The following is a 57,058-nucleotide window of genomic DNA, read 5'->3' on the forward strand; positions in this document are numbered from 1 at the left end:
TGTCTTAATCATATAAATTCTCGCTAAAACAAAATACAGCCTAAAATGATTTATGATATATTTGAGCTAAATTTTCTATGATTTCAGAATGTATTTAAATATTCGTTAATTGGGCTTGATCTCTTATAAAAGCGTTTAAAATTTCGCTTATTTTGGGATGAAATTGGCATTTTGGGATCGTTGGGATTTTTACCGCCGCAAAATTCTTGCATTACAACTGAGAGTGAAGCTTTTTAAATCGCCTATCTTAGGAACTTTCAAAAATAAGCGCAAAAATTTCCCACTCTCATTTTCTATACCCCCTCACACTTTTTGCCACCTCCTGCGGCAAAAATTCGGACTTTTTGTCGATGACGGACACTAGCGCGTAAACGTTATCGTAATCTTGCAACTCCAAGCCCGCGCGCACCAGCGTTTCATATAAAAACGGCTCGTCCTTTTCGATGCTCACCGCATCATCGTTTAAAAATTCATAGATGAATGCAAGCTGTTTTTTATCGCCGATTTTTAAAAAATAATCAGCCAAATTAGTCGCGCTCTTAATGATGATTTTGCGTAGGTCATCTATCTGCCGCGCAGAGTAACGCTGGGTAATCAGCCGCCAATTTTCTGCCATTCTCGCCGCGACGATAGACAGTTTGAAAGCTCTGCCGCCATAAGCATATTTTTCGCTTTCGTCGCCGATTTTTTCTATAGCCTCGAATTCGCTCACCATATACTCGTATAGCTCCTCATCGCTGCCGCTGAAATTTTCTAAATATATCGTCTCGGCAATGGTTTCGGAATTTTCGGGCAGATCGCTTGCATATCCAGGCTCCTACTCTTCATTCTCTTCATCCATGGCAGCTTTTCTAGCTTCAAAAGTTTTAAAATCCACCAGCGGATTAACGCCCTTTTTTACAAATTCAAAAAAGGCGGAAATATTGATCTGATGCTCATCTTCGCAAATTCCGTCCTTAAACATCAGCTCGCTATTTTCGAAAAATTCCCAACCCTCAAGCGCGCCCAGGTAGCTTCGACCGATTCGTCCGTCTAGGACATAGACGCACTCGCTAGCGCTATGATCAGGCATTGCGTGGTCATTTGAGACGATATACGGCGCTTGAGTTTTTCCAAAAACCTGCAACATTCCGTCGTTGTATTCGCCGCTTATGCCCCAAATCGCCGTTAGATTGCCGCCGATTGCTATAACGCCGTCCTGTGAATGCAGATAATTGCACGCCGTATTTTTGGCGACCTGTAAAAACAGATAATTATCATCGATGATATCGCCGCTGATAAATAAATTTCCGTTAACAAACATCGCTCGTGCGTTATTTTTGCCGCCCGCTTCGTTAAATTTATCCTTAAGCCAAGCGGAATTTATCGTGCCTCCCGACAGACTAAGATCGCCGTCAAACACTAGCACGTCAAAACTACTATCCAAATGTAAATTTGAGCCGAATTTTTGCTCAAATTCATCATAAGGCAGTATAAAAACGGGCGGAATTTTGGTTGCGAAAGGGCTGCGGTTTTCGTATCGCTTTACCTGTGATTTAATAATCTGCTCGCAATTTTGTAGAAAATTTTTGATCTGGTTTTCCATTTTTATATCCTTTTAAATTGCTATTTCGGCAAGCGGTTCCGTCATATAGCCTGCGGAGCGAAAATTTGCGTTCTGCTTGCAGTTGCGAGTGCAACAAAGCAAAAATCTCTTTCAAAACCAACGTAGCGACGCCGCAGGCGGAGTTTCTGTAAAGATGCTCAAAATATGAGTCGCCGCAAAAATTTAAAGGCGAAGTATTTTGAGATGATTTTTGGGGTTTTGAAGTTAAAATTTGACGAAGATAAGGCATATAGCCTATCGAGTCAAATTTTAACGAAATCCGCAAAAAGCGCTCAAAAGACAAGCCGCTAAATTTATTGCAATCTAGCGATTATATTTCTTACAACCTCCGCCATCATCTCCACCGACGCTATCTCACAGTGCTCGTTCACCGAGTGAGGCGAGTGGATATTTGGGCCTATGGAGCAGGCTTGCAGCTCGGGCTGTTTTGCGACCAGTACGCCGCACTCAAGGCCTGCGTGTACGGCGGCAAATTTGGCCTGAGGTTTTTGTTTTTGCAGTTCCTCAAGCACCAGATGCGCAAAGTCGCTGACGTGCGGTGCCCAGTTCGCCGAACGGTCGGCTACCTTGACCTCAAAGCCTAGCGCACTAGCCATGGTGCTAGTCTCAAAGCCCAGATTTTCGAGCCCTTCGCGCTTCATCGCGCGTCCGAAAAAGTCAAACTCGATCACTTCGCCCTTTTGCTTGACGGTCGAGAGGTTTATGCTTTCGTTTACCATGCCAAGCTGCGTGTCGTAGCTGCGCACGCCTTGGGCAAATGAGTTAATTAGCGCCAAAATTTTGCCGCTGTTTACCAGCACGTCCGCTTCGCCCTCGCCGAGGCTCTTTACCCACGCCAGACCGCGCTGCGCCGGCTCATGCGCACAGAGTGCCTTGCACACGGCATTTGCGGGGATCGAGTTGCTCCTCTCGCCAAAATCAAGGCTGATTAGCTCACAGCCCTCCTCGGCGAGAAATTTCGCTAGCAGCTTCGTCGCGTTTGGGATATTTTTGTGTATCTCGTTGCCCGAGTGCCCACCGCTAAGCCCGGTGACGCCGATCTCGTAAATTTTACCACTCTTTTTGACGCTCACGGCGCCGATTTTTGCGCTTACGTTTATGCCGCCCGCGCATCCTAGCGTCACGCGGTCGTCCTCTTCGCTGTCTAAATTTAGCAAATTTGGCGATAAAATTTTACCCTTAAAGGCGTTTGCGCCCACGAGTCCGACCTCTTCGTCGTTGGTAAATAGGCACTCTAAATTTGCAAACTCCCGCATCGCGCCCATCATCATCGCCACGCCGATGCCATCATCAGCGCCCAGAGTCGAGTTTTTCGCCCTTAGGATGCCGTTTTCTTCGATGAGCTGCAAATTCGGCGCCGCACCCACGCAGACCATGTCGTAGTGGCTTTGCAAGCAGATTTTAGGCTCGCCTTTTACGGCGTGGATATTGCCCGCCTGATCGACGTTCACGCTAAAGCCCTGGCAGCGCGCAAAATCCGCCAAAAACTCCCTCATCTGCTCCGTTTCGTAGCTACAGTGAGGTATCTCGCACAGCCTCTTAAAATCATTCATAACCTCGTTTTTTTGCATGTTTGCTCCTTTAGAATTTATTATATCCGGCGTTATTGCGACACGCCCGTTGAATTTAAAAGCAACCGCACTCGCTTAAGCGCTTGCGAAATTCTGCTAAATTTAAACGCGACCGCGCCGACATAGCGCTTCCGCAAAATACGCGCAGAATTTCAATCGTGCTAGCTTACGCTGCAGGCAAGCCGCGCAAAATGAAATTTTATGCAAAGTCGCATGAATTTTACCGAAATTTAGCAAGAATTTTATTTAAAATTTAGTCAGAATTTTGCCGGGGATTTTTATTTTACGATTACGCCTTCATAGCCCGTTTTAGCGATTGCCTCAAGCATCGCGGTCGCGTTTGTATCATCCTTTGCTACGACGGTCGCGGTTTTGCTCTGCTGCGAAACCTTTGCGCTTATCACTCCTGGCGTTTGCAAAAGCGCCTTTCGCACGATCGCGGTGCAGAGCGGACAGTGGATTTTTTCCACGTAAATTTTAACCTCTTTGTCGGCAAAAAGCGCCGTAAATCCAAGCATCAAAAACAAAATTTTACGCATAAAGCCCTCCTAAAATTTCAGGATATGTAAGCATAAAAGCAAGCAAGGCTCCTAAGAGCGCGTAGATCAGAATCCATTTTTTGCGCCTGCTTTGCAGCGAGCATGCGCGCGGCTTTTTGAAAAAGAAAAACGCCGAGAGCGCGAAGCAAAAAAGCGCTAGCACAGAGAGTGGCGCGCGGTAACCTTCCAGCGCCTCCGCGCCTGAAAAAATGGAAAAGCTCGCGCCGAAAATCAAAAACAAAAGCGCGGGCAGGCAACAAAACGTCGCGGCAATCGCGCTAAAAATCGCGGCAAATATCAGCCACAGACTGCGCGTGCTGAAGCGATTTTTGCCAGGATCTTCTCGCTTTTGAGCCAAAGTTTCTTGCGCGGGATTTTCTAGTTCGGTTTTCAAATTTTGCCTTTTAATTATAATCTTGCCATAATCTTGTCGCACCCTCGTCGGCCTTTTGACGCGGAATTTTATCTGCAAATTTTACCGCTACCAAATTTCGCACAGAGTGGCAAAGAGGCGAAATTTTAAATTCCACAAGTCGTAAATTTTAAAATTTCGCGCCGAAAAATTTCAAAATTTTGCTCGCTTTAAAATTTCAAAATTTCGCCGCCATGTCGCTCACGAAATTCTAAAAAATTTTAAAATATAGCGCTAAAACAAGGCGCGCTTTTACGCGCCCCAGCGCGCATAGTTAAATTAGGAACGGCAGCACGCAGATCAGGCGTGCCTTTATGTATCCGCTTCAAAATCGCCTAGCCGAAAGTCCCTCTACATGCCCACTCAAAAAGCCCAAGCTGACGTGCCGCATAGCAAAACGCGAACCGCTACAACTCTTTCGATCTGTAATCGTAGCTGAAATCTTTCGGCGAGTAGTAATTAAGAGTGTTGCCGTCCACTTCGCCGTAAGGATAGCCGAAATTATTGATCGGAAACTGCGCTGGGCGTGGGCTTAGCGTGAAGTCTCTGCCGTAGTTAAAGCCGATCCAGCACATCTCCCAGTTGCCGAAAAGATACTCGCGGATTTTAGTGAGCTTGCTGTCGTCATTGCTTAGCTTCTCGCCCAATCGCACCTTCGTGACATCCGCGGGATCGACTGGGATCCAGCCGTGGCCTTTTAGATAAAATTCCGCCCTGCAGTGCTGCGCGCCCGAGATATGGCTGACGCCGTCTTTTGGTGCGACGCCCATTTGAGCGCTAAATCTCGACGCGCCGACGCGGATGCCAAACATCTCTCTTGCGGCGATGCCCTGCGCGCGGCAAAGTGCAACGAAAACACTATTTATGTCGGTGCATTTGCCGCTTAGCTTGCCGCTGCTTAAAATTTGCTTCACGTCCCCTAGCCCGCAGCCTAGCACGCTGTTATCGCGCTGCATAGTGTTTGCCACCCACGTATAAATCGCGCGCGCCTTTTCCAGATCACCCTTGATGCCGCCTGCGATCTCGTCTGATTTTTGCTTGACGATGCCGTCGATTTGAATCTGCGCGCTAGGCTCTAAAAACTTCGCTACCTCGGGGTTAAGCTTTTCGTTCGGATTAAATTTTACCTTGCTAAAGTCGGTGTTACGCTCAAAGGTCTCGACGCTAAATTTAATGTTTAGCGTGGGCTTTGCCACACCGACGTAGCCGGCATAGAGCGTCGGAATTTCGCTATAGTCCACGGACGGATCGTTGAAATTGCCGTCAAATTTTATGTCGCTTACCTTTTGATACTCCGTGATGAGAGGAAGCGGTATCCAAAGCCGCGTCTGCTTACCCTTCTCCAAAATTTCGTGATTTAGCGATAGCCCAAAAGTTCTCTTTTTGCCAATGACTTCTTCCCCACCCAAAATGGTACTCGGAGTTGCCATAACGGCGCCTAAAATCGCAGTGTTTCTTAAAAAATCGCGTCTTTGCATGAAATGCCTTCAAAATAAAATGGCTAAGCCTTAGCCCTAATTACGCGTGGATTTTAGCCTTTTGTGGCTTTGAAATCGCTAAATTTAAAATTCCGCAAGCCGTAAATTTTAAAATTCTATCCATATTTAAAATTTCAAAATTTCGCTCACTTTAAAATTTTAGAATTTTGCTCGCCGCGGAATTTTAAAATTTCAAAATTTCGCCCAAAGACACGGCGCGAAATTTCGCCAAAGCGGGCATGATAGCCCGCAACCTAGGCGCGCAGGCAATATGTATCGGCGGCGTAGGCTAAACCACGCAAAAAGCGCCGCTGTCGCAAAAGCCAAACGTGCGCTTCGATGAAACGGTTGAGCCTCGACGAAGTGCGGCGGCTTAGCTTAAGCAAATCGCGGCGGTAAAATGCAAGCCGTCAGAGGATTAAATTTCTCGCGAAAAATACTCGTAGATAAAATTTTTAGGCGAGTACGGATCTTTCGGCGTGCCGCCCACTTCGCAATACGGATGCGAAAAAATTTCGATCGGAACATGCGCTGGGCGCGGATTTAGCACGATTTCGCGAGCGTAGTTAAAGCCCAGCCAGCACGGCTCCCAGTTGCCAAAAAGATACTCGCGCACCCGCGCCAGCTTAGAATCATCCTCGCTTAAGCCTTCGCCGAGTCGCACCTTCGTAACGTCCGCGGGATCGACGGGGATCCAGCCATAGCCTTTTAGATAAAATTCCGCTCTGCAGTGCTGCGCGCCCGAAATTTCAAGCGCACCGCCACTTAGGGCGCCCATGACGCCCATTTCGGGCGAAAATTTCTGCGCTGCGCCCGTGCGGATGCCGTAAATAGCGCGAGCAGGAATGCCAGCTGCCCTGCAGAGCGATACGAACACGCTATTAATATCGGCGCATTTGCCGCTTAGCTTGCCGCTGCTTAAAATCGTCGCTGCGTCGCCGCTGCCGCATGCGATCACGCTATTATCGCGGCTCATATTTTTTGCGACCCACTCATAAATCGCGCGTGCCTTTTCCAGATCGCCTTTAAGCGAGCCGGTGATCTCGTCTGATTTTTGTTTCGTAGCGCCGCTTGCCGGAATTAGCTTTGAAGGCTTTAAAAACTCCTCAATCCCTGGGCTCAAGCGCTCGTTTTCATTAAAGCTTACCTTGCTAAAATCAGTGTTTCGCTCCGAAATTTCAATATCGAAGCTAAGCTCAAAATAATCGTCATCTTCGCCTACGACACCTTGCTCGCCGTATTTGCCGACGCCTGCTTTTGCCTCTTTATCGGGTGCGAAGCGCGCGTAGTACGTGCTTATATGATCTCCGCAGATAGCCGACTCTTGCGCATTTGAGCGAGCATGATATTCGCCAAGCAACCTCTGATACGGCTCTTGTAGCACCAACGGCAGCCAAAGCCGCACCTCTGCACCACCACTTGAAATTTCGTGATTAAACCTGAGACTAAATTTTCTCGTTTTTGCTTCTTGCATTTTTTTGCTCCTTTTGCTTGAATTGCAAGTCGATTTTATCTCTTTGCGCCTTAAAATGGATAAAATTTTATGTTAAAATGGCGCTAAATTTGAAATTTTAGGATTAAAAATGGATCTGCAAAAAATCAGAGACGAGAACTTTAAAAAGCTGCAAAGCGGGCAAAACCGCGAAATTTTAAGCGCGATCGAGGCGCTGCAAATAGACAAGTGCGACTGCGACTGCGGCGACGTCGTGCGTGCAAGCTTTAGCGCTAGCGCGGAGCAGAGAGATGAAATTTTGCGTATCGCGCGAGCGCTAAAGCCGTGGCGCAAGGGGCCTTTTGCGCTGAATGATCTTTTTATCGATACCGAGTGGCGAAGCTTCATGAAATTTAACCTGCTGCGGCCGTTTTTAAATCTGAGCGACAAAACCGTCGCCGACGTGGGCTGTAACAACGGCTACTATATGTTTCGCGCAAGCGCTCTAGCGCCTGCGCGGCTAGTGGGGTTTGACCCGAGCGCGCTATTTTATCTGCAGTTTCGTTTCATCGAGAAATTCCTCCGCAGTGGCGCGAAATTCGAGCTTTTGGGCGTGGAGCATCTGCCCTTTTACGAGCACAGATTCGATACGATCTTCTGCCTCGGCGTCATCTACCACCGCAGCGACCCCGTAAAGATGCTAAAAGATCTGCGCACCTCGCTAAATGAGGGCGGCGAGGTATTTTTAGACACGATGTATATCGAAGGAGCGGGCGATTTCGCGCTGTGCCCGAAAAACAGCTACTCAAAAATTTCAAATATCTACTTCGTTCCGACCGTCGGCGCGCTACAGAATTGGTGCGAGCGGGCGAAATTTAGAGATTTTGAAATTTTGGCTCAAAAGTCCACGGATGCTAGCGAGCAGCGCAAAACGGAGTGGATCGACGGGCAGAGCTTGGAGAATTTCCTAGATCCGCTCGACGGCTCGCGCACGATCGAGGGCTACCCCGCCCCGAGGCGTATCTACGTGCGGCTTCGAGCGTGATCTGCGCCTTTAAAACATTTTTCGTGTACCCGTGCATCGATATGGAATGATATCTGTGCCTTTAAGAACGTGTAAATTTTACTGAATTTAATCAGTTCGCAGGGATGATTTTGCATTCGACAGAGCGCGGAATTTAGCTAAATTTAGCGAGCTCGAATTGGATTAGATCGCATTGTAGCGATCCAGATCGGTACGGCGACGCAAATTTTAAATTTTGCTTTTGCGCTACGCTTTGCGTCTTGCACGCGCGGCGCGAAATTTTACTAAATTTAATCAAGCGGCGATAGATTTTAAAATTTTATCTGCGCATCGCATGCCAATGAGCGCATGGTGCGAACAGGGCGCAGAAATTTTAACGCCCGCAGCCGCAAATAAAGCGGTAAATTTCGGCGCCTGCAATGTGAGCAAAACGGCATCAATTCCGGTGCCTGCAAGCAAAGCGGTATAAATCTCAAACGCCGACCAGCTTCACGCCACTTCACCACTCTTTGTGTGACTAAGCGCAATTAAATTTAAACCATCAACGCTCAAAAAGCTGCAGAAAATATTTTAAATTTTGCCTCTCGGCCGCTAGGCTAGTATTTGCTCCGTGCCCAGGATAGAGCGTAAAATCGCCCTTTATCTGCAAAATTTTATGCAAAGACTCTCTCATCTGCGCGCCGCTTGAAAAGGGAAAATCCCACCTGCCGATAGAGCCTTTGAATATTACGTCGCCGCTAAAAATCACGCCGCCTGCTTCGATCATACAGCTGCCCGGCGTATGTCCTGCAAAAAGGCTAAATTTAACGTTAAAGCCCGCTATTTCAAAGCTTTGCTCCTGCCCTTTTATGAGCACGTCCGCCTCTATGGATTCTGGCATCGTCTCAAAAGGATCCGCCCGTAGCATAAAGGCGTCATCCTCGTGGATATAAATTTTAGCGCCCGCCTTTTGCAGCTTCGCGTCGTCGTAAACATGATCGAAATGCCCGTGCGTATTCAAAACCGCCGCGATCTTTCCCGTATTTTGCATAACCCAATCAAAGCTGCCCTGCCCCGGATCGATCACGAGATCGCCCTGCTCGCCCTTTAGAATGTAGCAATTCGTCACGTATTCGCCGAAAGCTTTTTTTAAAATTTGCATTTAAATCCTCCTTTTAAGCTTAAATTAAAGCCGTAATTTAGCCAAAAATAGTTAAAATTCGCGCAATTTAACGTAAAATTTTAAGGCTAAATACTATGTTTTTGGACGATTTGCTGCCGCAACTGACCGATTTTTTATCGGAGAGACTCGATGAAACGGGTGCGGACGCCTTTGTAGTAGGCATCAGCGGTGGGCTTGACAGCGCCGTGGTTTCTGCGCTTTGTGCACTTACGGAGATCCCAACTTACGGTCTTATCCTACCTAGTGCGGGTTCAAATTTAGAAAATATGGCAGACGGCATCTTTCACTGCGAATCCTTTAATATCCCCTACGAAATCCAAGAGATCGCACCATTTGTAGAAAATTTTACGGCTTTAAATCCTGGCGCAAGCGCTCTTCGCATCGGAAATTTCGCCGCGCGCGTAAGAATGAGCTTGCTTTATGATTACAGCGCGGCTAAACGCGGAGTAGTTGTAGGCACGAGCAATCTTAGCGAGCGGATGCTCGGATACGGCACGATCTACGGCGATCTGGCCTGCGCGTTTAATCCGATCGGAGAAATTTTCAAAAGCGATCTGTTTAAATTCGCAAAAATTTTATGCATAGACGATGCGATCATCAAAAAAACCCCAAGCGCCGATCTATGGGAAAATCAAAGCGACGAACGTGAGCTTGGATACAGCTACGAGATCTTAGATAGTGTGCTAAGAGATATTTTTTCGCACGAAGCGCTGCGGACGAAATTTCGCTCAGGCGAGCGAATAAACGCAAATGATCTAAAATATCTGCAAAACTCGCACCACAATCAAGAGCTGGTAAAATTTATCGTCCGTAGAATTCTTAAAAATAATTTTAAGCTTCGCGCGCCCGCGGTCGCTCGCATAGAGCCCGCACACTAAGGAGAGATTTATGAAAGAGATACCGTTTTATAAGGCTCAAATCGATAAAAAAGAGGAAGACTTAATTAAAAGCGCCCTTTATAACAGCGATATAAGATATAGCGAAATTTTTGAAGAGGATATTTGTAAATATTTCGGCGTAAAGCATGCCGTATCGACTACGAGCGGCACGACGGCGCTACATCTGGCGCTTTGCGCGATGGATATTAAGCGCGGAGATAAAATTTTATGCTCCGTAAATTCCTTCCCCAATGTCGCCGAAGTGATCCGCCACTTCGACGCAGAGCCCGTTTTCGTAGATATCGATCCGATAAGCTTTAACATCACGAGCGAAAGCCTTGCTCGCACGATAGATCAGAACCGCCACAAGAAGCTAAAATGCGCTTTCATCTCGCACATCGCGGGGCTTGCTGCGGATATAGACGCCATCAGCGAGGTCGCCAAAAGCGAAAATATCATCCTCATCGACGATGCGTGCCGAGCTATGGGCGCTACCTATAAGGGCGCAAAAATCGGAGCGCTTAAAAGCTCGCTCATATCGTGCTTCCAGATCAATCCTCAAGCGCAAGACGCAATCTCTACGGCGGGCTTTTTCGTTACGAACGACGATGAGATAGCAAGCGCCGCGCAAATTTTAAGAAACGGCGGCATCGTGGGAGACGCCTTTTACAAAGACGGCAATATGTCCTTTACCTACGACGTCGATCGCATCGGTCAAAAATACGATCTTAACGCTATAAATTCCGCCTACGCCATCGCACAGTTTGAAAAAACCGACGCTTTTATAAAGCGCCGCAAGCAGATCGCCGCAGCCTACCGCGAACAGCTCGCAAACTGCCCGCACGTGACGCTTCCAAGCGACAGCGAGGAGCATATCTACACTCAATTCATCGTAAAGATCGACAAAAACCGCGACGATTTCGCCAAGGCGTTGATCTCGCGTGGAGTGAGCGTTTCACTGCACTATGTACCGGTGCATCTGCTAAGCTACTACAAAAGCAAATACAATTACAAGGTCAATGATTTCCCGAATGCGCTTAAAAACTATCAGCAAATTTTATCCTTGCCGATCTACACGGCGCTTAGCGACGACGATGTGAGCTACATCTGCGAGCAGATCAAAGAGATAGCGCAAAATCGTGTTTAAACTCCTAATCGAGCGAAACCTATACGACCCGAGCCCCGCGTGGTTTGCGCTAGGGGTGATTTTAGCACCGTTATCGCTACTTTATACGCTGATCGTCTGCCTAAAAAGGCTCTTTGCTAAGCCGCAAAAATTTAAAATTCCAATAATCAGCGTCGGAAATTTAACCCTCGGCGGAAGCGGCAAAACCCCGCTAGTACGGGCGCTTTTTAAAGAATTTAACGGGGAGTTTAAAACCTGCATCATCCTTCGCGGATACGGGCGCAAAAGCAGAGGCTTGCTCGAAGTAGCGCTCGGCGGACGGGTACTTTGCGACGTGCGGCAAAGCGGCGATGAGGCGATGGAATACGCGCTGTTTTTACGCGGCGCGAACGTGATCGTCAGCGAAGATCGCGCCGCAGGGATATTGCGCGCGCAAACTCTCGGCTTTGAGCTGGTGATCTTGGACGACGGATTTTCTAAATTTAATATCTCTAAATTTGATATCTTGCTGCGCCCACAAAGCGCGCCGAAGCTGCCCTTTTGCCTGCCCTTCGCCGCATATCGCTACCCGCCGTTTTTTTATAAATTTGCAGATTTCATACCCGCGCCGAGCGATATTTCGCAGGAGCTTAAAATCATTTCGGCGGCGGATCTGCAAAGTAAGCTAAACGGCACGGATGAAATTTTAAATCTTGCGGATGAAATTTCGGATTTAAATTTAAATCGCGCGGCAGATGAAATTTCAAATTTAAACCCTGCCGCCGCGGATAAAATTTTAAATTCCAAAGAGGCTGGTTTTGAGAGATCCCGCACGATCTTAATCAGCGCTATCGCCAAACCTTGGCGCTTGCAAGAGTTTTTACCGCTTGCAAAAGCTCACGCATTTTTCCCCGATCATTATGATTTCAAAAAAGAGCAGATTTTAGAGCTGCTAAGGCGCGAGGGCGCGGAGCATATCCTTTGCACGGCGAAAGATTACGTGAAATTAAGGGATTTGGGCGCGGAAATTTCGGTGATTTTGCTAAATTTAAAGCTAAGCGAAAACTTTATACGCGAAATTCAAAACTACATAAACCAAGCTATGATAAAATAAGGTTTTTAAAGGAATTTTATGATAAAAAAGAGCAAAACCGCCGAAGTCATCATCTCCGCGCTGCCCTATATCCGTAAATTTAGAGATAAAATTTTCGTCGTTAAATACGGCGGCGCGGCGCAAACCGACGATACGCTCAAGCTTGATTTTGCCCGCGACATCGTGCTTTTGCATATGGTCGGCATCAAAATTATCGTCGTGCACGGCGGCGGCAAAAAGATCAATCAGACCCTGGATAAGATCGGCGTGCGCAGCGAGTTTAAGGACGGTCTTCGCGTAACGAATAAAGACGCAATAGAAATTACCGAGATGGTGCTAAGCGGCGCGGTAAATAAAGAGATCACGGCGCTTTTGAACCAAAACGGCGCGCCAGCGATCGGCATCAGCGGCAAGGACGGCGGGCTTTTGAAGGCAAAATTCCTCGATGAGAAAAAATACGGATTCGTAGGCGAGATCACCGAGGTAAACACCAAGCTGATAAACGACCTGCTGCAAAAGGACTATCTGCCGGTAATCGCCCCGCTTGCGGGCGGCGAGACGGACGAAAACGTAAGCTTTAATATCAACGCCGATCTCTGCGCCAGCAGGATCGCAGCCGCGCTAAAAGCGAGCAAGGCGATATTTTTAAGCGACATTGACGGAGTGCTCGATAAAGAAGGAAATTTAATCAGCAAGCTTGATGCAGCGCTCATTTCGAAACTCAAAAGGGACGGCACGATTGTAGGCGGCATGATCCCCAAAGTCGATGCGTGCCTGCAATGCGTGCGAAACGGCGCAAATGCCGCGCATATCATCAACGGCAAAATTCCGCACTCGATCCTGCTTGAGCTTTTCACGGACGGCGGCATAGGAAGTTTGATAAAGGAAGAAATTTAGACGCGAGCGCGGAGACGGCAGGCTTAAAGCGGCAACGCCGCAAGTCCGCGCAAGAAGCGTAAGCGATCAAATTTAAAGCGCCTAGGCGGGCGTAAATTTTAAAATTTTAAAAAGGAAAAAGATGAAACTGGTTTCTACGAGAGATTTTTCGCAAAAAGCGGATCTTAGCTACGCGCTGCTAAATCCGAGCGCGAGCGGCGGCGGGCTTTTCAGCCCCGAGAGGCTGCCGCTTTTGAGCGAGGATTTTTTTAAACAGTGCGAGGATCTGAGCTACAAACAGATCGCGCTTAAAATCATCGAGAGTTTCGATTTTGACGTAAGCAGCGAGGTCTTTGAGAGTGCGCTAAAGCGCTACGATAAATTTGAAAACCCCGCTTGCCCCGTCCAGATCAAAAAACTAAGCGAAAACGCCTATATTTTGGAGCTTTACCACGGTCCGACGCTCGCGTTTAAGGATATGGCGCTGCAGCCCTTCGGCGCGCTTTTAAAAAACATCGCAAAATCCAGGAATGAAAAATTTTTAATAATGTGCGCCACGAGCGGCGACACGGGGCCTGCGACGCTGGAGGCATTTGCGGACGACGAAAACATCAAAGCGGTCTGCCTCTACCCACAGGGCGGCACGAGCGAGATACAGCGCCAGCAGATGGTAAAACAAAGCGCGGCAAATCTTAAAATTTTAGGCGTGCGCGGCAACTTCGACGATACGCAACGCGCGCTAAAATCGCTGCTAGCTGATGATGATTTCAAAAACGAACTCGCGCGGGCGAATTTAAATTTAAGCGCCGCAAACTCGGTAAATTTCGGCAGGATTTTATTTCAGATCATCTACTACCTCTATGCTAGCATCTATTTCTCAAAGCACGGCGTATTGGGCTATGAGCAAAATTTAAAGCAAAGCGATCAGTGCGCGACGTGCGGTAAAAATTTTGGCGCCGCAGCGGGCGCAAACAGCGCGCAGAACGTAAAACAGGGCTCTAAATTTAACACCTTCGACGTCATAGTGCCTAGCGGAAATTTCGGCAACGCGCTGGGAGCGTATTTCGCCAAAAAAATGGGCGCAAAGATCGGCAAAATCAAGATCGCTTCAAACGCGAACAATATCCTGACCGAGCTTTTTACGAGCGGGATCTATGATCTACGAAATCGTGAGCTCATCCGCACGATCAGCCCTGCAATGGATATTTTAGTTAGCTCCAATGTCGAGCGGCTGCTTAGCGATCAATTCGGCGATGCGCGCACGAGCGAGCTGATGCAAAGCCTGGCGCGAGATAAATTTTATCAGCTTAGCGCGAACGAGCTTGCGAAGCTGCGCGAGGTCTTCGAGGCGGATTTTTGCGACGATGCGCAGTGCGCTAAGTTTATCAAGCAAGAGAGCAGCCGCGGCGTGCTGATCGATCCGCACACGGCGACCTGCTTTAAGCTGCTTGACGAAAGCCGCCTAAATCTCGTCATCTCGACCGCTAAGTGGATTAAATTTACGCCGTCGATGATCGGCGCGATCAAAGGCAGGGCTTGCGAGGACGAAAGGGCCGATATGATCGCGCTTTCGAAGGAATTTCACAGCGACATTCCGCCGCAGATCTCGCGCCTTTTTAGCGCGCCGCAGGTTCACTCCAGCGTCGTGGAGCAAAGCGAGATCAAAAACGCCATAATGGAGTGGATCAAAAAATGATAGTAATCCCCGCGCGCCTTGCTTCGACGCGCTTTAAAAATAAAATTTTATGTGAGTTCGGCGGCGTGCCAATGTTTATCAAAACGGCTCAAAATGCCGCCAAGGCAGACCGCGTGCTAATCGCCGTAGATGAGCCGCAAATTTTAAAGATCGCGCAAGATTACGGCTTTGACGCCGTTCTCACCGCGCGCGAGCATCAAAGCGGCACCGATCGGATTAATGAAGCGGTCGCAAACGCAGCGCTTGCGGAGGATGAGATCGTCATCAATATCCAAGCCGACGAGCCCTTTTTCGAGAGTGAAAATTTGATTAAATTTAAAGATTTCGCCAACGCCATGATCGCGCAAAAGGGCGCATTTATGGCGAGCTGTTACAAATATATAAGCCCTCAGGCGGCGGAGGATCCGAATTTAGTCAAGCTAGTGCTTGATAATGCGGGCTTTGCGATCTATTTTTCGCGCTCGCTCATCCCCTATCCACGCGCGGCATGCGAGTGCTACCTCGGACACATCGGCATCTACGCATACAGCGTACGAAATTTAAAGCGGTTTTGCGCCCTGCCCGCCTCAGCGCTGGAAGATACCGAAAAACTCGAGCAGCTTCGCGCCATAAGCGCCGGCGAGAAGATCGCGATGCTAGGTATCGAGACTGCAAGCATCGGCATCGACACGCCGGCTGATTACGAGCGCGCGCTAAAGGAGTTCCGCAATGGAAATTGATCGCGCCTTTTTAAACACGAAATTTAAAGCGAGCGGACCCACAAAATTTAACGATAATGGGCTGTGCGGCACAGTATTTGGGGTGCACAGACCCGCCGCGGAATGTAAAATTCTAACGACGCATAAAATTCTAATGGCGCGCGGAATTTTAAAATTTAAAGATGCGAGCGCAAGATGAATTACGATGAATACAGATCTGCGGTAGATACGCTAAATGCGTGGGCGCGGGCATATTACACCGACGATAAACCGATCGCAAGCGACGAGGAGTACGACGAGCTTTATTCGCAAGCGGAGAAATTCGAGCAGCAAAACCCCGCGCTCGCGCTGCCCTACTCGCCTACACGGCGCATCGGAGGCGCGATCAGCGAGGGCTTTTCTAAGCTCGCTCACGGCGCGCAGATGTGGTCGATGGAGGATATTTTCGACGACGCGGGCCTTTTGGCGTGGCTGGCTCGCGGCGAGAAGAGCGGCGCGCAGTTTTATGTCGAGCCGAAATTTGACGGCGCGAGCTTAAATTTGACCTACGAAGGCGGCGTGCTGATAAGCGCGGCGACGCGCGGCGACGGGCTTATAGGCGAGGAGGTGACGCAAAACGCAAGAGCGATCAAATCGGTGCCGCTTCAGATCCCCTACGCGCAAAGGATCGAGATCCGCGGCGAGACGCTGATCGCAAAGAGCGATTTTGACGCGCTAAACGACGAGCGCGCCGCAAACGGCGAGAGCCTGTTTTCAAACCCGCGCAACGCCGCTGCGGGGAGCCTGCGTCAGCTAGATAGCGCGATCGTAGCGAAGCGGAAGCTAAAATTTATCCCGTGGGGAGTGGGCGAGCATTCGTTAAGCTTTGCGCTGCACTCGCAGATAATGGAGTTTGTGCGTAGCCTAGGTTTTTTGCGCGACGAGTTTTGCCGCATCTGCAAGAGCGCGAGCGAGATTAGGAGTGCGTACGAGGCGCTACATAGCATGCGTGCAAGCAAAGATCTAATGCTAGACGGCATGGTAATCCGCGTAAACGAGCTTTCAAAGTGTGCGCAGATGGGCTATACGGTAAAATTCCCGCGCTTTATGGTCGCGTATAAATTCCCCGCGATCGAAAAGGTAACGCGGCTGCGCGAGATCAATCTGCAGGTCGGCCGCACCGGCGCGGTCACTCCCGTAGCCGTCGTAGATAGCGTAAATATCGACGGCGCGAACGTTTCAAGCGCGACGCTTCATAATTTCGACGAGATCGCGCGGCTTGGGCTGATGAAAAACGATTTCGTAGGCATCATCCGCAGCGGCGACGTGATCCCGAAGATCACGAGCGTTTACAAACAGCGCAGAGACGGCACGCAGAGCGAAATTTCGCGCCCCGATCGCTGCCCGGTTTGCGGCGAAAGGTTGCTTGACGAAGGCGCGCTCATAAAGTGTCAAAACCTCGATTGTAAGGCGCGCGTAATAGGCTCGCTGATATATTTCTGCTCCAAAAAATGCATGAATATCGAAGGGCTAAGCGATGCGACGATCACGCAGCTTTTTGAAAGCGGCAAAATTTCAAAGATCGGCGATATTTACGCCCTCGGCGCGCAGGATTTGGCGGATCTTGAGGGCTTTGCGGATAAAAAAATTTCAAATCTTTTGGGCGCGATAAATGCGAGCAAAAACGCGCCGCTTGAGCGCTTCATCGCTTCTTTAGGGATCGAACACATAGGCGAGGTGGCCGCGCGCAAGATCGCCGCGGCATTCGGGCAAAGTTGGCTGGATGCGAGCGAGGATGAAATTTTGCGGCTGGAGGGCTTTGGAGAGGCGATGGCAAGGAGCCTAGCGGAGTTTTGCAAGATAAATCGCGAAAAAATTCTAAATTTAAGCGAAATCATCACGCCTCGCGCGCCCGAGATGCAGACCGCCAAAAGCGCCTTCACGGACCGCAGCGTCGTTATCACCGGCACGCTCAGCCGTCCGCGTGACGAGTTTAAGGCCAGACTTTTGGCGATGGGCGCGAAGGTGCAGGGCTCGGTATCTGCCAAGACCGACTTCGTGCTCGCGGGAGAGGACGCTGGCTCCAAGCTGCAAAAAGCTCGCTCGCTTGGCGTGCGGGTGATCGACGAGAGCGAGTTTGAAGCGCTTGCGAGCCTGGCGACGCTCGGCGCAAATTCGCCTAACAAGAGCGAGCCTGAAGCGCTCGCGGGGAGCAGCAAGTGAAGGTTTTTTGTTTGGTGCCGAACCCGCACGCAAACGGCACGGGGTTAAATTTTAAAAGCAACCTCCGTCCTGCGGCGCTTGCGCGTTTTACAAAGCGCGAGAATTTTAAAAATTTTGTAGCGCACGAGCAAGCGGCAAGAGCAAAAGCGATAAATCGAGCGGTCGGCGCGGTATCGTCAGGCTTTAAGGCGTGCGTAAAAACGGCAGACCGAGAGGCGGTTTTTGCGAGGCGCGCGGGCTATACCTGCCGCGGCGCTAAGACGGCGAGCGTGATATCGATAGATGCGGTCGTAAGCAAGAATATCTCAAATCTTGCGCCGCTCAAACACTGCGCCGATAGGAAAAATTTTAAAATTTTCGCTAGCGACAAGATAAAATTTTCAACGCACGGCGAGCCGAAACCCGCAACGCATAGTATGGCTAGATTTACGGCACGGCGTAGGTTAAAGCTTGAGCCTTGCGGCACTACTGCACGAGACTTTGCTATGCGCGATAAAATTTTAAACTCAAGCTCGCGCAAAAACTGCGTGAGATTTAAAATTTCACCGCCGCGCGACGCGGAGAAAAGACAAAATGAGATTTGATATGCTCGTCGCAAATACGCTTAAAATCAGCAGAAATCAGGCTGCCGCACTGATAAAGCAGGATAAAATTTTGCTGCGAGGCGCCGTGCAAAACAGGTCCTCTGCGCAGATCGCGCCCGAGCAGAGCGGCGAAATCAGCGCGGTTGATCAAATTTACGTAAGCAGAGGCGCGCTCAAGCTTGCGGGCTTTTTGGACGAGCTCGCCGAAAACGGGCTTTTGGCGAGTTGCGGCGAAAATTCGCCTAACTCGGCGGCAGAAATTTCAAAGCCGCGCAGTGCCGCAAAGAGCGCGGATAGCAAAGCGGCAATAACGCAAAGAGTGGGCGCAGTAACGATGCAAATTTCAAGTGTAGATTTTGCGACTACGGATAAAATTTTAGGCGCGAACGAAGCTGATAAAATTCCAAGCGCGGCTGCCGCGACGACAAAGAGCGCAAAAGCCACTACCGAGGCGATCCGTACCGCAAAAACTAACGCCGATACGGCGGAGCTTTTACAAACCGGTGCAGGCAAGCAAACGGTGGAATTTTTACAGATGAGCACAGGCGCCGAGACGGCAGGACTTTTGCAAACGGACGCCCAAACGGCAGAGATTTCAAGTGCGGCAAAAGCCTCTAAATCGGGTCAAAAAGCAGACGAGCACTGCAGAGAAAGCAGCGCGGGGCCGGTACAAACAAAGCCGTCGCAAAAAGCTATTTTAAATTTAGCGGGAGCCGATGTTTTGGACGTGGGTGCAAGCACGGGCGGATTTGTGCAAATTTTGCTTCAGCGCGGCGCAAAGAGCGTGACCGCGCTTGACGTCGGTAGCTCGCAGCTAAGCGAAATTTTGCGGCGCGATCCTCGCGTGATCGTGCGCGAAAACACCGACATCAGGGAGTTTGCAAGCGAGAAAAAATTTGATCTCATCACCTGCGACGTGAGCTTCATCTCGCTAAATTTGATCCTAAAAAGTCTCGCAAGCCTTGCAAAAAGCGCTCTCATCGTGCTATTTAAGCCGCAATTTGAGGTCGGCGCGGAGATCAAGCGAAATAAAAAAGGCGTGCTCAAGGACGAAAAAGCGGTGTGCGCCGCGCGAGCGAAATTTGAGCGGCTATGCGCCGAGCTGGGGCTTGCTGTGCTGCACGCTAGCGCCTGCAAAATCACGGGTAAAGAGGGAAATAGGGAATTTTTCTATCTTCTAAAAAGGATGAACGATGAAATTTAAAAACTTAATTATATTGGCGTTTTGCGCGCTATTTTTGGGCTCATGCGCTAAAAGCTTAAACCCCAAAGCGCCGATCGTAAAAAACTTCGACATAGCTAAATTTAGCGGCGGCTGGTATGAGATCGCCCGTATGAAGGGCGGCGGCGAGCTGCAAAACACCGCGTACGAGTGCTTTATCGATAAAAACTCCACGATCAATCTTTTAAAAACCGCCAAAACAAGCTCAGGTAAAATCGAAAACGAGCAGCACGTGTTGGAGTTTGCAGGCGATAAAAACGTAGGTCTGCTCTATCAAAAAGGTCTGATTTCCGACTCCCTCTACCGCGTGGCGCAGGTGGACGGCGACTATCGCTACGCCCTGATCTTCGGCGCCGATACGAGCGAGCTGTATATCCTCTCGCGCACCAAAACCCTGCCGGAGCCGATCCGCATCCTCTATCTGAAAAAGGCGAAGCGCAGCGGCTACGACACCAAAAAAATCGTCTGGACGAAGCAGCAATAATGGCTAATCAAAAATCATGTAAAGACCATACAGAGGCTTCGCTACGGAATTTTAAAGAGCAAAATTTCGTAGCGCAAAATTCCAGCTTGAAAAATTTTACGGAACAGAATTCCACATGCAATGGAGAAAATTCATCTCAAAATATCAAACTCCCAAGGCAAGAGCTCAGTGAAAATAAAACCGGCGATGCGCACCGCGTAGATAAAGCAGACACCGACGCCGCTTGCAGTAACGAAACGGCTTATGGCGGCACTTGCGGCAATGGCGTAGACGCGCAAGCTCAAGGCACGCTTCCTGCTTGTGCGGAAGTGCTGCGTGCGCGCTTAAGCGAGCAGTTCGCACGAGGCGAGATTTTCGCAACGCTACAAGGCGCAAACCGCGATAATGTGCGCGCCGTAGCGATCGGTAACTTCGACGGCATGCACCTTGGACATCAAAAATTATTTGAGCGCCTAGGCGAGCAAGGCGCAATAATCGTAATCCTAGCAGGTGGTGGCACGAAACTCACCCCTTTTGCGTCGCGGCAGGCATTTACGGACAAAAAGATTTTTTATTGCGATCTACGCGCTATCAAAAGCCTTAGCGGAGGCGAATTTATCGCACTTTTAAGGCAGAATTTCATAAATTTACAAAAAATTATCGTCGGCGAGGACTTTAGATTTGGGCGTAATCGGGCGTGGGACGTGGAATTTTTAAGGCGCGAATTTCGCGGGCAAACCTGCGTCGTAGGGGAGTTTTGCCTGGGCGGCAGCGGAGTGCATTCAAGTAGGATCAAGAAGCTTTTATCACGCGGAAGGTGCGAAGAGGCGGCGGAGCTTTTAGGGCGAAATTACGAGATCTGCGGACGCGTAGTGCGCGGTCAGGGGCGCGGGGCGCGGGAGTTCGTAGCGACACTAAATCTTGATGCGAGCGGCTATTTTATGCCAAAAAGCGGCGTGTATGCGACCCTGGCGCGCGCAGGAAGCAAGGAATTTGCAAGCGTGAGCTTCTTGGGGCACAGGCTCAGCACCGACGGAGCTTTTGCGCTTGAAACGCACATTTTAGGGGACTTTGCGGGCTTTGAGGCGGGTTTAAATTCCGCGCAAGATCACGCGCCGTACTACTGGGGGCAAGCCGCACATTCTGCGCAAAATTTAGATGAAATTTCGGCGTGTAATTCAGTAGAAATTTCTACACAAAATTTTGCGGCGAGCGAGAGCATGGACGCCGAAAATAAAAATTTAGAGGCTATGAGCCAAAATGAAAGCATGAAATTCGTCTGCGTGAAATTTATAAAGTTCCTGCGCGAAAATCGCAAATTTAGCGATCTAGCGCAGCTTAAGGAGCAAATTTTAAAAGACGCTTCAGAGGCGGAGGCGGTACTACGAAGCCGCAAATTTTAATCTACAGCTTGTAAGCTTAAAGATGAAATTTGCGAGCTGTGTGCTTGAAATTTGATGTGTCTGCCCGCGTTTTGCATCTACGGCGCATTAAATGAGCCGTCTGCGTTGTCCCGTATAAAAGTAGTGTGCCCGTTGTCACTGAGAATACTTGGCGCACCGCCTACATGGCTTTAACGCACCTTGGGCTTGGGCTTATGTAAGACGAGGCAAGTGCAAGCTGCGCCGAGAATCGAGGGTGATAAAAAATCTTAGTTGCGCTGCGAAGCCTTAAAATTTAGCAGGGATAAGCTGCCGAGCAAGAGCCAAACGGCTAAATTATGCGCATAGTCAAACGTAAATTTTACCAAGCGCCTCTATTTTTGCGGCATGTAAAATCGCAAAATGGGCGCGAAATTCTACTAATGGAGCTTTGACTATGCTTTTAGTTTAAGTTAGTAATTAAAGAATTTAAAGGAGCTGTTTTGGCAGTGCGAGATTTGGCGGCGTAAAATTTAATGTTGAGAAATTCTAAGCCCGCTAAATACGGCGCAAAATTTTAAGGATATATTCGCGCGGTGCGGAATTTTAGGGCCTATCAAGCAAGACGTGAAATTTAATCATGCATCGAGCATATCCGGGCTAGAAGTTGGGCGCAAACTGGGATGTAGCTCGCTTGCATCAAAAGCGCTCATGCTGCGTTTAAAATTTAGGTATGCTTACGCGCGGGGCAAACTAAGCGCAAAAATTCCATGCGTAGCGGTCGCAAATAGAGTGTCGCGTAAGTGCAGAAAGCACGGCGTGAGAATTCTGCGTTTAGCATGCGTAGGAAGTATAAATCGAGTGCTGCGTAAATAGCGAAACTAAAAGGAAACGGATGAAAGACGAAATTTTTAAAGAGCCTATCAAAAAACAGTTTGAGTTTGACGCCAGCGTCGCGTCGGTTTTCGATGATATGATCGGGCGCAGCGTGCCGTTTTACGAGGCCAGCACGCGGCTTAGCGGCGAGCTTTTGGCGCGGATACTGCCGCAAAAGGCACGCGTGATCGATCTTGGTTGCTCGACTGCGACCGCGCTACTAGCGCTGTTTGCGCTGCGCCCAGATCTGCGGCTGTGCGGCATCGACAGCTCGGAGGCGATGATACAAAACGCCCGCGCCAAGGCGGCGGCGTTCGGCGCGAAGCTCGAGCTTAGCGTATCGGACGTGCTGGATGCGAGCCTCGCGGACTGCGACGCCGTGATTTTAAACTACACTCTGCAGTTCATCAGGCCGCCGCGTAGGGCCTCGCTCGTGAGTAAAATTTACGACGGATTGCGCGAGGGCGGGGTTTTGATCTTTAGCGAAAAGATCGTCTACGAAGAGCCTGCGCTCGCGCGTCAGATGATCGAAATTTACGAGGATTACAAGCGCGCGCAGGGCTATTCGCGCTACGAGATCGCGCAAAAACGTGAGGCTCTTGAAAACGTGCTCGTGCCCTACACCGAGGCAGAAAACCGAGCCTTGGCGCTAAGCGCGGGCTTTAAACGCGTCGAGAGTATCTTTAAATGGGCAAATTTTATGAGCTTTGCGGCGTTTAAATAGCGATAATTTAAATTTACAAGAAGTATAAATTTTAAAATTCTATGAATTTAAAAATTTCAATGATTTCCGAAGTTTTTACTTTTCCAAAACTCTTGCATTATAAAATTTGAAGCAAAATACGGAGTGAAAATTTTAAATTTTATTCTGTACTCAAAGGCGTAAAATCTAAAATCTCCTCTCGTACACGCAACTTTTGGAATGTGTGCGCTCAAAACCTTTTTATTTTACATAAAATTTTAACCGTCTAGAAATAATTGATACAAATTCTAATTAAACTAAATTTTACTTCATTTCTATTTGCTGCGCTTCTTGGTTTGTTTCAGTGATTTGTACTTGCGAGCTTACTTTTGTGATTAGCCCTGTTTCTTCATCGATTTTTTCACTGCTAACACGATTTTCAAAATCGCCGAAAAAACGTTTCGTATCGGCTAGGATATTTTTATATTTACGCCGTTTATTTTTATAAATCGATCGGCAAACCATGAACGTTAAAATAAAACTACTTCCAATACATGCCAAAAACGGCAAAAGCTCGAAATAAAGTATTTGAAAATAACATATACATATAAATAGCAGTATTCCACCTATGAAAGTACCGCAGCCGACGACATAATAATCAAATCTGGGTTTATAACTTTCTGCATTAGCCCAGAATTGATCCTCATTGCTTACTTTTCTAGTTATGTTTTTAGTTAGACCGCAATCAATATAACCACCATTTTTTCGACATAACCAGCCATCTCATCACCATCCAAAATCAAAAAATTTTTATCTAAAACCGCTCTAAACAAATCTTTACCTTGCCCCTTAAGCTGGAATGTCCATATATGAGTATGCGTAGTGCTTGTTTTAGTGGTCGTATTTGTCGTCGTATTGCTGTTAAAACTGCCGCGAACGGCGAACGGATTGATAGACAAAAAGGGATAACCCAAGCCTCCACTACTTACATCGCCACTATTTACAGTATTTACAGTAGTATTAGTTACGCTACTCATGTCTGTTAGAACTTCTTTTTTAGCATTGATTGCGATACCGTGAAAATAATCCATTAACAATCCTTTAGTTAAAAATAAAATTTGTGAATAATACGCCCCCCCCCATTAAAATTTGCTGAAATTTTATACTCGCCGTATTTTTCAGGCGATACGGCAAGGATTTTTATCTAAATTCTTTGGAATTTTGTAATTAAATTTTGATGTAGATTAGATGGCTCAAACAGCGCGAATGTATAATTCTAGCTGTACGCAAGACGGCGCGGATAAAATTTATCGCCGCCTATGATTTTAAAATTCCGTCGAGGATGTGAACTGCGCAAATTATTAGAATTCGGCAAAATTTCAAAAATTCTATGAAATTTTAAAATTTCATAGTCCAAGCAGAATTCAGAAATTTTACAAAATTCTCAAAAAATTCAAAGATTGAAAAAGTTTGACTGTCTAAAATTTCGGGCATAAAAAAAGCGTCCGCCGTTTGACGGACGCCGTGTATAAATCGCGGGGCGAAATAAACGCCGCCGCGAGCAAAGGAGCTTATTTATCTCTTAAATTTAACTCGCTAACGAGCTTGGAGTAAACTGCGTAGTCTTTATTTTTGAGATATTTCATCATTCTTTTGCGCTGACCTACCAGCTTTAGTAGTCCTAAGCGGGATGAAAAATCTTTCGGATTTGCCTGTATATGGGCGGTAAGAAGCGTGATCCTCTCGGTAAGAAGCGCGATTTGCACCTCCGCGGAGCCCGTATCCTTCTCTCTTCTAGCGAATTTCGCAACTATCTGTGCTTTTTGAGCCGTGTCTAAAGCCATGATGACCTCCTGATCGGTAAAATAGGAAGCGATTATACTTAATTAACCTAAATTTTTGCTTTTTTGATGTAAAATGCACGCTTTGACACCAAAGGAGAGAATAAATGCTTTTTACAAAAGCAAGCGAATACGCCCTACTTTCAATGATCTGCATCGCGGGTAAGGAGGAATCGATGGATGTCGATTCGATCTCTAGCGAGCTTGGAATTTCACGCAGCTTTTTGGCTAAAATTTTACAAAATTTGGCTCGCGCGAGACTTTTAAATTCCTTCAAAGGCGCAAAAGGCGGCTTTGTGCTCGCGCGCAATGCGGACGAGATCACGCTAAGCGAGATCATCAAAAGCGCCGAAAGACGCAAGGCGACGGTATTTGACTGCACCGCCGAAGGGATCGACGCCTGCCCGAACGGTCGCACGCTGTGCCGCGTCAATCTAATGTTTGGCGAACTTCAAGAGAAAGTCGATGAGTATATGGATACGATCACGCTAGCAAACATCATCGGCAAAGAGCGCAAATGAAAATATATCACCTAAGCCACACCGATCTGGACGGCTACGGCGCGCAGTTCGTCGCGGCGCACTACTTGACGGACGTGGAATTTTTCAACGCCAACTACGGCAAGGAGATAAACGAAAAATTTGATCTCATCCTCGCTCGTATCGATGAGCGGCTCGCTGTAGACGCGGACGAAAAAAGCCTGGTTTTAATCACAGATCTAAATTTATTGCCCGCGCAGTGCGAGAAATTTGGCAGCGAGATAGCCCGTCGCAATGCCCGCGTGATCCTTTTGGATCACCATCAAAGTGGGCTTGAGTGCGCGAAAAAATTCCCGTGGTATTTCCTGGACTCATCGCGCTGCGCCACGAAGATCACCTATGATTTTTTCAGCGCGATGTTCGGCGGCTCGCCGCGGCTGAATAAGCTCGTGCGCGTCGTAAACGCCGTGGACATCTGGCTGAAGGAGCAGAGCGAGTTTGAGCTCGGCAAGGTCTGCCTCGGCATGGTCTCGGGCGCGAAAGAGATCAATAAGATCATGTTTGAGCGGGAGAGCAGGGATTATATCTTTTACTTGCTGGAAAAAATTTTTAAATTTCAAGACGAGCCAGACGCTCACATCGCGCTAGATAGCGCGCTGCACGGCATAAAGAAAGAATTTTTTAAAAGCGAGCGCGACGATACGCTAAGCAATCTCGTCTCGCATTTCGTAGTCGCCCGTCTAAGCGCGCAAAAGCAGCGCTTTGGGATCAGCTATCTCGATAAAAAGGGCATTTTGACCTACAATATCGGCAACGTAAGCGTCATCGGCAACGACTTTTTGACGCAAAACCCCGATGTCGATTTTTTCATCGACGTAACGAGCAAAAAAACGCTCAGCTTTCGCGCCGACGGCAAAATCGACGTTAGCGAAATGGCAAAGTTGCTCCTCGGCGGCGGCGGGCACGTAAACGCGAGCGGCGGGATGTTTGCAGGCTTTAAGGACGCGAGCTCGTACGAAGCCGTAAAGGCGCAAATCGTGGATCTAATCGAGAAAAAAACTCAAATTTCAAAGGAAGAAGATGAAAACTAATGACGAAAAAATCGCCGAGCAGGACCTCATCTACGAGATCAACATCCTGCTTGACGCGATGCTGCTTTATGCGGGCGTGAAGCGCGAGCGGCTCGCCGACGCGGCGCAGCTGTATATCGAAAACATCGATACGGTGCTTGCGAACTCGGACGCTAGCGGCGCGGACGAGGTGATCGCCGTGGTCGAGTTTTTGCGTAGCAAACACGCAGAGTTATTTGAAAATAAGGGCTAGCTCGCGAAATTTTAAGTGAAATTTTGCGAGATAAAATTTTGCGAAGCGCAAACTATGCGGAGTAAAATTTCATTTAGCGCGGAAATTTATGGAGCGATAAATCCGCGAGATAAAATTTTGCGAAATAGAATTTCTAAAATACGGAATGCGAAATACGGAATTTTGCGGACTTAGGCTTAAAATTTTAAAATTTAGCAAGCAGGCTTTGCAAATAAAATTTTAAGGCATGGCAGTTGCAGAATTTAATTTTAAAATTTTATGCCGTCAAACAAGAGCAAAATTTCAAGGCCTGGAATTTACGCTAAGAAATTCCGCGCAATAGCAAATTTAAAATTTTAAGTGCATTTTGCGGCACGGAATTTCGCAAAAAATTTTAGACAACGCGGGGCAGCTCTGCGTAAAATTCTAATCTAGGTTTCGCGAGGAATTTGCATCAAAACTCCGCGCGGAATTTTGCGCTCAACTAAGGCGCAAAATTCAAATATAAAGGCGCACTCTCCGCTTGCCGATGCGGTACAAAGAGTGCGCTGATCGTGGATTTTAAATTTAAAAGCACGATTCTGCCGTCTAAGATCAAAAAATGGCGTAGCGTCTAAGCTTGCCAATAATGACAAAGCTCGCTTTGAAAGAAAAAGAGAATTTTATCTGCAAAAGTGCAGAGATGGCATTTTAAGATACTTTTGTTGTTTCTAAGCAAAATAGGTCTGCTGCCAGAGGTTTTTAAATAAGCGCGCTTGATAAAATATTATCGCTAGATATGACGCAGGTGTAGGTAAGTATGCGCGCCGCGGCAAAATTAAAACGAACGCAGCGCTCTATCGCCGCAAAACCAGGCATTGTAAAATAAAAAAGCTTGGGCAGGGCGCTAAGAAGTAAAATGTCGCGAAATAAGACGTCTACAAAGCAAAGTGCTTATAAGATGAAGCGTCGTAAAATAGAATAGAAAGCAACGTGTCGATAAAATAGACACCGTGAAGCAGAATTTTGTAGCAGTAACGCGGAACGCGATTAAATTTTAAGCAGGCGTCGCGCTAAATTTTGAAATTTTATGAATTTAAAACTTTATGAAAGGATATAAATGAAAAAGATTTTTTTGTTTGCATGTCTCATGCTTTTGGGCTCGCAGCTTTTCGGCGACGATAAGGTTTATCGCCTAAGACTTGCTAGTACGTGGGAGGCGACTACGCCCGTTTTGGGCGCTGCTGCTGAGGATTTTAAAAACTATGCCGAAAGCCTTAGCGGTGGTAGGCTTCAGATCCGCATCGATACGCCGAGCAAGCACAAGGCAAGCTTTGGCATATTCGACTTCGTCAAAAGCGGGCAATACGATCTAGGATATACTTCGCTTTATTACTATAAAGGCAAAGACGCCAAAACTATGCTCTGGACGGCAGTGCCTTTCGGTATGACTACTGATGAGCAGCACGCGTGGTATTACTATGGTGGTGGGCGAGAGCTGAATGATAAGATGTTCGCGCAATACGGCATGAAGACCTTTTTGATGGGATCTACCGGCATGCAAATGGGCGGCTGGTTTAAAAAAGAGATCAACTCGGTCGCAGATTTGCAAGGGCTTAAATTCCGCATACCGGGGCTAGGCGGAGAGGTGATGAGTAAGCTAGGTGCTACTATAAACACGGTGCCTACGGGCGAGCTATTTATGGCGTTAGAAATGGGTACGATCGACGCGGTCGAGTGGGTAAGCCCTGTCTATGATATGCCGCTTGGATTTCACAAAGTGGCTAAATACTACTACACAGGCTGGCAAGAGCCTATGGGAGACTGCCAGCTGCTGGTAAATCAAAAGGCGCTAGAGAAGCTGCCTGCGGATCTTCAAGCGATCTTAGAGGCTGCAGCAAGACTTGCCGGAGAGAACTTCCAAAATAAGGGTTTTTACGAAAACGCTCGCATTTGGGCGGAGCTAAAAGCGCAGTTTCCGGATGTGCAGGTGCGCGACTTCCCTGCAGACGTGATAGCCGCGCTTAAAAAAGCAACGAATGAAATCTTAGACGAAGAAGCGGCGAAAGATCCGATGTTTAAAGAGATCCTAGACAGCCAGCGCGCGTTTTTGAAAATCGGTAGAGAATGGAACAAAATAAGCACCGTAGCCTACATAAATAACGTAAGCGGCATCGCGGGCGAAAGTGCAGCAAATCCAATCTCCGCAAGCCCTAGCGGTACGACAAGCTCAGCTTCTGCAAGCAGCGAAAATCACGGCGCTGCGAGCGATTCTAATGCGACGGACGGCAAAAATTTAGGAGCGACAAAGTAAAACAGCGGGCGCTGCGAGCGATAAAAATAAGGTGCGACGAACAGATCTGGCACAATAAGTAGCTCAGGAGCGACAAGCGGCAGAAATTTTAACTATTTTTGCATAAAGTAAATGGAATTCTGCCGCAGCAGCTTTAGCACAATAGCTTCAATGCCGGAGCCCAGTTCATAAATCTCATCCGCAAGCAGGCAGAAGCTTTGGCGCAATAGCTTTAACATCGCAAGCAGCGCGATCTAGCGCAGCAAAGGGCCCCCACGTGAAATAGAACGCCAAAAACACGCGATGAAACAAAATTTTAAAAATTGTGAATTCCAAGCACGGCGGAATTCGGAATTTTAAATCTAAAATTTTAAAATCAAAATTTATGGATTTCAGACGGAGCGCGAAACTACTCCAGTTATGCTAGAAACCGGCATTTGCGACCATTAAGACTAAAAGCCGCGTCTAGCATTTTAAAAAGCCTATGAGCCTTTTGCATTCATCTATCAAAATCACAAAAATCGCATTTGCGTTATTAAAATTGCAGCGCTACTTGGCAATATAGGCTAATTCGCATAAAATTAGCCTACGCGCGTTAAAATTTAATCAATAATGTAATTTGGTAAGATTCGCCGCGATAAAATAGTCTTATTATCATGCTTATCTTTAAAATTTACTCCATTGCGCCGCTCTTATTGAGACTAAATTTATTAGGATTTGATAAATCGCGAATGCCCGGTCTCTGCCGCCGCATCTATTAAATGAAATAGCAGATAAATTTCTATGCCCTCTTATCGATAGTGCAACTACGCAAAAAAGCGTATTAATACCGCGAAATTTATTGAATTCTTGAAATTTTTGATCTTTAAAATATCGCAAGACGGCTAGATCGCTAAAAATTTCATATTATTTGGATTGTTCATACTATTTGAATTGATTGTTAAAAAGTAGATTCGGAAGCGTAGCCCCCGAATCTACGGATAAGATTAAATTCTTAGAATTTAATCGGATGGTGGTGGAAGTCGTCGTAAACGACTTTATTGGTTTGAAATTTAATGCGCTTAAGCTCGCGGATACGCAAAAATTCCTCTTCATCGATCTTTTTAATCTGAATCGCCGCCTTAAACGTAGGCGTTTTGGCGATTAGATCCCAGCCGCCGCTCGTTAGCTCGTTGCAGCAGCTCTCCCAGTAGTGATAAGACATCTGAATGATACCATCCATTATACACTCGGTGATGTCCGCCTTGATCGCGATATAGCCGTAGCGGCTCCACGCGACGATGAAATCGCCCTGTGAAATTCCGTATCGCTCGGCGAGTTTCGGATTCATTTCCGCAATCGGTCCTATCGCGTCGCCACCCTGCTCTACGGTTTTAGAGCGCCTAGTCATCGCGCCTCCTGCGTACTCGTAAACCTTACGCGTAGTTAGAAGCTGGATAGGGAACTCCTCGTCGGTCTTCTCGTCCACAGAGCCCGCCATTACAGGATAATCTTTCGGCATATTCATACGCTTTGCGAATTCCTCTTTGGCGCTTTCGATCTTGCTCTTATCATCCACAAATAGAACTGGGACGAAATTTCCTTTACCGTCCGGGGTAAAGAATTTCTTATCAAGATACAATGCAGGTCCGCCCATAGAATTCTCATCAGGGCACGGCCAGTGAAGTCCGTGGTATTTTTTGATACGGTAATAGCTCATTCCGCCGTAGTTGTGCGGAGCTACCCTGCGCACCTCTTCCCAAATCTGCTCTGGAGATTGGAATGTGAAATAATCCCCTAGACCTAGGCGTCTGGCAAGCTCGCAGATGATAGCCCAGTCTTGTCTAGCTTGTCCCGGAGGGGCAACCACAATCTCGCTATGCTGTACGCGGCGCTCTGCATTAGCATAAGTGCCCTCCTTCTCGCCGCTGCAAGCTCCAGGGAGCACGACATCTGCTTTGCGGCTCGTCTCGGTTAAGAAAATATCTTGGATCACATACATCTCTACCTGCGAAATCGCGCGCAAGAAGTGGTTTGCGTTCGGATCGGTCATAACCGGGTTTTCGCCCATCGTCCAGAAGAATTTTACCCTACCATCAAGAATTGCGTCAGGCACTTCGGTTTTATGAATGCCGATCTTGCCATTTAGATGACCTTTTGGTAAATTCCACTGGCGCTCAAACCAATCACGGGCACTTTCGTCGGTTACAGCTTTATAACCGGTAAATACGTTAGGAAGCATTCCCATATCGCAGCAGCCTTGGACGTTTTCTTGTCCGCGGATCGGTAGATCGCCGCTTCCAAGCTCACCTACATTGCCCGTTACGAGCATTAAATTTGAAATGTCGCAGACTGCGCCCACGCCGTGGTTGAAGTGAGTTACACCCATTCCGTGCGTGATGACCGCAGGTCGCGTAGTAGCGTAAATTCTAGCCGCTTTTCTAATATCTTCAGCGTTTAACCTTGTGTATTTAGCTACGGCCTCAGGCGAATAATCCTTAACCGCCTCTTTTACATATTCAAAACCCTTGGTGTATTTCTCAACGAATTCTTGATTTACCAAATTCTCGTCGATAATAGCATGGATTAAAGCGTTTATAACCGGGATATTGTGCTCCGGCTCAAGTTGGAGGTGGATATCTGCGCGATTTGCAAATTCCGTCTTAACCGGGTCAATGACGATGAGTTTGGCGCCTCTGTTTAACGCTCTTTGAACGTGCATAGCTACGATCGGATGACCATTTTCCGGGTTTGAGCCGATCATCATAATGCAGTTGCTGTGAGTTCCGATCTCCGTGAAGCTATTTGTAGCCGCTCCGTTTCCGATTGTTTTAGCAAGTCCTGCTACTGTCGGAGCGTGTCAAATGCGCGCGCAGTGATCGATATTATTCGTGCCTAAAATTCTAAGTAGTTTTTGTGCTACGTAGTTATCCTCATGGGTGCAGCGTGCGGAATAGTTTCCCGCTATCGCGTCGGCGCCGTATTTTTCTTTAACTTCGAGCATCTTTTTAGCAACCAAATCAAGCGCTTCGTCCCAGCTAGCCTCGACCAAATCGCCGTCTTTACTAAATTTGCCATTCTTTTTACGAATTAGCGGAGTAGTAAGCCTATCTCTAGAGCCTACGTAATTCCATCCGTAATAACCTTTCAAACATAAACAACCTTGATTTACGGGGTTGTCGCTTACGCCGGTTGCGGATTTGATATAATTGTCTTCCGCAGTCAGCTCGATTTGACAGCCTGTGCCACAATAAGGGCATATGACCTTGCCTTTATTCGCCATATTTTCTCCTTTCGAAAATACTAAACATGCAAAATTACCATATATGCAATTTCGGCACAATTATATAAATTCTTACCTAAAATAAAATTGAAATTTTGTCTTAAGCTAAAAGAATTTTTTCAATTATAATTAGGAGTAATTTGGGGTAATTTAAGTAGTAATTTAAATTTTAAAATATACTTTAATAGTGATATACTAGACTTTTTAAGCAAATAATCAACGAACCTGTTTAAAAAAGAAATTAGTTTTTAAATTTAAGCTTTGAAAGCAAATTTATCAAATAAATTCCAAATATCGTCAGATAAATGACGGAATTTTTTTACGGACTTAAATATAATTACACCAAAATTTTTAGTAAAAAATTTTTAAAATTCCTTAAGTCAAGGAGAAAGGTATGAAACAACATAAATTTGTAATCTGCGATTACAAACGATGTATCGGTTGCACGACGTGCATGGCAGCCTGTTACTCAAGTGCCTACGAGCGCGGTAAGCTTGCTAAATCGCGACTTACCGTGCTTAGACAGGCTTACGGCGTTATGCCTACGCAGTGCAGGCAGTGCGATGACGGACCATGCGCAAACGTCTGTCCTACCGGTGCACTTCGCTTCGATAATAACTATATCGAATTACACGAAGAAATTTGCATCGGATGCAAGATGTGTACGCTCGCCTGTCCTTATGGCGCGATCAGCTCGAATGCCGAGCTTATGCCGTCAGTAAATTATGCGGTCGAGCCGAAGTATTATCTCGAGATCGAAAGCCAAGCGGGCGCCAAAAGCACCGCCATCAAATGCGATCTATGCAACGGACGCGAGAACGGTCCTGCATGCGTCGAGGTTTGCCCAACTAGCGCTATCATTATGATAGATCCTAAAGAAGGTAAGCATAAATTGGGCTTTGCGATAGACTACGATGCGGCTAATGCTTTTGCAAAAGACGTATTAAACGGCGAAATCAGTTGCGTCGCCAAAAAAGAAGGAGGCGCAAAATGATAAGCGTCTATACTTTATTTATCGTCAGTGCAGTAATTAGTATCCTTTTATACTGCGCTCCAAAAACTGCCGTTAAGGTAGGATTTGGATTAGGTGCTATCAGCTGTTTTTATGCGATGTGTCATTTCGTAGCCAATATGGGCGTAAGCGATAGCTTCGTTTTGGGCGGCACTTTCTTATATGCGCCAAAATTTGCTTTAAGCCCGCTTGGAAATTTCTTCAGCTTCGTAGTCGTTTTTATAGGCTTTGCAAGCAGCGTTTACGGTATGAGCTACGCCGAGGAATATATCGGAAAGGCAAATATCGGCGTTTTTGCATGTTTATTTAATACCTTCATCTTATCTATGCTTTTAGTCATCAGTGCGGATAATGTATTTTGCTTCGCTGTTTTATGGGAGCTTATGACGCTAATCTCGTCATTTTTAATCATAGTAAACGATGGCAAAGGCACGCTCAAAGCCGTTATGGTATATCTAGGTATAGCGCAGATCGGTGCATTTTGTATCACCTGTGGATTACTTATCATTGCAAACTACGCAGGCAGCTTCGAATTTGCGGAGTGGGGAAAAGTAAATATGCCGATGGGCGCTTCCGTGGCTGCTTTCGTGCTATTTTTGGTCGGCTTCGGCTCAAAAGCGGGAATGTGGCCTTTTCACGTTTGGCTACCGCAAGCTCACCCTGCGGCTCCATCGAACGTCTCTGCGCTGATGAGCGGCGTTATGATTAAAGTAGCGCTCTTTACGCTTGTTAAATTTACACTATTTTTACCACTAAGCATTTATTTTGGGCTTGCAGTTTTGATCCTAGGAGCAGCCAGCTCGCTTTTTGGCGTTTTATACGCGTTGTGCCAGCACGACTTTAAAGCGCTTCTTGCATACCACTCGGTTGAAAATATCGGCATTATCTTGCTGGGTCTTGGCACCGGAATTTACGGCGTCGCAGCAGGCAATGTAACGCTAGCCGCAGTCGGATTTTTAGCAGGTTGCTACCACGTAGTAAATCACGCGATATTCAAAGGCTTGCTATTCTTATGTGCAGGCTCTGTAATCCACGCTACTCATACGCAGAATATGGACGTGCTAGGAGGGCTAGCAAAAAAAATGCCTCTAACCGCTATCGGTATGTTTATCGGTATCATGGGTATCGCAGCGCTTCCTCCGGTAAACGGCTTCGTTTCAGAGTGGTTTACCTATCAAGGAATGCTTCAAGGTGCTAAGGAAAGCGGAATTTTCATTAGATATGCCTTCTCTTTAGCAGTGGTCGCTCTTGCACTCACCGGCGTTTTGGTCGGTATGCACCTTAAGCTTTATGCGGTAATCTTCGCAGGAACCCCAAGGGATAAAAAAATTTGGGAAAATGCAAAAGAAAGCCCATTAGGAATGGTTTTAGGAATGATCATTTTGATGATAGGCTGCGTGGGATTTGGTGTAGGCGCACACTTCATAGTCGATTACATCATGCAGGCGGTAAATTCTATCACTTCCAATAGCGGCTATGTCGCAAGCCTAGGCGCTTCGTCAATCACTTCACCTTTGGGAAGTATCGTTTCAACTCCTCTTATTGCAGTGATTTTGTGTTCTACAATGTTGCTTCCGTTTATCATCCTAGCGGTTATGAAAGCAAATCGCGACAAACCTCGTGAGACAGATCCTTGGGCATGCGGTTTTAAATATAGCCCTCGCATGCAGATGACCGGCGGTCCTTTTACCGGCGATTTAAGAAAGATTATGGACTGGTTATTTAGAGGTCATAAACGCAGAATAGAGCAAAACGGCTACTTCGGACCGATCGAGTATCACAACCACCCACAAGACATTTGGTGGACGATGATTTATCAACCGGTAATCGATTGGAGTAAGAAGATCGCCGATAAGATAGGAATTATTCAAAGCGGCTATGCAAATTTATATACGCTTTACATCCTAATCTATCTTTGCGCGATACTGGGCGTCGGATATTTCTTGATCTAGGAGGTTTAAGATGCAGACTATACAAACTATATTTTTAATGATATTTCAAGTCGCGGTTATCGTCCTAGTCGCTCCACTTTTCGACGGTATGGCGAGAAAACTTCGAGCCAAACTTCAGTCGAAACAAGGAAGCGATTTTTTCCAGACTTACCGCGATATTATTAAGCTTTTTAAGCGCGGCAGAACCGTTCCTGCGTGCAGCCACTGGGTATTTAGATGGGCGCCGTTTTTCCTTTTCGCTACTTCGGCAGCGATTTTGGCGGCTATTCCTATTACATACAGCAAAGATACCCTTTTCGGAGCGTATTCGGATATTTTCGTTATCCTATATCTAGGCGCGCTTTTGCGCTTCGTATTCGGTGCGGCTTCGATAGATAGCGGTAACCCTTTTGCGGCAACCGGCGGTGGACGCGAGCAGATGCTTGCCGTTTTTGTCGAACCTGTGATGATGATGTGCCTAATCGTAGTAATGATGGCTGCGGGAACTTCAAATTTAGTTGAGATCCAGCAGATGGTACGCAGCGGTCAGATCGGCTATCAAATTCCAAGCTTTGCCGTCGCCTCGATTGCATTTTTATGGTGTATGTATGTCGAGACCGGCAGAAAGCCATTTGATCTTGCCGAAGCCGAGCAAGAGCTTCAAGAAGGACTTTTGGGCGAATACGCAGGCAGCGATCTCGGCTTAGTGCAAGCGGCGCTTATTTTGAAGCAGTTTGCGATGATCGGATTATTCCTAACGATATTTGAGCCGTGGAATTTTAGCAATCCGTTTTTGGCAATCATAATCTTTGTGCTAAAAACTGGCGTATTTTACGTAGCAGCCGTTTTCATCGACAACTTTGGACCGCGCTTTAGAATGACTTCGAGCATGCGCAAAATTTCATGCGGTGCTCTTGCCATCGCTTTTGCGGCATTAACGCTTTACGTAGTAGGATTTTAAGATGAATAGTATCGATATTTTAGCAATTTGTATGATCGTAACGTCACTTGCGGTATTCGGACTTAGAAATTTAAAGCTTTCGATCGGAATTTACGCGATTCAGACGTTACTTTTGGTAAGCATATTTTTTATGCTATATTCTAACTTCAATGCGCCGCAGCTTAGAATTTGGGCGATAGTGGCGTTTTTTACGAAGGTTATTTTCGTGCCAGGAATTTTATTTTGGCTAGTTAAAAAGCTGGATGTGATCAGCGAGGATGAGCCGGTAGGCGGCTTTTTCGTAAGCCCCGTTATTGCGATGGGATTTTCGCTAGCGATTGCGATGACAATCAATCCGATCTTGCTTAAATTCTCTCTTATTCAAGAAAGAATCGTTCTAATAGCGGCGGTAACCGTATTTATGATGGGAATTTTCGGCTTCATGCTAAGAAATTCTTTCATCAAGCAAATTCTAGCCTACTGCCTCTTTGAAAACGGCATCCACCTAAGCCTTGCACTTATGGCTTACAACTCTCACGAGCTAGTCGAGCTTGGAATTTTAACCGATGCAATCTTTGCGGTTATTATTATGAGCATTTTGGCGGTTAGATTTTACAAAGCTTATGACGGGCTTGATACGTCTAAAGCTTCGAATTTAAGGGGTTAATGATGAATAGTTTAGCTTTTATATTAATTTTTCCGTTGCTCGGAGCGCTGATATTATTCTTATGCCCTAAGAATTTCAAGCTCCTAAGCTCGCTACACGTTTTGATTTCTGCAGTTACATCCGCAGGGCTACTCTGTAACGTAGGCAAGCTTATCAGCGGCAACTTCGAGGCTTTTTACGCATACGATAAATTTCTATTCCTAGATAGCCTAGGTTGCGTATTTTTAGTGCTAATCGCCGTAACGGGCTTTTTGGTAAATTTATACTCCACCACCTATATGAAATGGGAGATACAGGGCGGTCATCTGGATCTTAGCGATCTTAGAAAATACTACGCGCTCTGCCACGTTTTCGTTTTTACGATGACGCTTAGCGTGATCTGTAACAACGTTGCGTTTATGTGGGCTGCAGTAGAGGCCACTACGTTAGCATCGGTATTTTTGGTCGCTATTCATAAAGACAAAAAATCTACCGAGAGCGGTTACAAATATATCGTTATCTGCTCGATCGGCTTAGCGTTTGCGCTTTATGCGACCGTTTTACTATATGCGGCTACATTCAAAATCACGGGCGATGGCGAGGCTTCGATGCTTTGGACTAGCATTATGGATCACGCCAAAGGCTTAAACAAAGATGCCGCTAAGCTTATCTTTATATTCGCTCTAATAGGCTTTGGAACTAAAGCAGGACTTGCTCCTACTCACACTTGGCTTCCTGACGTTCACGCAGAAGGTCCGGCTCCTATTTCAGCATTACTTTCGGGTGTGCTTTTAAAATGTGCGATGCTAGCGATATTTAGATATTACGCGGTAACCGCCGAAGCGGTAGGGCCAGACTTCGTTAAGCACGTGATGCTGATCTCGGGCACGATCACGCTATTTATAGCAGGAATTTTCCTCGTTCGCCAGCACGACGTGAAAAGGATGTTTGCTTACCACTCGGTCGTTCATATGGGTGTTATTGCATTTGCGCTAGGTATCGGCGGATATTTTGGCTTGCTTGCCGCGATCTTTCACTGCTTAGCTCACAGCTTTACTAAGGCTCTTGCATTCTGCTCTACCGGTAATATCGCTAGAATTTACGGTCACAAAGATATGACTAGAATGGGCGGTATGGTAAAAATCGCTCCGCTTACTACGATAATGTTTGGTGCTGCGGTTTGCTCGCTCGTAGGTGTTCCTGCGTTTGCGATCTTTGTAAGCGAATTTAACGTTTTCAAAGGCGCGATAGCCAGCGGTCAATACATAGCCGTAGCATTATTTGCGATCGCGCTCGTAATTATTTTCATTGCGGACTTCGCGCACTTTAATCTAGCGAGCTTCGGTACGCCTAAAGGTGAAGTGGTTTATGCTAAAGAGATGAGCTTGTTTGAAAATTTACCGCTAATCTTGCTTTGCGCTTTAGTGATAATTTTCGGCGTATGGCACGTAGGTGATTTTTGGATGCTCGTCGAAAACGGCGTTAGAATAATGATGAGAGGTTAAAAATGAGAGGCGATAAATTTATAGAAATTTTAAAGACCAAAGTCAAGGTCTTAGAAGTTACCCGCCAAGCCGAGGATCAAATCACCGTTTTAGTGGATAGAAATGATCTGCCGCTTGCGGTTAAGACGCTATATTATGACATCGGCGGTTTTATCAGCACGATGATCCCTAACGATGAGCGCGAGCTAAACGGAAATTTCGCGCTTTACTATGCGATATCTATGGAAGGTGGTAAGATGACCGAAGCGGAGGATTTCGCCGCAGAGGATAAATGCTTCATCACCGTTAGGACGCTAATTCCCGGATCGGATCCTACGTTCCCGTCGGTTACTCCTTTAGTGCCTGCTTGCGTATGGTACGAAAGAGAAGCCTTCGATATGTTTGGTTTAATCGCCGAAGGCTTGCCTGATAAACGCCGCTTGGTGCTAAGCGACGATTGGCCCGATGGGCTTCATCCACTTCGCAAAGACGCAATGGACTACCGCTATAGACCCGATCCTGTAGATCATAAAGACGAGCCTAATGCAGAGTTTTTATTTCCTAGCGGCGACGGCGTAGTAGATGTTCCACTTGGACCTCTTCACGTAACGAGTGATGAGCCGGGACACTTCAGACTATTTTGCGACGGCGATGAGATTATCGATGCAGACTACCGCTTGTTTTATCAGCACCGCGGTATGGAGAAGCTAGCTGAAAACCGAATGAATTACGATCAGATGGGCTATTTAGCAGAGCGCGTCTGCGGAATTTGCGGCTACGCTCACGCGATTGCGTGTATTGAAGCAGCAGAGAAAGCTATCAAGCTTGAAATTCCGCTTCGTGCGCAAGCTATCCGCGTCATCTGCCTTGAGATCGAGCGCCTTCACAGCCACCTTTTAAATATCGGTCTAGCCTGCGAGGTAACGGGTAACTACAACGCCTTCATGCATATCTTTAGGGTGCGCGAATACTCCATGGAGCTAGCTCAGCTCGTAACCGGCGGCCGCAAGACCTACGGCAATGTCATTATGGGCGGACTTCGCCGTGATATGACCGATAATGAAATTCGCAAGAGCATCGAGATCATCAACAAGCTCGACGTTCAAATTTCAGAAATTTGGGACGCTGTTATGGAGGATAAACGCCAAATCGGTCGCTGGAAAGGCGTAGGCGTATTAGATCGCAAAGTAGCGCGTGATTTTAGCCCGGTAGGTCCAAATATGAGAGCTTCCGGTTTTAAACGCGACAACCGCTACGATCACCCTTATGATTTCTTTAACAAGATAGAATTCGAAGTAGCCGTAGAGCACGGTGGCGATGTATTCAGCCGCGAAGTCGTAAGGTATAAAGAGCTCAAACAATCGATCCACATCATCAGGCAGTGCTTGCATCAAATGCCGCAAACTCCGATAATGATCGATCCACAGACTATGATCAGACCGGAAAACTACGCTTTAGGTCACGACGAAGCGCCACGCGGCGAAAATGTCCACTGGATCATGCAAGGAAACGCTCAGAAGGTTTACCGCTGGAGATGTCGCGCCGCTACGTATAACAACTGGCCGAGCTTAAGATTTCAATTCCGCGGAAATAACATCTCCGATGCGGCGCTAATCGTATGCTCGATGGATCCGTGCTACTCATGCACCGAGCGCGTAACTTTAGTCGATATTAATAGCGGAAAGAGTAAAATTCTAACCGAAAAAGACCTTAAGAAATTTTGCCAAGACGGCAAGGTTAGCAAAAAGGATTTAAGATGATGAAATTATTCGACATTACCGAAAAATATGGTAAGGCGACCTATGCTTATCCGTTTGAGCCATACATCGTGCCCGAGAATTTTCGCGGGCAGCCTGAATACACCTATGAGCTTTGCATAGGCTGTGCCGCGTGCGGTATCGCCTGCCCATCCAATGCGATTGAGCTTAAGATGAATGAAGCTCAAACCAAGCTTATTTGGGAATTTGACTGCGGACGCTGCATATTTTGCGGTCGCTGCGACGAAGTATGCCCTACGGGAGCGGTAAGGCTAGGCAATAGCTTTGAGCTAGCGGTAAAATTTGATAAAAGCGCGCTTATCCAACACGGCGAGCTTGAGATGGAAAAATGCAGCTGCTGCGGCAAGCCGATGACCCCAAAAAGGCTCATCAATTACACGCTAGAAAAGCTAAGTACGGCAAATTTGCTTCCAGGCAGATTAGAAGAAGCTAAAAAATATCTCTATATCTGTCCTGAATGCAAAAAAGCTCAAGCGGTCGAAAGAGTGACCAAAGGTATAGAGGAGGCAATAAAATGAGTTTGTATCAAGTCCCCGAAAATATTAAAAACGCAAACGATCTAACCGCAAAATTGGAGCTTTTAAAAAATATCAAACGAAGCTTCAGCGTTTATCGTATCGACTGCGGAAGTTGCAACGGCTGTGAAATCGAAATTTTTGCTTCTATCACGCCGATGTGGGATCCGGAGCGCTTCGGATTTAAACTCGTAGCCAACCCTCGCCACGCAGATATCTTAGTCTGCACCGGTCCGGTTACTCGACAGATGTATTATCCGCTGCTCCGCGCTTATGAGGCTGCACCTGATCCAAAGATCGTAGTAGCTCTTGGGGCCTGCGGAAGTACTGGCGGAATTTTTCATGACGCATATAGCGTATGGAGTGGTATAGATAAGATTGTACCGGTGGATGTTTATATCCCCGGCTGCCCTCCGCATCCTGCTAGCATCATCTATGGTCTTGGCATGGCGCTTGGCATCATCGATCAAAAGCTTCAAAAGAAGAGCTATGAGCAAGATAGCACTCTTCCGCCACCGGTTAAGAGTTCAGTTATCGGCAATATTTTATTCGAGCGCGATCTGCAAGCTGAAGCTAAGAGGCTGATGAGCTATATTTTCGGAAGAGTTTTATTCGCAAAATATATGGATGCGATCAAAACCTCATCTGACGTTCACGATCCAAAAGCTTCTCGCGAGGCTCTACTTAACGCTATCCACACCGAAGAGGATCCTAGATACGCGGAGTGTATGGCACTATTGCACAATGACGTATATCTAAAATACGCCCGCGCTACGGAGGAATTTAAGATCGATCCACAAAAAGAGGTCTGGAGCAAACGATGATTGAGGTTTTTAAGCTTACAAAGCGGCATATGGACGAAAACGAAAATTTACCTAAAGAGCTAAAGGATATCAAGGTTTTTTCCACCTGCGTCGGTCACGGCGTAGGTACGATAGATTTTAGCGAAAAGGTACTTGAGATAGACGATGAAGAATTTAAACGCATCATCGAGAACTCGGGCGACTACGTTAAATTTAAGATCGGTAACCTAAGCAAGTATTTCGAGATTGAAATTTTTGCCGAGCACGCAGCTAAGCTAATCCCTCAGCTTTGCGAATGTGAGCTTAAAGATCTGCTAAAAAATATGCGCGAAGGATATTTCGTGCTAAGGAAGGATTTTTGATGCGAAAGGCGTTGCTTTGTATCGGCAATCCCCTTCGCGGCGACGACGACGTGGGCAATGAAACAGGGCGAATAGTCGAGGCGAACCTAAAAGATTGGCGCGTTTTTTATGGGCAGGATGTGCCCGAAAACGAATTTGCAGCCCTTAGGGAATTTGCCCCTGAAATTCTGATCGTAGTAGATGCGATGAGCGGCTTTGATGAGGATAAGATAGAATTTTTCGACCTCAGCAACGATCGCGACTATATCTACTCGACGCATAACCTGCCTACGCCGGTGCTTCTAAGCTATCTGCGCAAAATTTGCCCAAAGACATTGTTTTTGGGCATAAGTGTGCTGCTCGATAACGTCCTTGATTTTAAAGAAGGGCTAAGCGAGAGCGCAAAAAAAAGTGCGCAAAAAGCTTATGAGCGTATCTTAGAAATTGATTCAAATTTAAATGAGGAGGAGTAAATGTTAAATCCTGCAGAAACCGCGCAAGCGGTGTCTAGTTCGATGCAACACAAGGCGCATACCCCGCTAATTAGCATAATTTTTCTAGCTATAATGGCGGGCGCTGCAATCGCTATGGGCGATATTTTCTGGGCTCACTCGACCGTCGGAATGGCTGAAAAGCAATCTATTGGCTTATCGAATTTCATCGGTGGTATTACCTTTAGCTGCGGTCTGATGATGGTGGTTTTTTACGGTGGGCATCTATTTACCAGCTCTGTTTTAACGGGTGTGCCTGCTGCCGATGGCAAATTACCGCTAGGTAAAACTATCGGCTATTGGGCTATCGTTTGGTGCTTTAACTTCGTAGGCGGCGCGTTAATCGCGTATATGTATTATTACTCAGGACTTCCGCTTAAATATGATGGCTACATCTTGCAGCACTTCATTCCTGCAGCAGCAGGCAAAATAAACGCACCTTTTCATGAACTATTCATCCGCGGAATTTTTTGTAACGTGTTTGTATGTATGTCTATCTGGACTGCGACCAGTGAGAGCAATCTATCGGGTAAATTCTTTGCAATTATGTGGATGATCGGCGCATTCGTAGCTTGCTCGATGGAACACTGCGTGGCAAATATGTTTATCCTAACTGAAGGCATCATCGCTAAAGGCCACTACCTTGCGGCTGCAGGTGGCGATGTAAACGCTCTTGCAAGCTCGCTTCACGGTGTAACGGCAGCTCAAATAGATTCAATAAACTGGGGAAATTTCATCGTTAAAAATATGATCCCGGTTACGCTAGGCAACATCTGCGGCGGTCTATTTTTCGTAGGCTTGGTTGGATTTATGGTAAATAAATACGATATGAAAAAGAAAGACTAATCTATCGCGCTTCAGCACGATATAAACAAAATACGGCGCGGCACTTTGCCGCGCATTTTTAATTTCTAAAATTTTAAAAATTCTCATACATAAAATTTCGCTCGATCCAAAATTTTAAATTCCATTGCAACCCATAAAATTCCAGCTTGATTTAAAATTTTAAATTCCATAGCCTGCCACTAAATTTAAAATTCCAAAGCTTTGCGTTTTAGGATAGCGGATAAAATGCAAAAGTGAATTACGTGTTAAAATTTTAAGCAAATTCAAAACAGAATTTTAAACGAGACCACAAACCCAAATTTTATATAAGTTAAAATTTTAGACGAAATCCTAACGAAATTCGGGATGGAATTCTAAAACCAAGCTCTTGATAAAAATTTTACGCTGTAAATCTAGGCAAAATCCTGCGCCTTGACTTTAGGCAAATTTCGCGCTTAAGCCGTAACGTAAGCCGCATAAATGCTTTTAAAACTCTAGCCCGAGCCTAAACACAGTAGCTAAGCAATCTGTCGTAGTCTAGGATCAAAAACTCGTGCTGACTGATTTTTTGAATTACGTTATCTTTTACAAGCTCGTTAAACGCGGTACTCGCGCTTTGGCGCTTGAGCCCCACGAAGGATGAAAGCACCTTTAGCGAAAAGGGCAAAAAGACGTATTTGTAGCCATTTTGATGAAAATTCTGCTCGTTTGCAAGCTCGATCAAAAAGCTCGCGATGCGCCCTTTTGCATTTTCAAAAAGTATAGAGCGTGTGATTTTGCGCTGCAGCAGAATTATCTCTGTTAAAATTTTTATATATGCCTCGCAAAAGCTGCGATTTGCCAAGATCTCCCCTAGTCCGCTCGCATCGATCGTATAAATCTCGCTGTCCTCTAAAAACTCAAGCGCGCAAATTTCATTAAGAATGGTAATATTGTCCTTGTTTAGGTAGTTGATGATGAATTCTTCGCCGTCTTCAAAAAACGAAAGCTTCGCCTGCCCGCTTTTAAAAATAAAAACTTTGGGCGCCTCGCTATAAAAAACATAGCCTTTTTTGATGACTTGGTGCTCGAACATTGCAAGCTCCTCGTCGCTAAGCGTGGCGATAGCCTCGGTTTGCAGTAGTCCCAGCCGCGATTTTTCCATATAACCTCCAAAAGCTAAGAATTATACAATGAAATATTTAGACAAAGATAAAGCTGCGCGGATTAAATTTACCATCCGCACTATGGCTGCGCATCTAGGTCGCCGGAGCTAATAAATTTTATAGCTTTTAAAATTCTAAATTTTACCCGCGCTTTGCATCGCGTAAAATTTCAAAAATTTATTGAGCCTTATGCGGCGAAATTATAGCCAAAACCCGTGGCGCGAATTTAAAATTCTGTCTTTAAATAAAAATTCATATCATTTCATTGAAATTTTATTTAGCAAGGATATAATAATGCATATTAAAAATAAGCGGTATTTTGCTCGCGATGACACCGCAAGAAAGGCACTTCATGCAAAAGTTAAATTTTAAAGATAACGTCTCCGAGACGCTACTAATCAACGTCTATATGCGCCATTTGGATTTTAAAGACAAGGATCCGATCCTAAATGATCCCTTTTCAAGCGCCGTCGTAGAGCAGATCGATTATGATTTTGCGAAATTTAACGACGCGCGCCTTAGCAAGACGGGCACGGTGATCCGCGCGAAATTTTTCGACGACGAGACGCTGCGACTCGCGGCGGAGTTCGACCGCCCTATCATCGTACAACTTGGCGCAGGGCTCGACACCCGCCCGCTTAGGCTCCAGCACGCCCTACCGAGCGCCCTATTTTACGACCTCGACCTGCCCGACGTCATCGCCATGCGCGACGCACTGCTGCCCAAAGCAAAGAACAATTTCAGCCTGCCCTACTCGATGCTAGACCTTTCGTGGATGGACGAGCTGGCCGCAAAGCACGGTAGCGCGGGCTACATCTTCATTTTAGAGGGGGTGAGTATGTATTTTGAAAAGGAGGAATTTAAAGAATTTTTTATCGCGCTTGCGCAAAAATTCCGCGGCTACGTGCTGAGCGACTTTATGAGCGAGTTTTCGGTTAGAAAATTCGACTCAAAGCGCCACGACGCGATGCGACACATGCAAAACGCGCCCTTTAAAATGGGCATCGGCGGCGGCGCGGAGGTACAGGACTGGGATAGCGCGCATATCAGATTCGTCAGGGAGGCCGCGATGCTAAAAATGTATAAAAGCCACTGGAGCCTCAAAGGGCGCCTCTTTAGCCTAATCCCCGCTTTTTGCAACGCGTGCAAGATGTTCGTTTTCAAAATCGGCGGTGATGAATAGGCTTAAAAATTTCAGTTGATTGCTTTTCAAATTTCGACAGCTAAGGCGCGAATTCTAAGCTGCTTATCTGGCAAGCTGGCATGCAGAGCAAACAGCACATACCGCTTTGCTTAATGCTTGAGTAAAATTATAAAAACGCTTTAAAATTTTGCTTAAATTTACCTCGATTTATAGGAATTTAAGAGTTTTTAAAATATATTTTCGCATCTTAAATTCACGGAAAAGATCATGCAAAATTTTCTCGACAAACTCACCGCCACAATTGACGCAATCAACTCCTTTTTGTGGGGTCCGTACTTTCTAATCGCCCTACTTTGCGGTACCGGCGCGTATTTTACGGCGCGTTTGCACCTGGTGCAGATTTTTAAATTTAGAATGGGTGCGCGCAAGCTCTTCGGCAACTTCTCCCTGCACGGCGAGGCTGCGGGCAAAAGTGGTATGAGCTCGTTCCAAGCCGTCGCCACGGCAATCGCGGCGCAGGTCGGTACGGGCAACCTGGTAGGCGCCAGCACCGCGTTAGTGATGGGCGGGCCGGGCGCCATATTTTGGATGTGGTGCGCGGCGTTTTTAGGCATGGCAACGAACTTTGCAGAGATCTGCCTGGCTCAAATTTACCGCACCAAGGACGACAGCGGACATATGATCGGAGGGCCCGCGTTTTACATCAGTCGCGGACTCAAAAGCCCCCTTGCCAAGCCTTTAGCGGCGTTTTTTGCGCTAGCCATCATCTTTGCTTTGGGTTTCATGGGCAATATGGTGCAAGCAAACTCCATCTCCGACGGCTTTAGCAGTGCATTTGGAATCCCGAAGTGGGCAAGCGGCGCAGCCTTAGCGCTCATCTGCTGCGTCATCTTTTTTGGTGGCGTCAAAGCGATCGCGCGCGTAGCCGAAAAGGTCGTGCCACTAATGGCGATCTGCTACGTGCTGGTAGGTCTCGTCATCATCGGCTCAAATTTCGATAAAATTCCATCCGTCATTGCGCTGATATTCAAAGCCGCGTTTGATCCATCGGCTGCCTGGGGCGGCGCTACGGGCGCTACGATCGCTACTGCGATGAGATACGGCATCGCGCGCGGGCTCTTTTCAAACGAAGCGGGCATGGGCTCGACGCCGCACGCACACGCCGCAGCGAACGTCAAACACCCCGTAGATCAAGCCGTGCTCGGCATAATGGGCGTTTTCGTCGATACATTCATCGTGCTTAACATCACCGTTTTCGTCGTGCTCAGCACCGACGTAGTCACCTTCGAAAACGGCAAGGCGGTATTTTCGGGCATCTCGCTGGTGCAGGAAGCCTTCGGATCGCAGATTTTAGGTCACAGCGGCGGCTACGGCTTCGTGGCGATCTGCCTGTTTTTCTTCGCATTTACTACGATTTTGGGCTGGTATTACTTCGCCGAGATCAACGTGCGATACCTCCTGGGCGCAAAATTCGTCAAGCTCTTGCAAATTTTAGTCGTCGCATTCGTATTCATAGGAAGCGTGCAAAAGATCGACCTAGTCTGGGGACTAGCCGATATGTTTAACGGACTGATGGTGATCCCCAACTTAATCGCAATCATCCTACTTAGCCCCGTTGTCGTGCGGCTTTTGAGCGACTTTAACGACGGCAAAAGCTACGACGCGAACGACTACAAATGACGCCGCGCGCTAAATTTCAAGCTCGCACTTGAAATTTAGCGCAAAATTTAGAATTTTAAAATTCTTTTCTAGCTAAAATCTTAGCCTAAATTTTATGATTTAAGGAGAACGCATGCAAATTTTAAGGAGCGAAAAATGCCCGTTTTAAAGGCATTGCTGACCGGGCAACCGCGCGCTTACGGCGACGAGCGCGCCACGCAGCCTCTAAAAAGGCGCTGGGAGACGGCGATTTTTAAGCAAGCCAGAGCGGGCGAAGTGCGCGCGAACGAGCTTGGGTTCGAGGGCGATGCGGTAGCCGACACGCTGCATCACGGTGGCACGGAAAAGGCGATTTTTGCCAACTCGCTGCAAAATTACGCCGCGTGGGAGAGGTTTTTGGGGCTTAAAAATCTAGCTTACGGCGCAATGGGCGAAAACCTCACGATCAGCGGACTACACGAGCAAAACGTATGCATCGGCGATGTGCACCGCATAGGCTCGCTGGTACTGCAAGTAAGCCAGCCGCGCAAGCCCTGCTACAAGCTCTCGATGCGCTGGGGCAACGCGGAGATGACGGCGGAGATCGCGCGCAGCGGACTTACCGGCTGGTACTACCGCGTGCTGGAGGCGGGCTCGTGCCGCGCGGGCGACGAGATCTACGTCGTAGAGCGCGACCCCGCTATGATGAGCGTGATGGAGCTAAATCATCTATTTTATGGCGATCGTATCGATGAAGAGTTGTTAGCAAAATTTAACCTACTTACGACGCTTACGCCAAAATGGCGCGAGGATATGCGCCGCAAGCTAGAAGGTAGCTACGACGACGGCTTTATGCGGCTATGAAATTTAGCCTCGAAGCGGCGTTTTAAAATAGCAAAGTAGTGCCGCGCCTTGTTGTTTTAAAACACACTCTTGGCGCGGATTTCAAAATACTTTCCAAGCCGCCGATGCTAAGTTTCAAGACACTTCTTGGCTACTCAATATCGGCTTACAAAAAAATACTTTCTTGATGCAAGCTGCAAATTCAGACTAAATTCCAAAGACGAAATTTTAATTTGATCCGCGCTGATCGCGCGCAAATGCGATCTGTTTTCACACTCTGTTTTGCAGTGCGACACAGGCTGCAAGCAAAATTAAAGACGCAAATTTAACCGCACTTAGAATTTAAGCCGCTATGAAGTCTAAATTTAACCGCACATTCAAAGCCGCACGCGCCGCTCTTTGTAAATTTTAAAATTTAAAAGCGGTAAATTTAATCACCTTGTTACGCAGCGATTTTTTCCAAAATCAAAAAGCGAACTATTTTTACTCGCGTAACACACTCATCTCGCACATTTAGCGGCGTGGCTCTTACGCTGCAAACGAGCTTTCTCAAAGCTTTGTAACGCGCGCCAAATTAGACGTGTCAGATGCTTCGCCAAGCGCCTTTCAAAGCTCATTTATAGTGCTTGCTATAAGTAGAATTTTGCGCGGCGCGGCAACAATTACGACCTTTAAGAGCGCACACCGCAGCTCAAAAGCCTATTTCAGCTTTTTAAAACCGCGCTCCGTAAGGCTCAAAGTTCACTTCCGCACTCAATCAACTACTGTAATCCCCGCATCCGTGCAGGCTTTTCGCGCCTTTTTAGATATGCCGATGCCGGTCGTCTCGATTTTTTTAAGATTTTTGAATTGCGCAAGCTCGACAGCATCGATATTTTTGATGTCAAAAAGCCCGTCCTCGCCGTCCCAATCAGGCGCGATTTGCAGATAAATTTCATTTCCGCCGTCAAGATAGAGCTCGCTCACCCGCTCCGCCAAATCTGCAGGGACCGGATAGTCCTTAAACCACTTTTTGGCTTGCGGCAGCGCGCCAAAGTCCGCATACGGGTCGATGCCGCGCTCCTCGCAGTACTCAAACACATCAAATTTGGGCTCCAGCAAGGCTTTTTCATACATCAGCTCGTTCATCACGGCGATTTTGAAATTGAAATTTTTAAACAGAAGCGTCTCGCCAGCCGCGCGCGGAAGCTTAAATTTATCGCTCGGCATCGGCTTTACCTTTTTCTCTTTTTGATTGATGCAGACGCGCCCTATCGGCATTTTCGCAGCTCGCACGATGTCTGCGATCTCGTCCGTATCGCGCTTAGCGAAGCGCTCGGCGAAGTCCATCGTGCCTATGCGCTCCTGCACGGCCTCGGCTAGAGCTAGCGAGACTTCGAATTTGCCTAGGCTAAGCTCCTATATATGCGCCGCGCAGCTCCTGCTCAGGCACGGCCTCAAGCGGCGGCCTGCCCTCAAGCGTGAATGCGCCGCCGTAGAGCTTGCGCGGAACCTCGTGCTGCACGCCCTTTGCGACCTCAAGCATCAAAACTATCTCGGAAAGCTTCGGTTCTGCGAGCTCACCTGCGCGCACGAAGGCGAAAATCCCCGCCTCATCCCAAAAATAGCGGCTTTTGCCCTCTCCGTCATTGATCACGCGCGGCTGACCTAAGGCTTCGTTAAACTTAGCTAGATCAAACTCGCAGTTTACGCCGCCAATAAAAACGCCGTCCGCACGCACGTCGATGTCAAATTTTTGCTTTTTAAAAATGTCAAACAGTCCCATTTATCGCTCCTGATTTTGTCTTAAATTTCGTTTTAAAATTTTTCCAAAAACCCATAAAAATCGTCTGCAAAAAGCCTATCCTCGCTCTGCGCGTAGTCGCGCACATAGACTTTGTATTCACACGGCGCATCGTCTGCCCGCTCGCTTGCCATCTCTTTCGTCGCCCCACCTGCTGTCTCGTCTGCCATCTCGCTCGTTGTCGCGCCCGCAGTTTTGCACGTCGTTTCGTCTGCTGCTTCGGCATTCATATCGCGTGCCGTATCCGGCGATCTCTCCGCGCGCGCTTCGTCGTCCGATGCCCTATTTTCCGCACTATCGGCTACTGTCGCGACGACCGTATCGCGCACTGTCTCACCCGCAGCTTCGCCGCTCGTGCTCTCCGCAGTCTTGCCGCGCGCCGTATTGGGCGAGCCGTCCGCTATGTCGCTTGCGGGCGAAATTTTAAAATAATACTCCTCGTCCTCGAGCTGCAAAAACACGAGCTCGTCCGCGGCGAATAGGCCATTTTTCAGATTTACCTCATACGTGTAGCAGATGTCGGTATCGGCACTATCCGCGAACTCGGGCGGCGCGATCGTTTTTAGCTCCGTCCCCGCCGCGCTGATACTAGCGTATCTTAACAGCATCTGCTTATAGCTCGCAGGCAGCGCAAAGCCTAGCCGCCGCTGCGCCTGCGCGATCCACGCGGGCTCTATGTCGCTGCGCCCCGCGGACGTTTGGCGCGGCTTTTTAAAATCTAAATTTAAAAGCTCGCGCAGCTTCAAAACCAAAGCGAGCCGTTTAAAATTTCAAGCGCCTGCGCATAAAATTTCAACCGCAAACGCGAACCGGCAGAGTTCTAGCGATCTAAATTTAGCGCTAAGCCCTAGCCAGCGCTATTACTTCGATCTCTACAAGCGCGCCTTTGGGGAGTTTGGCGACCTGCACCGTGCTGCGAGCCGGCTTGTGCTCGCCGAACGCCGCTGCGTATATCTCGTTCACCGCGGCAAAATCGCCCATGTCGGCTAGGAAAATCGTCGTTTTGACGGCATCTTGCAGCGTAGCGCCCGCTTCTTTTAGGATCGCGGCGAGATTTTGCAAAACCTGCCTTGCCTGCGCCTCCACGCCGCCCGCGACGAACTCGCCGTCCGGCTTAAGCGCGATCTGCCCCGAGGTAAAGATGAGTCCGCCCGCCTTGATCGCCTGGGAGTACGGTCCGATGGCTTGCGCCGCATCGGGAGTCGAGATGATCTGCATATTAAATCCTTTGTAAAAAATTTCGCCCATTTTATCGCAAAATATTTTAGCTTTGCTTTAGGCGGCGGAATTTACGGGCGGACGGGCGTGGATGCGGCGGGTGTGATGAAATTTAATTGGCGGTTGGTAATGACTAAATTTCGGCGGGCGAGGCGAAACAGATACGCGGCAATGCGACAAATTTAAATGGCATGGATAGGCAATCGCCTACGATATTAGAGCGAAACGGCGGGCGCAGCGGTGCGGTTAAATTTATCGCACAAATACAGCGAGCAATATGGCGGGAGGTAGTTAGCGCGAAATGGCGAGCCGTGACGGCGAAACGACAAAATTCAAAATAGCTGACGGGTGCAGAAAACGGCGCGTGAAAGTGCGGCTAAATTTAATCGCTGCGAGTGGATTTGGTAGTACGTACGGGCGGCACGACGAAATGATCTATGGAGCGGTATTTTAAAATTTTGTGGGCATAAACATATAAAATTTCATAGCACGGGTACGATAGCATTGTGCACTCGGCAATACGACTACTCTATCGGCGGCGGGCAGACCGCATGAATGCATGGCGATACGACGAAATAGATATGGGTGGTGCGGTGGAATTTAACTGGCGCGAATGGGCGAAACTTCATCAGCATCGTTGCGGCATCAAATCAAATCCTAGCACCATCAAGATCGCAATGTCGCGACAGCAAAACTGAGCCCGCCCACGGTAGCGATACGGGCAGAGGGGCGGTAAAAGCAGCGCCAAAATCGTCACCATCGCAGCAGAAAGAACAGCGCCGTCTAATAAGCCAGTGCGACACCGCGCAACGCAATTAAAATCCTCGCGGTAGCAAGCGCGGCAACGAAGTTGTCGATGTAGCGGAGCAAAATTAACGCTACCAAAATAATAAAATCAAAGACCTCGCGACAAGCGAGGCTTCCGACGCAACGGCAACAGAATCAACATCGCAGCAGCGGGAAATTAGCGTAGTCGTGACAAGATCAGCGCGAAGCTACGATATAATCGACGCCATCGAAGCGAGACTGGTGCGACCCTACAGCAAGATCTGCGCTACTGCGGCAGCAAGATCGGCGTCATTGCGGCAAATCGGCGAGGGTTCATAAAATTTTACGCGAAATTTTATACGAAATCCTGTATAAAATTCTATGATTTTGGCTTGAGATCGGCCCGAGATCGATCCTCAACCAGTCTGTAATCAACTTGCGATTAGTCCGTAAAGTAGCTTTAAAATCGTGGCGGCAACGACGAATAGAAGCATCTTACGCACAAATTTCACGTCGCATCGCATCACTAGGCTTGAGCCTGCGAAGCTGCCCGCGATCTGTCCGACCGCCATCACCGCTCCGACGAGCCATAAAATCTGCCCGCCGATGATAAAAACGCCCAAAGAGACGATGTTTGAGGTGAAATTTAAAACCTTCGTGTGTGCGACCGCCTTTTTCATATAAAGCCCTAAAATTCCCACGAGTGCAAACGTCCAAAACGAGCCCGTGCCTGGACCGAAAAATCCGTCGTAAAACCCTAAAACAAGCCCAAAAATCGCGTAAAAGCTCTTTTTTGACATCTTGGGCCTTGCGGGCGCTTCGCCTAGGTTCGGCGAAAAAATCATATAAAAGAAAAGCGCCAGCAGCAGGATCGGAATGAGATAGTTTAGGAATTTCGCATCGATTAGAAGCAGGACATAAGCGCCGACGAGCCCGCCTACGAACGTAAAAATCACGCCGCGCAGGATCTCCGCCGCATCGACATAGCCCTTGCGGATGAAATTTAAAGCGGCGGTGAAGCTTCCGAAGCTGCCTTGAAATCTATTTGTGGCGATCGCTACATGCGGCGGAACGCCCACGGCAAGCAGCGCAGGCAGCGATATCAGCCCGCCGCCGCCTGCGATCGAGTCGATAAATCCGCCGAAAAACGCCGCCGTAAAAAGCACCGCAAACTGCCAAAGCTCAAGCTCCATTTTTGTCCTTTTTTAATTTCCAATATTTTACAAAAGGTGAACTTAAATTTTAACCGCCGTACATCGCAACAACAAATCGTATGCTATAATAGTAAAAAATAAGGATAAAGAATGAATAATGGTTTCAAAAAAATCATCGATCTAATTTTAAAAATTTTCATCATAAGTGTATCTATTTTAGGAACAATCATTATATTAATAATAGCATTGGTTATAGCGGGAATTTATTTAAAGCCGTATGGCGATTTTTGGAATGTAAAGAATAATAATTTTGAGGAACTCAATGCTTTAACAGATAATGCAGATATGGATGGATTGCTTTTATATCGTAGAAAAATTCAACCAAACGCTGCAGATAGTTTAGATGAAATCTGCTATGTTCATTACGTAAAGTTAAATTCTACCAATGGCATAACAGAAAAGAAGCTCATTGAAAACGGCTACAAACCATCTGATAAATCCAATTGCGTCGCCCAAGACAGTAATCTGACAGAACTAACAGAGATCACATTTGCAGCACCGTTTTTTCATTATCTAGGTTATAGCGATATATTCAAATTCAACAAAATATATTTAGTCTATGGCTCGACATCTCACTTAGATGTATCTACCATAAGCGCGAAAAATGGACAAATCTGGCAAAAAAAAGGACATGAAATTATTATCTATCCAGGAGAAAATATAATTCAAAAAAACAGACTATTCACCGAATGCTTCGGTCCACTCGGTATGTGCAATTAAAACTGAAATCAATCGGCTAGTAAAGCCAAAATTTTATCTATCTCGCCGCTCTGTCCGAGGCGGTACAGCGCGAAGTCGTATTTGATGGGATCGCTCGGATCGAAGCGCCTTAAGCTTTGTGTAAGCTGCAAAACCGCCTCGAAATCGTAACTCTTGCGATCGATCAGCCCAAGCTTAAGCGAAACTTTATGCGTGTGGGTATCGAGCGGGATGAGGAGGCGCGATTTTTCGATCTTTTTGTACAGCCCCAGATCGATGTCGCTGTCGCGCACCGCCCAGCGCAGGAAAAGATTGTAACGCTTATACGGCGACGTGGGCTTTTGCGCGAAGCCACGCCCGAAAAAAAACTCATATCCCGGGCTGCGATAGGGATTTAATTTGTAAATTTCGCCGATTAAAAAATTTATCCCATTCTCGATCCGTCCGCTTTTTTGCATACCGCAAAGCACGCTCTCCTCGATACTAAGGCTGTTTTTAAGCCGCTTTAAAGTTATAAAAATTTCAGCGACGTCGCGCGGGCTTTGAAATCTATATTTTTTGCCCGCAAGCTCCGCTCTCATGCGCTCATCGCTCGCGTCCAAAAGCGAAAAATCAAGCGAGCGGAGGAATTTTAAAATTTGAGCCGCGCTCCCGTAAGCAAACAGCGCGCAGATAAGCGCTACTACGTCGTTTCGATGTCCCTTTGCGACCTGCAGCGGATCGGGCGCGCCGAAAAGATCCGCGTCGCAATTTTTCAAATCGGCGTAATAATCTAAAATTTGCTTTAAGCTTTTCATTTTGCGTAGTAACTCATCGTCGTAGCGCCGAATTTACGTGATTTAAGCAGCGCGAAATCGCCGATTTTAGGCGGCAGCTCAAGCTCGCTCATATGCTCAATCGCGATTAGCAGCTCGCACTGCACGGAGCCCAGGCGCGCTATCAGCGCCAGCACCCGCTCGTAAATCCCACCAAAACCCTGCCTGATCGCAAACGGCGGATCCAGATAGACAAACACTCTGCGCGCGGGATCGGAGACGGAATTTTCGCCGGAATTTACAGCATGGCTTTCGCTAGAATTTGCGGCAGAGCATTCGCCTAAATCGTTTGCGGCAGCACTTTCGCCCAAACTGCAGGCAAAATTTTCGTGGGAATTAGCGGCGAAATTTTTTCCTGAACCGCGGGTTAAATTTACGTTTGGGCGCGAATTTTCTTCGCAACTAGCACCAAAATTACCACTAGAATTCGCAGTGGAATTTTTTCTTGAATCATAGATGAAATTTGCGCTTGAATATAAACTTTCTCCGCAACTAGTGCTAAAATTCTCGCCTAAATTTAAGATTTCTTTCTCTTCGCAGCTCGCGCCTAAGCCCGTACTGCGATTTGCGTCAAAATTAGAGCTCTCGCCGCATTTTGAGCTTAAATTTAAGTTGCAATTAGCGGTCTCGGTGCTGCTCGCGTCGTATTGAGAAGCGCAGTTATCGTCAAACTTTTCGCTAAAGCTCGCGACGTCCGTGGCTAGCGAATTCATGCAGTATTTTATGCTAGTAGCGCTCGCATAATCGACAATCTGGGCACAATCGCCAAAGCCCTCGCCCGCGCAATCGTCATTTGCGCCGCCCTGTGCGCTATTTTGCACTCTGTCAGACATACTGCTTCGCGTGCCACATTTTGCCAAATATTTCACGCCGCTTTGCGCTTCTACGCTTTGCTCGGCGTGGTATCCGTTCTCGCCCTGCTCTACGCCACTAAAGCTTTTGCGGCAGCCCACTTTTTCGCTGCCTAAATTTTCACAGTAGGCGGCGTCGACAGCGCAGTCTTTGTCCAAATTTTTGCCGCTTAAATTTGGCAAATTCGCGCCCGAGCGTCCGTTTATATCCGTTTGCAGCTCGTGCAAAATTTCGAGTAGTTCCTCGAAGCAATCACCCAAAATCGCGTTTGCGCCGAGCCCAAAAAGCTCAAAATTTTTCCGCATTATCTTATGCGCGGCAGCGTCCTTTTCGATCGCATAAACGTTTTTTGCGCCGTTGCTTAGCGCTTCAAGCGCCATCGCGCCGCTACCGCCGAAGCACTCGATAAACGCCGCGCCGCGCAACTCCGCTCGCCAAGTATCAAAAAATGAGCCCTTTACGATGCTTTTCGTGCTGCGCGTGCTCGAAAGCGCGGGCAGAGCGAGCCTTTTGCCCTTATAGATGCCGCTTGAGATTTGCGTAAAGAGCGTGCCGCCAAGCTTGGAAAATTTAGCCATTTTGCCTTCTTAAAATTTCGATGATTCTTGCCTTAAACTCATCAAATAGCGCGCAAATTTCGGCTTCTGTCGCGTCGTATTCGCTAAAATCCCGCTTTAGCTCGCCTTGAAAATCCTCTAACTTCGATAACAACATCTGCTTGGAAAACGGCAGCGCCAAATCTCCGTCTTCGCCGATCAAAAATAGCGGTTTTGCCGATCTGTGCGGCTCATCGCTTATCACAAAGTCGCAATCCTGCGCGCTTGCGGCACGATCTTTTAAAAACAGCTCCAGCGTCTTTTGTAAAATTTCGCAGTCGCAATCGATAAAAGCTTTCATCAAAGTCCCTTTTTAAATTTTATCATCTTAAACTTTTCGCCAAACTCCGCGCGCAGGTGATTAAACTGTAAAAGCGCGTTTAGATAGCCCCTCTCGCCGCTTTTTTGCATAAAAAGCTCTAAAAGCTGGACCGCGCCGAAGTCTATGAGAGCCGCGATCTGTCTTTTAAAATCTGCCGTGACGGCGCCCGCGTCCTCAAACGCAGCACGCAAAATTTCAAAATTTACGTCGTAGGTAAGATCGCTCTTGCCGTAAAAATCGCTCAAGTTTTGCACCTCAAAGAAGCTAAAAACCTCGTGGTTTCGGTAAATCCGCAGGCTAAAATCGCCGCTAGCGCCCATCTGTCCGTAATCGAAGGCTATGAAATAAAACCGCTGCGCGCTAGCGCAAATTTCGCGCGCAAAGCGAAAATATCCGACCGGGATTTCGCCGCGCGAGATACCGAATCTGAGCGCAAGGGTTAAAATTTCACGTTCTTTTATGGGAGCAAATTTTGCCGCGCCGCTTTCGATAAAAAGCATATTTTCGCCGTCCACCGCCTCGCATTTAAAGGCGTCGAAAAGCTCGTTTGCCACAAAGATCGCGTCTTTAAATTTCGCCTCGTGCGCGCTTGTGAAATGCTTTAGCGCGATTTCGTCGCCGAAACTCTCCGCAAAGCTCGCCCGCTGCAGCTCGCGCAGGCGCTCGTGCGGCTCGATGATCGCAAAGCTAAATTTATCAAGCGCCGCCGCGCCGCCCAGCGTAAAGATAGCTTGCGCTATGTCGCAAAGCAGCCGCCCGTCGTGCGAGCCGATCTCTACGATAGCGATTTTGGCGCTATTTTGCGGTTTTTTTGCAAGCGCGACATCTAAATTTAGCTCGCATGCCACCGCAAAATTTTGCCGCGATACGCCCGAGCTTGCCGCGGCGTCTAAGCTTAACTCTTGCGTCGCGCAAAAATCCGCGCTTAGGCGTAAAATTTCGCGCGCGATGCAGATACCGAAGAGGCTCCCTACGCTTACGGCAGTGTAAAAATCACCGCTCTTGCCGATTTTAGCGGCATTTGCGTAGTAGCTCTCGTTTAGCCAGCCCTCGAAAAAATCGCTAAATTTCACGCCCGCACTATCTCGTCCAGGCTCTTGCGTAGGCGCGCAAAGCCCTCTTTGATCTCCGGTTTTTTG

At 47.3% G+C, this 57,058-nt stretch carries 57 protein-coding genes and 1 pseudogene (1 of these 58 only partly in view); 34 read left to right on the forward strand and 24 right to left on the reverse strand.

What is annotated here, in order from left to right; genetic code table 11:
• Positions 1-286 precede the first annotated feature (286 nt).
• From Q0600_RS03450 to Q0600_RS03480, 7 genes are all read right to left on the reverse strand, one after another.
• Entirely contained in the window at positions 287-715 is a 429-nt protein-coding gene (locus Q0600_RS03450) for a hypothetical protein (RefSeq protein ID WP_298756923.1), read from the reverse strand.
• A 102-nt stretch (positions 716-817) separates the two neighbouring features.
• On the reverse strand, positions 818-1,585 hold the full coding sequence (locus tag Q0600_RS03455; protein ID WP_298756926.1) for a hypothetical protein: 768 nt from the start codon (positions 1,583-1,585) through the stop codon (positions 818-820).
• A gap of 314 nt (positions 1,586-1,899) precedes the next feature.
• Positions 1,900-3,177 (reverse strand): M20/M25/M40 family metallo-hydrolase, encoded by a 1,278-nt coding sequence (locus Q0600_RS03460; protein WP_298756929.1) that lies wholly within the window; start codon positions 3,175-3,177, stop codon positions 1,900-1,902.
• Positions 3,178-3,455: 278 nt separating this feature from the next.
• Positions 3,456-3,716, reverse strand: coding sequence for a heavy metal-associated domain-containing protein (locus tag Q0600_RS03465; protein WP_298756932.1), 261 nt, complete (start codon positions 3,714-3,716; stop codon positions 3,456-3,458).
• Positions 3,709-4,110: an aryl sulfotransferase gene (locus Q0600_RS03470; RefSeq protein WP_298756937.1), complete on the reverse strand. Its 402-nt coding sequence runs from the start codon at positions 4,108-4,110 to the stop codon at positions 3,709-3,711. The genes Q0600_RS03465 and Q0600_RS03470 overlap by 8 nt, the downstream gene beginning before the upstream one ends.
• A 425-nt stretch (positions 4,111-4,535) precedes the next feature.
• Positions 4,536-5,606, reverse strand: coding sequence for a transglutaminase domain-containing protein (locus Q0600_RS03475; RefSeq protein WP_298756940.1), 1,071 nt, complete (start codon positions 5,604-5,606; stop codon positions 4,536-4,538).
• Positions 5,607-6,024: 418 nt separating this feature from the next.
• A complete protein-coding gene (locus Q0600_RS03480) occupies positions 6,025-7,080 on the reverse strand; it encodes a transglutaminase-like domain-containing protein (RefSeq protein WP_298756942.1) in 1,056 nt (351 codons plus the stop codon).
• A 109-nt stretch (positions 7,081-7,189) separates the two neighbouring features.
• Here Q0600_RS03480 and cmoB point away from each other — a divergent pair, with 109 nt between their 5' ends.
• Positions 7,190-8,083, forward strand: a complete 894-nt coding sequence (gene cmoB, locus Q0600_RS03485; protein ID WP_298756945.1) for a tRNA 5-methoxyuridine(34)/uridine 5-oxyacetic acid(34) synthase CmoB — start codon at positions 7,190-7,192, stop codon at positions 8,081-8,083.
• Between the two features lie 520 nt (positions 8,084-8,603).
• Here cmoB and Q0600_RS03490 read toward each other — a convergent pair.
• Complete coding sequence (locus tag Q0600_RS03490) at positions 8,604-9,203, reverse strand: MBL fold metallo-hydrolase (RefSeq protein ID WP_298756948.1); 600 nt, start codon at positions 9,201-9,203, stop codon at positions 8,604-8,606.
• Between the two features lie 95 nt (positions 9,204-9,298).
• Between Q0600_RS03490 and nadE the strand changes: the two genes are divergently transcribed.
• The 13 genes from nadE to cmoA all read left to right on the forward strand — a co-directional run bounded on the left by nadE (position 9,299) and on the right by cmoA (position 23,002).
• Complete coding sequence (gene nadE / locus Q0600_RS03495; RefSeq protein ID WP_298756951.1) at positions 9,299-10,102, forward strand: NAD(+) synthase; 804 nt, start codon at positions 9,299-9,301, stop codon at positions 10,100-10,102.
• 10 nt (positions 10,103-10,112) lie between these two features.
• Positions 10,113-11,249: a DegT/DnrJ/EryC1/StrS aminotransferase family protein gene (locus Q0600_RS03500; RefSeq protein WP_177387787.1), complete on the forward strand. Its 1,137-nt coding sequence runs from the start codon at positions 10,113-10,115 to the stop codon at positions 11,247-11,249.
• The gene (locus Q0600_RS03505) at positions 11,242-12,321 is read left to right on the forward strand and encodes a tetraacyldisaccharide 4'-kinase (RefSeq protein ID WP_298756954.1); all 1,080 of its coding nucleotides are present in this window, start codon (positions 11,242-11,244) and stop codon (positions 12,319-12,321) included. The genes Q0600_RS03500 and Q0600_RS03505 overlap by 8 nt, the downstream gene beginning before the upstream one ends.
• A gap of 18 nt (positions 12,322-12,339) precedes the next feature.
• Positions 12,340-13,197, forward strand: a complete 858-nt coding sequence (gene argB / locus Q0600_RS03510; RefSeq protein ID WP_298756958.1) for an acetylglutamate kinase — start codon at positions 12,340-12,342, stop codon at positions 13,195-13,197.
• 121 nt (positions 13,198-13,318) lie between these two features.
• Complete coding sequence (thrC, locus tag Q0600_RS03515) at positions 13,319-14,872, forward strand: threonine synthase (RefSeq protein ID WP_298756962.1); 1,554 nt, start codon at positions 13,319-13,321, stop codon at positions 14,870-14,872.
• Positions 14,869-15,591 (forward strand): 3-deoxy-manno-octulosonate cytidylyltransferase, encoded by a 723-nt coding sequence (gene kdsB / locus Q0600_RS03520; RefSeq protein ID WP_298756965.1) that lies wholly within the window; start codon positions 14,869-14,871, stop codon positions 15,589-15,591. The genes thrC and kdsB overlap by 4 nt, the downstream gene beginning before the upstream one ends.
• Complete coding sequence (locus Q0600_RS03525; RefSeq protein WP_298756968.1) at positions 15,581-15,769, forward strand: hypothetical protein; 189 nt, start codon at positions 15,581-15,583, stop codon at positions 15,767-15,769. Before kdsB ends, Q0600_RS03525 begins: the two co-directional genes overlap by 11 nt.
• Complete coding sequence (gene ligA / locus Q0600_RS03530) at positions 15,766-17,772, forward strand: NAD-dependent DNA ligase LigA (RefSeq protein ID WP_298756971.1); 2,007 nt, start codon at positions 15,766-15,768, stop codon at positions 17,770-17,772. Before Q0600_RS03525 ends, ligA begins: the two co-directional genes overlap by 4 nt.
• Positions 17,769-18,356, forward strand: a complete 588-nt coding sequence (locus tag Q0600_RS03535; RefSeq protein WP_298756974.1) for a hypothetical protein — start codon at positions 17,769-17,771, stop codon at positions 18,354-18,356. Before ligA ends, Q0600_RS03535 begins: the two co-directional genes overlap by 4 nt.
• Positions 18,346-19,560, forward strand: a complete 1,215-nt coding sequence (locus tag Q0600_RS03540; protein ID WP_298756977.1) for an SAM-dependent methyltransferase — start codon at positions 18,346-18,348, stop codon at positions 19,558-19,560. Before Q0600_RS03535 ends, Q0600_RS03540 begins: the two co-directional genes overlap by 11 nt.
• Entirely contained in the window at positions 19,550-20,062 is a 513-nt protein-coding gene (locus tag Q0600_RS03545; protein ID WP_298756980.1) for a lipocalin family protein, read from the forward strand. The genes Q0600_RS03540 and Q0600_RS03545 overlap by 11 nt, the downstream gene beginning before the upstream one ends.
• Positions 20,062-21,444: a riboflavin kinase gene (locus tag Q0600_RS03550; protein WP_298756983.1), complete on the forward strand. Its 1,383-nt coding sequence runs from the start codon at positions 20,062-20,064 to the stop codon at positions 21,442-21,444. The genes Q0600_RS03545 and Q0600_RS03550 overlap by 1 nt, the downstream gene beginning before the upstream one ends.
• An 853-nt stretch (positions 21,445-22,297) precedes the next feature.
• Positions 22,298-23,002, forward strand: coding sequence for a carboxy-S-adenosyl-L-methionine synthase CmoA (gene cmoA, locus Q0600_RS03555; protein ID WP_298756984.1), 705 nt, complete (start codon positions 22,298-22,300; stop codon positions 23,000-23,002).
• Between the two features lie 692 nt (positions 23,003-23,694).
• Here cmoA and Q0600_RS03560 read toward each other — a convergent pair.
• Positions 23,695-24,051 (reverse strand): hypothetical protein, encoded by a 357-nt coding sequence (locus Q0600_RS03560; protein WP_298756987.1) that lies wholly within the window; start codon positions 24,049-24,051, stop codon positions 23,695-23,697.
• A gap of 480 nt (positions 24,052-24,531) precedes the next feature.
• Positions 24,532-24,804, reverse strand: a complete 273-nt coding sequence (rpsO, locus tag Q0600_RS03565) for a 30S ribosomal protein S15 (protein WP_297922003.1) — start codon at positions 24,802-24,804, stop codon at positions 24,532-24,534.
• A 104-nt stretch (positions 24,805-24,908) separates the two neighbouring features.
• Here rpsO and Q0600_RS03570 point away from each other — a divergent pair, with 104 nt between their 5' ends.
• From Q0600_RS03570 to dctP, 4 genes are all read left to right on the forward strand, one after another.
• Entirely contained in the window at positions 24,909-25,322 is a 414-nt protein-coding gene (locus Q0600_RS03570) for an Rrf2 family transcriptional regulator (protein WP_298756989.1), read from the forward strand.
• The gene (locus Q0600_RS03575) at positions 25,319-26,371 is read left to right on the forward strand and encodes a DHH family phosphoesterase (RefSeq protein WP_298756994.1); all 1,053 of its coding nucleotides are present in this window, start codon (positions 25,319-25,321) and stop codon (positions 26,369-26,371) included. The genes Q0600_RS03570 and Q0600_RS03575 overlap by 4 nt, the downstream gene beginning before the upstream one ends.
• A complete protein-coding gene (locus Q0600_RS03580; protein WP_298756997.1) occupies positions 26,361-26,603 on the forward strand; it encodes a hypothetical protein in 243 nt (80 codons plus the stop codon). Before Q0600_RS03575 ends, Q0600_RS03580 begins: the two co-directional genes overlap by 11 nt.
• Before the next feature lie 1,078 nt (positions 26,604-27,681).
• Positions 27,682-28,875, forward strand: coding sequence for a TRAP transporter substrate-binding protein DctP (dctP, locus tag Q0600_RS03585; protein WP_298757000.1), 1,194 nt, complete (start codon positions 27,682-27,684; stop codon positions 28,873-28,875).
• Positions 28,876-29,848: 973 nt separating this feature from the next.
• Here the strand turns inward: dctP and Q0600_RS03590 are convergent.
• A complete protein-coding gene (locus tag Q0600_RS03590) occupies positions 29,849-32,116 on the reverse strand; it encodes a molybdopterin-dependent oxidoreductase (protein WP_298757003.1) in 2,268 nt (755 codons plus the stop codon).
• Between the two features lie 394 nt (positions 32,117-32,510).
• Between Q0600_RS03590 and Q0600_RS03595 the strand changes: the two genes are divergently transcribed.
• Genes Q0600_RS03595 through Q0600_RS03645 form a run of 11 tightly spaced genes read left to right on the forward strand, consistent with a single transcriptional unit; the run spans position 32,511 to position 42,903 of the window.
• Entirely contained in the window at positions 32,511-33,110 is a 600-nt protein-coding gene (locus tag Q0600_RS03595) for a 4Fe-4S dicluster domain-containing protein (protein WP_005871891.1), read from the forward strand.
• A complete protein-coding gene (locus Q0600_RS03600) occupies positions 33,107-35,080 on the forward strand; it encodes a proton-conducting transporter membrane subunit (RefSeq protein ID WP_298757006.1) in 1,974 nt (657 codons plus the stop codon). Before Q0600_RS03595 ends, Q0600_RS03600 begins: the two co-directional genes overlap by 4 nt.
• 10 nt (positions 35,081-35,090) lie before the next feature.
• Positions 35,091-36,020 (forward strand): NADH-quinone oxidoreductase subunit H, encoded by a 930-nt coding sequence (locus Q0600_RS03605; protein WP_297901004.1) that lies wholly within the window; start codon positions 35,091-35,093, stop codon positions 36,018-36,020.
• A gap of 1 nt (position 36,021) precedes the next feature.
• Complete coding sequence (gene hyfE / locus Q0600_RS03610) at positions 36,022-36,666, forward strand: hydrogenase 4 membrane subunit (RefSeq protein WP_297916762.1); 645 nt, start codon at positions 36,022-36,024, stop codon at positions 36,664-36,666.
• 2 nt (positions 36,667-36,668) lie between these two features.
• Positions 36,669-38,150: a hydrogenase 4 subunit F gene (locus Q0600_RS03615; protein ID WP_177386904.1), complete on the forward strand. Its 1,482-nt coding sequence runs from the start codon at positions 36,669-36,671 to the stop codon at positions 38,148-38,150.
• Between the two features lie 2 nt (positions 38,151-38,152).
• On the forward strand, positions 38,153-39,889 hold the full coding sequence (locus Q0600_RS03620; protein WP_005871901.1) for a hydrogenase large subunit: 1,737 nt from the start codon (positions 38,153-38,155) through the stop codon (positions 39,887-39,889).
• Positions 39,886-40,425, forward strand: a complete 540-nt coding sequence (locus tag Q0600_RS03625) for a formate hydrogenlyase complex iron-sulfur subunit (protein WP_177386902.1) — start codon at positions 39,886-39,888, stop codon at positions 40,423-40,425. The genes Q0600_RS03620 and Q0600_RS03625 overlap by 4 nt, the downstream gene beginning before the upstream one ends.
• Positions 40,422-41,246: an NADH-quinone oxidoreductase subunit B family protein gene (locus Q0600_RS03630; protein ID WP_297960608.1), complete on the forward strand. Its 825-nt coding sequence runs from the start codon at positions 40,422-40,424 to the stop codon at positions 41,244-41,246. Before Q0600_RS03625 ends, Q0600_RS03630 begins: the two co-directional genes overlap by 4 nt.
• A complete protein-coding gene (locus Q0600_RS03635) occupies positions 41,243-41,587 on the forward strand; it encodes a formate hydrogenlyase maturation HycH family protein (protein ID WP_005871907.1) in 345 nt (114 codons plus the stop codon). Before Q0600_RS03630 ends, Q0600_RS03635 begins: the two co-directional genes overlap by 4 nt.
• Positions 41,587-42,039, forward strand: coding sequence for a hydrogenase 3 maturation endopeptidase HyCI (locus Q0600_RS03640; RefSeq protein WP_291936428.1), 453 nt, complete (start codon positions 41,587-41,589; stop codon positions 42,037-42,039). The genes Q0600_RS03635 and Q0600_RS03640 overlap by 1 nt, the downstream gene beginning before the upstream one ends.
• A complete protein-coding gene (locus Q0600_RS03645) occupies positions 42,040-42,903 on the forward strand; it encodes a formate/nitrite transporter family protein (RefSeq protein ID WP_005871911.1) in 864 nt (287 codons plus the stop codon).
• A 484-nt stretch (positions 42,904-43,387) separates the two neighbouring features.
• Here the strand turns inward: Q0600_RS03645 and Q0600_RS03650 are convergent, their stop codons facing one another.
• Entirely contained in the window at positions 43,388-44,026 is a 639-nt protein-coding gene (locus Q0600_RS03650; protein WP_005871915.1) for a Crp/Fnr family transcriptional regulator, read from the reverse strand.
• Positions 44,027-44,379: 353 nt separating this feature from the next.
• Between Q0600_RS03650 and Q0600_RS03655 the strand changes: the two genes are divergently transcribed.
• The 3 genes from Q0600_RS03655 to Q0600_RS03665 all read left to right on the forward strand — a co-directional run bounded on the left by Q0600_RS03655 (position 44,380) and on the right by Q0600_RS03665 (position 47,673).
• Positions 44,380-45,210, forward strand: a complete 831-nt coding sequence (locus Q0600_RS03655) for a class I SAM-dependent methyltransferase (RefSeq protein ID WP_298757012.1) — start codon at positions 44,380-44,382, stop codon at positions 45,208-45,210.
• Between the two features lie 228 nt (positions 45,211-45,438).
• Positions 45,439-46,851 carry a sodium:alanine symporter family protein gene (locus Q0600_RS03660; protein ID WP_298757014.1) on the forward strand — a complete coding sequence of 471 codons (1,413 nt, stop codon included), beginning with the start codon at positions 45,439-45,441 and terminating at the stop codon, positions 46,849-46,851.
• Positions 46,852-46,986: 135 nt separating this feature from the next.
• Entirely contained in the window at positions 46,987-47,673 is a 687-nt protein-coding gene (locus tag Q0600_RS03665; RefSeq protein ID WP_298757017.1) for an MOSC domain-containing protein, read from the forward strand.
• A gap of 732 nt (positions 47,674-48,405) precedes the next feature.
• Here the strand turns inward: Q0600_RS03665 and Q0600_RS03670 are convergent.
• The 5 genes from Q0600_RS03670 to Q0600_RS03690 form a co-directional block, all read right to left on the reverse strand.
• A complete protein-coding gene (locus Q0600_RS03670) occupies positions 48,406-49,002 on the reverse strand; it encodes a hypothetical protein (protein ID WP_298757020.1) in 597 nt (198 codons plus the stop codon).
• A 40-nt stretch (positions 49,003-49,042) separates the two neighbouring features.
• Positions 49,043-49,417 (reverse strand): hypothetical protein, encoded by a 375-nt coding sequence (locus tag Q0600_RS03675; RefSeq protein WP_298757023.1) that lies wholly within the window; start codon positions 49,415-49,417, stop codon positions 49,043-49,045.
• Between the two features lie 32 nt (positions 49,418-49,449).
• Positions 49,450-50,187 carry a hypothetical protein gene (locus tag Q0600_RS03680; RefSeq protein ID WP_298757025.1) on the reverse strand — a complete coding sequence of 246 codons (738 nt, stop codon included), beginning with the start codon at positions 50,185-50,187 and terminating at the stop codon, positions 49,450-49,452.
• A gap of 88 nt (positions 50,188-50,275) precedes the next feature.
• Positions 50,276-50,653 (reverse strand): RidA family protein, encoded by a 378-nt coding sequence (locus Q0600_RS03685; protein WP_295151622.1) that lies wholly within the window; start codon positions 50,651-50,653, stop codon positions 50,276-50,278.
• A 382-nt stretch (positions 50,654-51,035) separates the two neighbouring features.
• Positions 51,036-51,158 (reverse strand): hypothetical protein, encoded by a 123-nt coding sequence (locus Q0600_RS03690; RefSeq protein ID WP_298757028.1) that lies wholly within the window; start codon positions 51,156-51,158, stop codon positions 51,036-51,038.
• A gap of 46 nt (positions 51,159-51,204) precedes the next feature.
• Here Q0600_RS03690 and Q0600_RS03695 point away from each other — a divergent pair, with 46 nt between their 5' ends.
• The gene (locus Q0600_RS03695; RefSeq protein ID WP_298757031.1) at positions 51,205-51,351 is read left to right on the forward strand and encodes a hypothetical protein; all 147 of its coding nucleotides are present in this window, start codon (positions 51,205-51,207) and stop codon (positions 51,349-51,351) included.
• Positions 51,352-51,852: 501 nt separating this feature from the next.
• On the opposite strand, the gene Q0600_RS03700 is transcribed toward Q0600_RS03695, so the two are convergent.
• Positions 51,853-52,614 carry a TSUP family transporter gene (locus Q0600_RS03700; RefSeq protein ID WP_298757033.1) on the reverse strand — a complete coding sequence of 254 codons (762 nt, stop codon included), beginning with the start codon at positions 52,612-52,614 and terminating at the stop codon, positions 51,853-51,855.
• A 111-nt stretch (positions 52,615-52,725) separates the two neighbouring features.
• On the opposite strand from Q0600_RS03700, the gene Q0600_RS03705 reads away from it, so the two are divergent.
• Entirely contained in the window at positions 52,726-53,355 is a 630-nt protein-coding gene (locus Q0600_RS03705) for a hypothetical protein (RefSeq protein ID WP_298757036.1), read from the forward strand.
• Positions 53,356-53,363: 8 nt separating this feature from the next.
• Here Q0600_RS03705 and Q0600_RS03710 read toward each other — a convergent pair whose 3' ends face one another.
• The 6 genes and pseudogenes from Q0600_RS03710 to Q0600_RS03735 all read right to left on the reverse strand — a co-directional run.
• Positions 53,364-54,131, reverse strand: a complete 768-nt coding sequence (locus Q0600_RS03710) for a TIGR02757 family protein (protein ID WP_298757039.1) — start codon at positions 54,129-54,131, stop codon at positions 53,364-53,366.
• A complete protein-coding gene (locus tag Q0600_RS03715) occupies positions 54,128-54,982 on the reverse strand; it encodes an RsmD family RNA methyltransferase (RefSeq protein WP_366517539.1) in 855 nt (284 codons plus the stop codon). The genes Q0600_RS03710 and Q0600_RS03715 overlap by 4 nt, the downstream gene beginning before the upstream one ends.
• Before the next feature lie 240 nt (positions 54,983-55,222).
• Positions 55,223-55,579: pseudogene (locus Q0600_RS03720) on the reverse strand (RsmD family RNA methyltransferase); the annotation flags it as partial.
• Positions 55,572-55,898, reverse strand: coding sequence for a hypothetical protein (locus Q0600_RS03725; RefSeq protein WP_298757041.1), 327 nt, complete (start codon positions 55,896-55,898; stop codon positions 55,572-55,574). The pseudogene Q0600_RS03720 and the gene Q0600_RS03725, both read right to left, overlap by 8 nt.
• Entirely contained in the window at positions 55,898-56,992 is a 1,095-nt protein-coding gene (locus Q0600_RS03730; protein WP_298757044.1) for an SAM-dependent methyltransferase, read from the reverse strand. The genes Q0600_RS03725 and Q0600_RS03730 overlap by 1 nt, the downstream gene beginning before the upstream one ends.
• Positions 56,989-57,058: the 3' end of an acetylornithine transaminase gene (locus Q0600_RS03735; RefSeq protein WP_298757047.1), read on the reverse strand. It continues 1,100 nt past the right edge of the window; 70 of the gene's 1,170 nt are visible here — the last part of the coding sequence; its start codon lies beyond the right edge, outside the window; its stop codon occupies positions 56,989-56,991. The genes Q0600_RS03730 and Q0600_RS03735 overlap by 4 nt, the downstream gene beginning before the upstream one ends.

It is taken from the genome of uncultured Campylobacter sp., assembly GCF_938041645.1.
Lineage (GTDB): Bacteria > Campylobacterota > Campylobacteria > Campylobacterales > Campylobacteraceae > Campylobacter_B.

Excerpts from the sequence above, each read along its gene's own strand:
- Q0600_RS03450 (WP_298756923.1), bottom strand. The coding sequence starts at position 715 with ATGGTGAGCGAATTCGAGGCTATAGAAAAAATCGGCGACGAAAGCGAA.
- Q0600_RS03455 (WP_298756926.1), bottom strand. The coding sequence starts at position 1,585 with ATGGAAAACCAGATCAAAAATTTTCTACAAAATTGCGAGCAGATTATT.
- Q0600_RS03460 (WP_298756929.1), bottom strand. The coding sequence starts at position 3,177 with ATGCAAAAAAACGAGGTTATGAATGATTTTAAGAGGCTGTGCGAGATA.
- Q0600_RS03465 (WP_298756932.1), bottom strand. The coding sequence starts at position 3,716 with ATGCGTAAAATTTTGTTTTTGATGCTTGGATTTACGGCGCTTTTTGCC.
- Q0600_RS03475 (WP_298756940.1), bottom strand. The coding sequence starts at position 5,606 with ATGCAAAGACGCGATTTTTTAAGAAACACTGCGATTTTAGGCGCCGTT.
- Q0600_RS03480 (WP_298756942.1), bottom strand. The coding sequence starts at position 7,080 with ATGCAAGAAGCAAAAACGAGAAAATTTAGTCTCAGGTTTAATCACGAA.
- cmoB (WP_298756945.1), top strand. The coding sequence starts at position 7,190 with ATGGATCTGCAAAAAATCAGAGACGAGAACTTTAAAAAGCTGCAAAGC.
- Q0600_RS03490 (WP_298756948.1), bottom strand. The coding sequence starts at position 9,203 with ATGCAAATTTTAAAAAAAGCTTTCGGCGAATACGTGACGAATTGCTAC.
- nadE (WP_298756951.1), top strand. The coding sequence starts at position 9,299 with ATGTTTTTGGACGATTTGCTGCCGCAACTGACCGATTTTTTATCGGAG.
- Q0600_RS03500 (WP_177387787.1), top strand. The coding sequence starts at position 10,113 with ATGAAAGAGATACCGTTTTATAAGGCTCAAATCGATAAAAAAGAGGAA.
- argB (WP_298756958.1), top strand. The coding sequence starts at position 12,340 with ATGATAAAAAAGAGCAAAACCGCCGAAGTCATCATCTCCGCGCTGCCC.
- thrC (WP_298756962.1), top strand. The coding sequence starts at position 13,319 with ATGAAACTGGTTTCTACGAGAGATTTTTCGCAAAAAGCGGATCTTAGC.
- kdsB (WP_298756965.1), top strand. The coding sequence starts at position 14,869 with ATGATAGTAATCCCCGCGCGCCTTGCTTCGACGCGCTTTAAAAATAAA.
- Q0600_RS03525 (WP_298756968.1), top strand. The coding sequence starts at position 15,581 with ATGGAAATTGATCGCGCCTTTTTAAACACGAAATTTAAAGCGAGCGGA.
- ligA (WP_298756971.1), top strand. The coding sequence starts at position 15,766 with ATGAATTACGATGAATACAGATCTGCGGTAGATACGCTAAATGCGTGG.
- Q0600_RS03540 (WP_298756977.1), top strand. The coding sequence starts at position 18,346 with ATGAGATTTGATATGCTCGTCGCAAATACGCTTAAAATCAGCAGAAAT.
- Q0600_RS03545 (WP_298756980.1), top strand. The coding sequence starts at position 19,550 with ATGAAATTTAAAAACTTAATTATATTGGCGTTTTGCGCGCTATTTTTG.
- Q0600_RS03550 (WP_298756983.1), top strand. The coding sequence starts at position 20,062 with ATGGCTAATCAAAAATCATGTAAAGACCATACAGAGGCTTCGCTACGG.
- cmoA (WP_298756984.1), top strand. The coding sequence starts at position 22,298 with ATGAAAGACGAAATTTTTAAAGAGCCTATCAAAAAACAGTTTGAGTTT.
- Q0600_RS03560 (WP_298756987.1), bottom strand. The coding sequence starts at position 24,051 with ATGGATTATTTTCACGGTATCGCAATCAATGCTAAAAAAGAAGTTCTA.
- rpsO (WP_297922003.1), bottom strand. The coding sequence starts at position 24,804 with ATGGCTTTAGACACGGCTCAAAAAGCACAGATAGTTGCGAAATTCGCT.
- Q0600_RS03570 (WP_298756989.1), top strand. The coding sequence starts at position 24,909 with ATGCTTTTTACAAAAGCAAGCGAATACGCCCTACTTTCAATGATCTGC.
- Q0600_RS03575 (WP_298756994.1), top strand. The coding sequence starts at position 25,319 with ATGAAAATATATCACCTAAGCCACACCGATCTGGACGGCTACGGCGCG.
- Q0600_RS03580 (WP_298756997.1), top strand. The coding sequence starts at position 26,361 with ATGAAAACTAATGACGAAAAAATCGCCGAGCAGGACCTCATCTACGAG.
- dctP (WP_298757000.1), top strand. The coding sequence starts at position 27,682 with ATGAAAAAGATTTTTTTGTTTGCATGTCTCATGCTTTTGGGCTCGCAG.
- Q0600_RS03595 (WP_005871891.1), top strand. The coding sequence starts at position 32,511 with ATGAAACAACATAAATTTGTAATCTGCGATTACAAACGATGTATCGGT.
- Q0600_RS03600 (WP_298757006.1), top strand. The coding sequence starts at position 33,107 with ATGATAAGCGTCTATACTTTATTTATCGTCAGTGCAGTAATTAGTATC.
- Q0600_RS03605 (WP_297901004.1), top strand. The coding sequence starts at position 35,091 with ATGCAGACTATACAAACTATATTTTTAATGATATTTCAAGTCGCGGTT.
- hyfE (WP_297916762.1), top strand. The coding sequence starts at position 36,022 with ATGAATAGTATCGATATTTTAGCAATTTGTATGATCGTAACGTCACTT.
- Q0600_RS03615 (WP_177386904.1), top strand. The coding sequence starts at position 36,669 with ATGAATAGTTTAGCTTTTATATTAATTTTTCCGTTGCTCGGAGCGCTG.
- Q0600_RS03620 (WP_005871901.1), top strand. The coding sequence starts at position 38,153 with ATGAGAGGCGATAAATTTATAGAAATTTTAAAGACCAAAGTCAAGGTC.
- Q0600_RS03625 (WP_177386902.1), top strand. The coding sequence starts at position 39,886 with ATGATGAAATTATTCGACATTACCGAAAAATATGGTAAGGCGACCTAT.
- Q0600_RS03630 (WP_297960608.1), top strand. The coding sequence starts at position 40,422 with ATGAGTTTGTATCAAGTCCCCGAAAATATTAAAAACGCAAACGATCTA.
- Q0600_RS03635 (WP_005871907.1), top strand. The coding sequence starts at position 41,243 with ATGATTGAGGTTTTTAAGCTTACAAAGCGGCATATGGACGAAAACGAA.
- Q0600_RS03640 (WP_291936428.1), top strand. The coding sequence starts at position 41,587 with ATGCGAAAGGCGTTGCTTTGTATCGGCAATCCCCTTCGCGGCGACGAC.
- Q0600_RS03645 (WP_005871911.1), top strand. The coding sequence starts at position 42,040 with ATGTTAAATCCTGCAGAAACCGCGCAAGCGGTGTCTAGTTCGATGCAA.
- Q0600_RS03650 (WP_005871915.1), bottom strand. The coding sequence starts at position 44,026 with ATGGAAAAATCGCGGCTGGGACTACTGCAAACCGAGGCTATCGCCACG.
- Q0600_RS03655 (WP_298757012.1), top strand. The coding sequence starts at position 44,380 with ATGCAAAAGTTAAATTTTAAAGATAACGTCTCCGAGACGCTACTAATC.
- Q0600_RS03660 (WP_298757014.1), top strand. The coding sequence starts at position 45,439 with ATGCAAAATTTTCTCGACAAACTCACCGCCACAATTGACGCAATCAAC.
- Q0600_RS03665 (WP_298757017.1), top strand. The coding sequence starts at position 46,987 with ATGCCCGTTTTAAAGGCATTGCTGACCGGGCAACCGCGCGCTTACGGC.
- Q0600_RS03675 (WP_298757023.1), bottom strand. The coding sequence starts at position 49,417 with ATGGGACTGTTTGACATTTTTAAAAAGCAAAAATTTGACATCGACGTG.
- Q0600_RS03685 (WP_295151622.1), bottom strand. The coding sequence starts at position 50,653 with ATGCAGATCATCTCGACTCCCGATGCGGCGCAAGCCATCGGACCGTAC.
- Q0600_RS03690 (WP_298757028.1), bottom strand. The coding sequence starts at position 51,158 with ATGCTATCGTACCCGTGCTATGAAATTTTATATGTTTATGCCCACAAA.
- Q0600_RS03695 (WP_298757031.1), top strand. The coding sequence starts at position 51,205 with ATGAATGCATGGCGATACGACGAAATAGATATGGGTGGTGCGGTGGAA.
- Q0600_RS03700 (WP_298757033.1), bottom strand. The coding sequence starts at position 52,614 with ATGGAGCTTGAGCTTTGGCAGTTTGCGGTGCTTTTTACGGCGGCGTTT.
- Q0600_RS03705 (WP_298757036.1), top strand. The coding sequence starts at position 52,726 with ATGAATAATGGTTTCAAAAAAATCATCGATCTAATTTTAAAAATTTTC.
- Q0600_RS03710 (WP_298757039.1), bottom strand. The coding sequence starts at position 54,131 with ATGAAAAGCTTAAAGCAAATTTTAGATTATTACGCCGATTTGAAAAAT.
- Q0600_RS03715 (WP_366517539.1), bottom strand. The coding sequence starts at position 54,982 with ATGTCTGACAGAGTGCAAAATAGCGCACAGGGCGGCGCAAATGACGAT.
- Q0600_RS03725 (WP_298757041.1), bottom strand. The coding sequence starts at position 55,898 with ATGAAAGCTTTTATCGATTGCGACTGCGAAATTTTACAAAAGACGCTG.